Below are 47,949 nucleotides of genomic sequence, written 5' to 3'. Positions count from 1 at the left end.
CTAAAATCAAACTATTCAGAGCCAATCTGCATGGAGTAACGGATAAAAAGTTCTTTCTCTTCAGAATTGCTAAGTTGTATGGTTATCCCCACTAAATTTCTACTGTCCCAAAACAACTGTTGAAATGAAAGGCGATTGGAAGCCTATCATTTTCCTTTTTACTGACGGGATGCCAACCGACAATCCACAGCAAGCCTTCAACCGATGGAACGCACATTATAAGAGAAAAGCGAATTTGGTATGTATCTCAATCGGTGACAATACTGATACTAAAATGCTTGGGAAAATCTCAGACAATGTGTTGAGACTGAATAATACAGGGGAACAATCCTTCAAGGCCTTTTTCAAATGGGTTACGGCTTCAATCAAGTCAACAAGTGTTTCTGTTACCGATATGGGAACTGATGAAATACAACTTGCTTCCACATCGGGAATTGACCTTGAAAAGGTGGATACGACTAAAGACTGCACTGTGGATGAGAACTTTGTCGTACTGCTCGGCAAATGTTCAAATACAAAAAAGAAATACCTTATTAAATACGCCAAGCGGATAGGTAAAATTCCCGGCTTAGAGCAACTTGACGTAAAAGGTATAGACTACAAACTTGTGGGGGCTTATCCAATTGACGATAAGGCTTATGAAGAATTAAGCGATGGCAAGTCCAACCGCAACATCAACACCATGTCTTTGATAGGAGTACCCACCTGTCCTTGTTGTGGCAATCAATTCGGCGTAGTCGTATGCGAATGTGGCAACATTATGTGTTCAGACGGTCAAACTACTGCTTGTCCGTGGTGTGGAATAGAAGGCTCATTAGGAGCTATTGGTGATGGTGGTTTGGATATAACACGGGGAAGAGGTTGATTATGAACATAGAAAAAGCAATAGACCTCCTAAGCAATGGAGAATCTGATGAACGCATGAGTGGCTTCATCAAATATTATGCTAACAAGCTGTGGGCTGAATATAATGAATATCTTATGAATGAAATTGTTGTGATAGAGAACAAGGTAAAAGAACTGCCTATCGTCATACCTAATGCGTCTATCAGAAAGCCGTATAATGCGATTGTGTCAATACCGTGCGAAGAAATGACTGACATAACATTATCCGGTCTCACAGAAGAAGTGCAAGGGCTTAAAATTGAAAAGCAGGAGGATGGCAAATCCTTTAAGATAAGTGGAACTCCCAAAGAAAGTGGAACTTTTGATGTCACGCTAAGATACAAATATCGTGGTTTATCTGTTGAGCGTCCTTATCTGGAACGTATGTTACAAATTATCATCAATCCAGACCCAAGGGATTTATGGAAAGATATTCCTGTACCCGAAGATATGGAGTATCCGAAAGATAATGCTGCAAAAGAATATGTAAAAGTTGCTGCACTTTCCGATGGAACTCCCCAAAAAGATATTGTGGCTGCAAGCAAAAGAGGCCGTTCACATGCACAAGAAGGTAAGCCACGTGATGACGATTTCCGTTTGTATCATGACGAAAAAACGAATTGGTATGTCATTGCCGTGGCCGATGGAGCGGGGTCTGCACCCTATTCCCGTGAAGGTTCAAGAATAGCTTGCAATGTAGCAGTTGATCATTGTAAAGGACAATTGGCTGATTCTGAAAATTTTGATGATGACATCAATCTCTATCATCTTGACCAAAAATCGGAAGCGGCAGGTAAGGCTATTAGTGCGGATATATACAAAATCGTAGGTAATGCCGCCTTAAAAGCGCATAAGGCAATAGCGGCAGAGGCTCAACAAAAAGGTCGCAAGACCAAGGAATACTCTACAACATTGTTACTGGCTATCTGCAAAAAATATGATTTTGGTTGGTTTGTTGCCTCATTCTGGGTCGGCGATGGGGCGATATGTCTTTACAACCAAGATAATGAAACTGCGATGATGCTCGGTATGCCTGATGAGGGGGAATATGCCGGGCAAACACGTTTCCTTACAATGCCTGAGATATTTTCGGATTCCAATAAATTCTACCAAAGAATGAATTGCCGGATTGTTCCGGACTTTACAGCTTTATTCCTTATGACGGATGGCGTTAGCGATCCCAAGTTTGAAACCGACGCTAATCTGAAGTCTTATGATAAGTGGAATGAATTATGGGCTGACCTCAAAGAGAATGGAGTAGAATTAACGGATGATAATGAGGAAGCGGCAAGCCAACTGTTGAACTGGTTGGACTTTTGGTCTCCGGGAAATCATGACGATAGAACCATTGCAATATTGTACTAAAAGTAAAGCATAATGGCAAATAAAATAACTCTGACAGCAAATGACGGAAGTATCGTTGAGTTTTATGATGAAATAAAAGCTCAAGGTGGGGTTAAGGATGTATATTTCAGCCCTGACAAAACCTATGTTGTCGCTTTCTATCGCAAGCCAATCAATGCTAATGACAGGGAGCGTATCACCAATATTGTTGGTATCTATCGCCAGCGGATTTTCGATACTCCAGAGGGAAATTATTGGAAAAATCTGTTTGCATGGCCTACAAAAATGGTAGAATGGAATGGAAAGACAGGCATCGTAATGCCATTTTATGACAAAAGGTTCTTCTTCTCATCAGGACCATTCAAAGGCAAAGAAAAAGAGGGAAAATGGTTTGCTTCCGCTAAATTGCGTAACAAATTCTTGCCTGCTGACCAAAAAGGGAATTGGCTGACAAACCTTCATATGTGTATCAAGATAGCACGTGCAGTCCGACGACTCCATGCGGCAGGATTGGCGCATTCGGATTTGTCCTACAAGAATATACTGGTTGACCCGATTACAGGAAGTGCGTGTATCATTGATGATGACAGTTTAGTTGTTCCGGGCAAATTCCCTCCTGAGGTTATAGGTACGCCAGATTTCATTGCTCCTGAAGTCATTGAAACCAAGCATCTTGCATTAGATGATAAACAAAGGAAACTACCGAGTATCTATACAGACCGTCATGCATTGGCTGTCCTGATATATATGTACCTGCTTAATCGGCATCCATTAAGAGGCGGCAAGGTGAATGATGTCAACGACAGCGGACGTGATGAAGAATTGTCTATGGGGGCAAAAGCCTTGTTTATTGAGAATCCAACAGACAAGTCCAACAGGGTTAAAGCCCAGCAACTATCCCCTGCCGAGTTGCCACAAGGCGACCCGGCAAAGATGCCATATACTATTTGTGGTCCGTATCTGAAGAAATTGTTTGACCGTGCTTTCGTAGAAGGTTTGCACGACCCGTCAAAGCGTCCGAGTGCAGCGGAATGGGAAGATGCCTTGGTCAAGACAACCGATTTGGTACAGCCATGTCAGAATCCTAATTGTGAAGCCAAGTGGTTTGTATTTGATAACACTACCAAGCCTAAATGCCCGTTTTGTGGCCAGCCATATCACGGACAATTGCCGATATTGAATTTTTATTATGCTCCCTCACATGGCAAATTCATATCGGAAAATTATCGTTTGATGGTATATGACAAGCAAACTCTATATAAATGGCACGCAAATAATTTAGTATCTCCAAGTGAACGGACATCTGAAGCTGATAAAAAACCTGTTGGAGACTTTCACTTCTTCAATAATCAGTGGATTCTGATAAATCGCAATCTTCCGGATATGATGGATGTTACGGAAAAGAAGCCTATCGCTATAGGCGAATATGTGCCGCTTACAGAAGGTAGGCAGATATTGCTTGACAAAGGACAGGGAGGACGACTCATTGTCGTTCAACTTGTTAACAATTAGAACGATAATAACCATTAGATATAAAGCAAAATGAAAAAATCAATAGCTCTGCTAATTGGTATTGCATTAATTTTATTAGGTACGTTGACAAGAGGTAATTGGATTATCGGACTAAAATTATTATGCGCCATATTTCTAGTTATGCTCATACTCTATTGGAAAATAGCACCCTTTAAGCAACAGCTATTCCCTAAATATCAAAAGGCTTTTGGCATAACAGAAAGAATATTCATGAGATTACAAAACGTCTTAGGGTTTATTCCAAAAATACAATTAGGACAGCGTTTACAGCTTGACACTCCATTGATTGTCTGCATCATTTTTACACTTATGATATTGGTTGTTTTGTGAAAACATTGACTGTATCAATCAAACTGATTAAATCAGAACAAAATTATATGGCAAAGAAGAAAATCGTAAGAATACCAGGAGTAAGTTTTTCTTGGAAACGTGCGTTGGGCATAACACAGGCTAAACAGAAATTTGCCCGTCAAACCGGGATACCAACATCCAAGGCTGGATTGGAGCGTAAATTGGGAAAAGCTCTACTTAAAGTTCTATTTGGCAAATAATTATTAATCAATAAGTTTTTCAGTATATGCAACAGAAAAAACATTACATTGGCTTGACAGATGCAGAAGTCTTGGAGAGCCGTAAAAAGTATGGAGTAAACATCCTTACTCCACCAGAGAAAGAGCCATTGTGGAAACAATTCTTGGAGAAATTCACAGACCCTCTTATCATCATCCTAATGATAGCGGGTGTTTTGTCCATTGGAATTTCATTTTACGAGTATTTCGGACTCAATGAAGGTTTTACTGTGTTCTTTGAACCCATTGGTATTTTTGTGGCAATTTTACTTGCTACCGGGTTAGCTTTCTATTTTGAATTAAAGGCGGATAAAGAGTTTGCCATATTAAACCAAGTGAATGATGACGAACTGGTTGAAGTCATACGAAACGGCAATGCAACTCAAATCCCCAAGAAAGATGTGGTTGTTGGGGATATTGTCATTATTAATACTGGTGCAGAAGTTCCTGCTGATGGTGAACTGCTGGAATGTGTTAGTCTGAATGTAGATGAATCCACGCTTACGGGAGAACCGATGTGCCATAAGAGTGTTGATGAAAAGGATTTTGACCCAGAAGCGACATATCCTACCAATCACGTTCTTAAAGGAACAAAGGTATTAGAAGGTCATGCTGTTTATAGGGTTGCGTCAGTAGGTGATAAAACGGAAAATGGTAAACTTCTACAGTCATTAGTTGGAGTGGAAGTTGATGATGATATCGCAGATGACGAACTTTCTGAAGAACAAAAAAAGAAAAAACGGCTTGAAAAGAATTCTAAAATAGGCAAAGATAAGAAGACGCCACTCAATGAACAATTGGATGGGTTAAGTGACCTGATAACAAAATTAAGTTATGGATTTGCGGCATTAGTAGTCGTAGGGCGTTTGCTGATTTACTTTTTGGGAGACAACTCAATGGAATGGGCACATATTACGGCATATGTACTCCAGACATTAATGATAGCCGTCACTTTAATTGTCGTTGCTGTTCCAGAAGGATTGCCTATGGCTGTCACGCTTAGCCTTGCATATAGTATGCGTAGGATGTTGAAAACGAACAATCTTGTACGCAAGATGCACGCATGTGAAACGATGGGAGCCACGACTGTTATTTGCACAGATAAAACCGGAACACTGACCCAAAATCAGATGAGCGTTGAGGAAACCCAATTCTACGGTTTGTCTAATCAAGTATTGGGTACAGATGAAACAAGCCGTTTAATCAAAGAAGGCATTGCTCTTAATTCTACGGCATCATTGGATTTAAGCAATCCCGACAAGCCTGAGGTATTGGGAAATCCCACAGAGGGAGCATTGCTTTTATGGCTTAGAAATAATGGCATTGATTACCGCAATCTGAAAGAAGATGCCAATGTAGTGGAAGAATTGCCTTTTTCTACAGAAAGGAAATATATGGCTACAGTTGTTGAGTCCGCCCAACTGGAAGGGAAGAAAATTCTCTATGTCAAAGGTGCTCCCGAAATAATCCGTTCCCTCTGCAAGCAAATCGACAAGAACGTAAATATTGCCGATATTGACAAACAACTGACAGACTATCAAAATCGTGCAATGCGCACTTTAGGTTTTGCATATCAAGTATTGAATGACAGCGATATGGCTATCGCAGATGGTAAAGTGATTGCTGAAAACCTTACTTTCATGGGGATTGTTGCCATTGCTGACCCTGTCCGTAAAGATGTTCCAGCAGCCGTGCAAAAGTGTATGGCTGCAGGCATTAATGTGAAAATTGTAACAGGAGATACTCCCGGAACTGCCAAAGAAATAGGACGACAAATCGGACTTTGGACTAAAAAGGATAGTGACAGTGCAATAATAACAGGAGCGGAGTTTGAGAAACTTTCAGATGACGAACTTGATAAGAAAGTGCTTGGATTGAAAATTATCGCTCGTGCCCGTCCAATGGATAAGAAACGTTTGGTTGAATCCTTGCAAAGAAACAATCAAGTGGTAGCAGTGACAGGTGACGGTACGAATGATGCTCCTGCACTCAAAGCGGCTCATGTGGGCTTGTCAATGGGTGACGGCACTTCCGTAGCCAAAGAAGCCTCGGACATTACCATTATAGATAACTCATTCAGCAGTATTTGTCGTGCAGTAATGTGGGGGCGCTCGCTTTATCAAAACATTCAGCGTTTCTTATTGTTCCAACTTACGGTCAATGTAGCTGCATGTTTTATCGTGTTGGTGGGTGCGTTCATGGGAACAGAATCTCCGTTGACCGTGACGCAAATGCTATGGGTGAACTTGATAATGGATACATTCGGTGCTATGGCTCTTGCCTCATTACCACCTTCACAATCTGTAATGAAAGACAAACCTCGTGACCGTAAAGCCTTCATCCTTACAAAACCTATGATGAAAGACATTCTCGGTGTTGGCGGATTTTTCTTCTTGCTGCTTGTTGTGTTCCTTTATATATTCCAGCACACTGAAATCACGCAAATGACAGACCTGTTGCATTGCAAGCTCGGTGAAGCCAATGGATTGTCACCATACGAACAGACTCTATTGTTTTCAATATTTGTATGGACGCACCTTTGGTATATGTTCAATACTCGTTCATTTGAAACAGGAAAAAGTTTTTTCCAACTCAAGATGAGTAAAGAGTTCTTTACTATTGTTGCTATTATTTTCATAGGACAGGTTGTGATAGTTGAAGGTCTTTATGATTTCTTTAACTGTACTCCGATGAAATTGATGGACTGGGTAATAATAGTTGTTCTTTCCTCACTAGTTCTCTGGGCAAGAGAGTTGTGGCATTTGCTAACCAAGAGGGGATAAGGTGTTTTTCAGAAAAGCAAGCAAAGAGGATATGAGGAATAAACCTATATCCTCTTTTTCATTAATACAGGGTTGCCCGACTTCGGAGCGGTAACCAGCGGCAAGGTTTTCGGGAGTAACCCGCAAAGTTTTGAGTAACTCAAAACATACCTTGCTGCTGCCTTTTCGACAGTAACCGAAAAGCCTTCGGGTAACCTGAAGGACACCTTGCTGATTTCTCGTGAAATCAGTAATCCGTCAGCAAACGGATTGGAATTTACACAGTAATTCTTACCCTCAAAGCATCGTTTCCCGGTGCCCAAACTACCCAAAAGAAGAATAGGAACTGCGAACGGGTACAACCCAAATAGTTGCTTAGAGGGTTTGGAACAGACAAACCTGAACTTTGGTCTTACCAAAATTGCAGACTGGACTGTCAATCAATGCCATTTATCGCTAGAATTGCACCATTTCCAGAATACTTGGATTAAAACGCAGTTGGACGGGAGTAATCCAGTGAAACACCGATGGTTTACTGTTGTATTGTCGTACTGTTATACTTCAGCACAACATCATATAAAGGGTTCAACAACAGTTTACCAATTCAAATATGTGAATGTGAGATACCACAAATTGTTGGTACGCTATTTTTATAAAAAAAACGATATATGCAGCAATGAGCTTGTGTTGAATTGCTTATATTGTTAATTGTAGAACAATATCACCGCTGATGCTACGGAGTTTCATTGTTGAAGTAAAATAGGATACTATTTCTAATTGGCAAGGCTAGAATTGTATTTGGAAGTTCTATTTTCTCTATCTTTCAAGGTATTACCTTTGGCATTACAAGTGAAATATGTTATTTTTGCAAATAAGAATAGCGTTCTTTTGATTGATACAGGACATTACAAGATAGAAAGCTTGCTGGTTTCTATGCTGTTACCAGTCAAGTTAATAGCCTTTGTTAATTTCTTGTTCTAATGGAATAAGAAGAAACAAAACGTCTTCTCCAACATCATCAATCTTCCGCTTTGATAGATTGATGGATACAATAGTAAAGATGCTATAAAAAGATTATACAAATTATATTTCAAAATAGAATGAGCAAAAAGTATTATGAATATATGTCTGAGATATCCTCAGAGGAGCTTTTAAAAGGTCTTTTAGAGTATGGACTCTTTGCAGATAAATTACCTCCCATATTCTCATGTGAGTCTTTCTACGCATATTGTAAAAAGAGAAAGTTTGAAGGATTCTCCAAGAATCCTACTGATTATATTCGCTATAATAGCACTAGAAATACAAACATACCACGCCTGTTGTCTATTCCCACTCCATTTAGTTATATGTATCAGTGCAAATGCATATATGATAATTGGAATAAAATATGCAACTTATTTCAAGAAAAGACTAGCAATCAAAGCTATAAATACAGTCAAATACATATTCAAAAATTGAAACATAAGAACTTCCTTTTTGAAATGAGTCATTCGTACTGTGATAAAGACAGTTTATTGGATGTTGAACTTAGTAAGTTGTCAATTTTAAAGCGATTCAAGGTTGAAGCTGACATTTCTTCGTGTTTCCCTAGTATTTACACCCACTCCTTATCATGGGCACTTGTAGGAAAAGATGAAGCAAAAAAGAATAAATCAAATGTAAATATATGGTATAACGAACTAGATACTACATGTCGTAACACAAAAAATGGAGAAACAAATGGTTTGCTCATAGGACCACATGCATCCAATTTACTTTCAGAAATAATTCTGTGCAATATCGACAATGAATTAGTCAAAAAAGGATACAAATACATTCGTAACATAGATGATTTTTGCTGTTTTGTGAAATCAGAAGAGGAAGCAGAGTGTTTTCTGTTAGACTTATCTGAAGAATTGAAAAAGTTTGAACTAAACATTAATACTAAGAAAACTAAAATATTAAAACTTCCATTGCCTTCTGATATCGATTGGATACGTGCGCTAAATGAATTTATTAAAGGTGATACTTACACAGAAAACGGAAAACTTATTTTTAAATATCAGCGATTAAAATTGTATTTGGATTTAGCAATTAAATTAGCAATGGAAACAAATAATTGTGCAGTTTTTACTTATGCGATAAAAATAATAGCGAATTGTCATTTGGGAAAGAAAGCAAAATATTACTATATAAACACATTGCATCAATTAATTTGTTTTTATCCTTATTTGGTGCATTGGATGGAAAATTTTGTGTTTGATATTTTTGACATTTCTCAAGAAAGTATATCGTTAATTGCCCATGATTTATATGACATAGGAATAAAAAGGCATATATATGAGGCATGTAGTTTTTCTATATATTGGTCATTGAAATATGATTTTAAGCTGAACAAAATGATGGAAGAGGATTCGATTAGAACAGAGGATAGTCTTTTTATGCTATTATCTTTTTTGAAAGTCAAAAAGGATAGAAATAAAGATGCTAAAAAACTACTGAAAGAACATGCTAGAAGTTTATTGAATGACATTGATAGATATTGGCTATTTTTATACGAAGCATTGCCCAAAGATGATTTAACAGGTGACTATAAATGTTTAAAGAATAATAGGATTTCATTTGTTAAACCTGAGTTTAAATAACATTATAATTTGCAAAAGCATGACTATGCTCACTGAATCCCAAAACATAGAGTTCAAAGAATCATGGCGCGACGAATACCAGAAATGGATTTGTGGTTTTGCCAATGCACAAGGCGGTACGCTGTATATAGGTCTGCGTGACAATGGTGAAGTGTGCGGTGTACAGGATGCCAAGAAGTTGATGGAGGATATTCCGAACAAGGTGCGTGACATGATGGGCATCTTGGTGGATGTCAATTTGAGAGAAAAAGACGAAAAGCAATATCTGGAGATTGTGACGGATGCCTATCCTTATCCAATCAGCTTTCGTGGAAAGTATTACCAGCGAAGCGGTGCAACCAATCAGGAACTGAAAGGGGCTGCACTTGACCGTTTCATGCTTCGCAAGCAAGGAAAAACGTGGGATGGTGTGCCAGTACCTTATCTGAAAGCGGAAGACTTGGATAATGCCACATTCGATTTGTTCCGCAAGTATGCCAAACGGAGCGGACGTATGGAGGAAGCGGACTTAATGGACGACAATCACGGATTATTGGAGAAACTCCGGCTTTATGAGGGTAGTTACTTGAAACGTGCTGCCGCTTTGTTGTTCCATCCCGACCCGGAACAATATGTGACCGGGGCATTTGTAAAGGTCGGCTTCTTCCGCGAAGGCATGGATTTGGTGTATCAAGACGAAGTACATGGTAATCTGTTCCAGCAAATTGTGAAACTGATGGACTTGCTATGTACCAAATACATGAAAGCCATCATTACCTACGAGGGCATCCAACGGATAGAAACATTGCCTATGCCCCGTGAGGCTCTGCGTGAGGCATTATTAAATGCCTGTATCAACAAAGACTATGCAGAACCTTCTCCCATCCAAATCCGCGTGTATGAGAATAAGTTGGAGATAATAAACGGTGGGGTATTGCCCGAAGGGTGGACGGTGGAAACCTTATTGTCTTCGCATCGAAGTATGCCTTACAACCCTGATATTGCCAACACCTTTTTCCGTGCTGGTGAGATTGAGGCATGGGGACGTGGCATCGAGCGTATCATCACGGCATGTAAGAATGACGGATTCTCCACGCCGGAGTTCCGCTATGATGCTTCAGGTATATGGACAACCTTTAAGTTTGAGTACCCGGAAAGGGCTACGACCCAAAAGGGCGACCCAGAAACGACCCAGAAAAACGACCCAGAAACGACCAGAAATCGACCAGAAACCGACCAGCAAAAGCAAGAAAACGTTATTCTTGAACTAATCAAAGAGAATCCTTATATACAAAGAAAAGAAATGGTAAGTCGCTTAGGTATACACGAAAGCAGCGTAAAGCGTCGGTTGGCTTCACTTCAAGAAAAAGGGATTATAAAACATGTCGGTCCGAATAAAGGCGGTTATTGGGAAGTCCAAAAAGGATTTTGAACCAAGGTAGAGAAGTTTTCATGATTACATGCCTGACATTCAAAAGAAAGCTGTATATTTGTAATCGATAAAGGAAACCTCCACGCAACCTGACGCAGAACGCTGCAACAATCCGGTGGAGCAATAGCGGGAGATTACGCTACTTGCAGAAAGATAAATCAAAGATATTCAGTCACTTGAATCAATAGTTCGATTCCTGGTGGCACCACTTCGAAGAAAAACCAAAAACAGTAAAATCCTGATTTCCAAGCGAAATCGGGATTTTTTGTTTTCCCCCGACACGCAAAAAACGGCAAAATATCGGATCAACGTAAAAACCTAAGGGATTCTGAAATTAAGCATAAATTTTCGATAGTCTGAACAGAAAGTAAGCCTTAACTCCCCTGAATTGTGAACGAAAGTTCTTTATTTTAGCATAGAGGAGAACATAAATATGAGTAGTAAATAAAAGAAAGGTAGAAAGGCTGTATGGCATATGTTCTTCAAAACTGTAACACAGCCTTTCTGCTTGCATAAAGCACAATTATAAATCTTCTGGTAAAGGAATAACTAGGATAGAGTCACTGCACCGTATTCCGTAGAATACGTCACGAACCCTCCCCTGTTGAGGTATCAGAATACCTTTCTCTACCAAATCTTTTATATCGCGTGTTGCTGTATCTGTTGATACCTTTACACGTTTTGCCCAGTTCTTAGCCGTCAGTTTGCCGGGATAACCGTCCAAATATAAATTCAAGACTTCGCGTTGTCGTTCGGACAGGACTGTTTCGGCATGGGTTTGCCAGAATATGGCCTTGTTAAGAACCTTTGACAATGTTTCGTCGGATTGCTCGACGGAACGGAGCAGACAGTCAAGATACCAGATGATCCATTCAGTAATCTCGCAATCTCCCTTCTGTGTTTTCTCCAATATGTCGTAATATTGTTTTTTATCTTTGTTTATCAGGTGGGAGATACTGAAGAAACGCATCTTTGAGTTTTCGGCCTGTGAAAGTGCCATATCAGCAATGGCTCGTCCGATTCGTCCGTTTCCGTCATCGAAAGGATGGATGCAGACAAACCACAAATGGGCTATTGCCGATTTTAAATAGCCGTTATGTGCATCTGAATTGAACCAGTCCAGAAACCGATTCATTTCTTCGTCTATTCTTTCAGGAGCTGGCGCTACATAATGTACCTTTTCCCGACCGAACATTCCAGAAATAACTTTCATCTCTCCACTGCGGTATCGGGCTACATCTATTTTCGTTGGACCGCTCCATCCGGTAGGAAACAGGCAGTTGTGCCAGCCGAAGAGTCTTTCATGGGTAAGCGGACTGTTGAAATTGACTGTTGCATCAAGTGCCATTTCCACTACTCCGTCTATATATCGTGAAGATTCGGTCGGATTCGGCAGTTGTACTCCGAGTTTGCGGGCTACAGATGAACGTACCTGTTCATTGTTCAATTCCACTCCTTCAATTTCTGATGATGCAATGATGTCATGAGAGATGGATTCAACTACGGCAGACATCTTGTCGTTAAAACCGATTACACTAAGGCGTCCCATCAGATAACCGACAGCCTTATTTACCTTGTTCAGTTTCTCACCGACAAGTTCCTTGTTCCACGAAAAGGAAGACCATTCTTTATGTTCATGTATATACATAGGCATCACTGTTTTCTGCAAATATACAGTTTTGCGGATAATTAACCGCAAAATTTGCGGCTTATTATCCGCAAAAAACAGTGAAATCAATATTTATCAGCATTTTAGATATGGCTTATGACTACTATTCATCATGCAGATAAGCATTGACTTTTCAGAATTCCTCAAATTTTACGTTGATCCTATAATAACCACGATACAAGCAGAAAAACCATATGCATCGGTTCATAGAAACCAGCATACAGCCTTCCGCCTCTCTTTTTATCTATTGTTTATATTATTCAAAAATCAATCTGACAGAACGGAATTTTGGTGTAACATCAGATTTGCCACACATAATCTTTACATCCCATTCCGAATTTTTAAGCAGCTCTTTAGACAATTTCAAGACATGAATTGAGTCTCTGCCGTTTATTTCACCTATCTTCACGCCATTTACATGGATTTCGGCACTTCTTGCTTCGTCAGGGAAAGAGTTTATCATAACCGCATTCACAGGTTTGCCATTGGATTTCATTTTGTAGGAGAACCATCCCTTGGTTTCACGCCATGGTGTACCTTGTTCACTACCAATTTCAGAATTCTCCATTTCTATGAAATGGTCACTTTCAGGCTGTTGTTCTCCACATGCCACCATATCAGCTGTGATATTTTCCAACCTCACCCGTTCTGTCTCCTGTTTTGCAAGTTCTGCCTGTCTATGTTTCAATTCATCTCCAGAAACTAGTTCCCAATAAATCATGTATCTGCATTCATGAGTCTTATAGAATGGTTTTAATATCATTCCATCGTATCTTGAAGGATATACGCCAGACAATCTGAATTCAAGCTTGTCCGGACTTACTCTTTTAAGATTTGCCAGAAGGTCTTTCTTTTCACCTACTATAACAGGCATATTCTGCAACGGAAGCTGTGGACCGGATGCCACGTGCCCTCCCCTGCTGTCATCGGCAAATTGTCCGTCAAGTCTTTCCTTACCCAAATCGGCAGCCAATACCACAGGACCGTACATAAACGAATAATACGGTGATTTATCAGGAAGTTGCACAGCACGCAAAGTCATAGGCAGAGACATTTCTACAGTATCTCCATCTTTCCACTTTCTGTTTATGGTATAATATCCGTCATAAAAAACAGCCTCAATCTTTCCGCCGTTTACCTTAAATTCTACTTTTTCTTTATCAAGCCATTCAGGACAGCGGAAACTTATCTTCATTTTTCGCGGTTTTTCACTCTTCACAATAACACGTGTCTGTTCTTTTTCAGGGAAAGATGTTTCCTGAGTGAAACTCATGCCGGTTTCTTCCCAATTGAGGACAGAAGATATAAACAGATTGACAATAAGCTCATTTTCACGCGACGCGTATATCATCTCACCATATCTGGCGTGGTTCTCCATCCCTGAACCTACACAGCACCAGAAGCAGTTTTGAGGCTGCGAATAAACCCTGTAATGCCCCGAACGCATTGGTGTGAAATAAACAAAACCGCCCTGCACAGGATTCTGACTGGACAATATATGATTATACAGGGCACGTTCGTAGTAATCCATATAGTTTACATCTCCTGATGTACCGTAAAGCAGTTTAGTCAATCGGAGCATATTATATGTGTTGCAAGTTTCCGGCCCTTGCTCGCTTGTCATCATGCTTGAAAAATCATCCGACTTGTGGAAATGTTCTCTCACGCTGTTTCCGCCAATAGACACACTTCTATTCTCCACTACAGTATTCCAGAAAAACTCAGAAGCAGAACTCCATTCCTGGTTGCCGTCCAAATCGGCTATCCTCTTAAAACCTATCACTTTAGGTATCTGCGTATTTGCATGATTGCCGGTAAGCATATCCTTTTTTTCTACAAGCGGATCAAGAATAAATCTATGAGAGAAACGTTTGGCCAGTTCCAGATATTTTTCATCACCGGTAATGGCATATACATCGGCAAACACCTCGTTCAATCCGCCATGCTCACTTCTCAACATATCCTGGATCTGCTCGTCAGTAAGTCCGGACACGATATTCATCATCCAGTCAGTAAGTGCCACCAACATACCTTTAGCTTCTTCCTTACCAGCCACGAGATATGCATCTCTCAGTCCGGCATAAATTTTATGGATGTTATAGAGTGGAACCCATCTATCGTTTAACCCGAAAGGATTGGCATTGATCTTGCCTTCCTTTATTTCATTCCATATAGTTTTTCCATCAGGCACTCCGCACAGATAACCGTTTCCGGAAGCATCCTGGCAGCGTTTCAGTTCCGACAGAAAATAATCAAGCCTTTTACCTATCTCTTCATTACCAGTAGATGCATACATATACGACAAAGCGGAAAGATAATGTCCGCCTATATGACCATCAAGCCCGGTATTCTCCCAATTGGGATAATTCTCTGCCTTTGGTTTCAAACCGGCTTCCTTCATATATGGAGCAAGAAGCCTGTCAGGATTCAACCCCATCAGATAACAAATATCCAAATCTTCAGCATGTTTGAACATCCCTGATGTAAGCCTTACATCACTAACTGGAAATGTATTGATTTTTTGTGGTAACCCGGCCTCTGCACCAACAGAAGCGAGAAAGAACAATCCTAAAAGATACAGTTTTCTCATGTTTTTCGATACTTTATTAAGTTAACTTTCAATGATGACAAAGATACAAATAAGTGTATAATATACATTAATAAGACTATTAAAATATTAGATTTTATGCCTCTGAAAAAAACGGGCGCACGTTTAAGGTAAAATGGGCGCTCGCTTCAATTGAAATGGACTTTCGTTTTGATTAAAACGACAGGGTGTTTTCAGAAGCGCTATTTTGCCCCTTATTGTTAACTGAAGTTAAAGGCGTATTTTACCTATTGTTATTTCAAACAAAAAGCATACATTTGCAGTGTACTAATAAACTAATACACTAAAGCAATATAATTATGGACACAACAATGATTAAAGCCGAACATCTCTGTTTCGGATACGGGAAAAACAAACAGGTGTTCAATGATTTCAATCTTGAAATAGAAAAAGGGAAAATAATAGGCCTGTTGGGAAAGAACGGAACAGGTAAATCCACTCTGCTGTATATCATCTGCGGATTGCTCAAACCTTCTCATGGAAATGTAACGATAAAAGGTATAGACATCAGAAGACGTCTTCCTCAAACACTGTCGGACATTTATCTGGTTCCTGAGGAGTTCGACTTACCTAACCTGTCGATGAAACAGTTCGTTAAACTGAACAGTGCTTTCTATCCTAATTTCAGTAACGAAACACTGAATACTTGCCTCAACGATTTCGACTTAGGAATGGACATCAACCTCGGCGAACTTTCCATGGGACAGAAGAAAAAAGCATATATGTGTTTCGCTCTTGCCACAAATACCTCTCTCCTACTCATGGACGAACCTACAAACGGACTGGACATTCCGTCGAAAAGCCAGTTCAGAAAAGTCATCGCATCGGGAATGACAGACGAGAAGACTATCATAATCTCTACACATCAGGTAAGGGATATTGACAGACTGCTGGACCACATAACTATAATAGACGGAACTGAGGTGCTACTTAACAAATCGGTAAAGGAAATAACAGAAAGGCTTTATTTCTGCGAACAGAGCATGAACGAACCTACAGACGGGGCACTGTTCATACAACCGTCTGTACAGGGTAACAGCATCATTATGGAAAACAAATTCAACGAAGAAAGTCCTATGAATCTGGAAGTCCTTTTCAATGCCATATTGGCTGAAAGAAACAAGATACAGGAAGTATTCAACAAATAAATATGGAGGAACGGTTATGACTACAAATATTAATTTCAGTTTTACAAGACTCATGGCGGTAATGAAACGCGACATGATGGAAAATTGGAAAACCAACCTATACAGGCTTATAGCGTGCTATTCCGGTGCGGCTATGGCTTTCTTGTTCGGTATGTACGGAGTTTTGTCCAGCAATCGTGGAGAAACCGGAGAGACACAATATCTAGGTTTCTGCAATACATTCCATTCCATACTAACTTTTGTGACATTTTTCTATCTAATTGTATGTGCCTCAAGAATAATGGAAGTGATGAATACAAAAAACAAACGTATCTCGTATATGATGCTTCCGGCTACAAACGGAGAAAAGTTCATAAGCAGAGCAATATATGTATGTATTATTTCTATTGTAATATTTTTTGTGGGACTGTTTTTTGCTGAACTTACCAGACTTGCTTTACTGCCGCTATTCGATGCCCCGAAAGAATTTTCCAGTTTCTGTCTGTTTGATATAATGTCAGTTTCTTTTTATGATACAATTCATATCAATCCTGAAGCATACGGAGCATCATCAACATTCATGCCTTACCTGTTTTTAATTTCAAACGGTTTATGGGGACACTCCATTTATATTTTGGGTGGTACATACTTCAGAAAACATCCTTTCATAAAAACATGGGGAATATGTATGGCAGCATTTTTCCTTATATTATATTTGATGATCAATATATCTGACGAAGGAACTTTTATATATATATTAAAATGGATGGAAGACCTGGCAGATAAAAGTTCATGGATAAATGAGGAAGTTATATTTTCTACCATAAGCATTATCTTCCTGGCACTTACAGTTTTTAACTGGACTCTTAGTTATCATTTGTTTAGAAATTCACAAATCACCGATAGAAAACTGTTCAGAAGATGAAATTTAAAGAATCGAAATCAATATATTTGCAGATAGCAGACAGAATTATGGACGAAATCCTTCATGACACATACAAGGAAGAAGAACGAATACCGTCCGTAAGGGAGTATGCCGCAATGGTGGAAGTAAACGCAAATACCATGATGCGTACTTACGACTATCTGCAAGGAATGGAAATTATATATAATAAAAGGGGTATAGGGTATTTCGTAGGCGAAGGCGCAAAGAATAAAATTCTTTCATTCAGAAAAGAGACATTCCTGAACGAGGAACTGCCGGAAATGTTCCGCACTATGAAAATTCTTGACATATCAGCACAGGAAATATCTGCACTCTACAAACAATTTCTGAAAGATAACAAATAAAGAAAACCACAAACTAATATCATTATTTAAAACAAATAAAGCCATGAAACTAAAGAATTTTCTTTCAATACTCACAATCAGTGCCGTAACTTCTTTTACAGCCACATCTTGCATGATCAATACTGTAGCAAGCAAAAATGAAGCCACTTCTACATATGAAGTAAACACTTCATATAAATCATTAAAAGTGACAAATGCAATAAGAGTGGAGTACAGACACGATATTGACACACTTCAGATTATTGCAGACTCTTCTATTCTTTCCAAAATAAAAGTAAACTACGATGATGAAGGCATTGAAATTTATGCTTCGGATTTCAGAAGATCATACAGTGTCACTGCTATAGTGCCGGCAAGCAAAGATCTGAAATCCATTGAAATAGGAGGCGCCTCTTCATTTACTTCCGACGGAGAGATTAAGGCAAAAAAACTCGATATCGAAGTATCCGGAGCATCGCACTTTGATGCCAACATAGACTGTCAGTCTTTGGAAGTAAGTATCAGCGGAGCATCATCTGCCGAAATAGGCGGAAAAGCTGTCAATGCCAATATAGAAGTGAGTGGAGCTTCAAAATTGTCATCAAACGGCGAGTATCTGAATACCGATTATGCCGATGTGGATCTAAACGGAGCCAGCACGGCCGAAATTATATGTAATAAAAACATAACAGGAGAAGCATCGGGAGCATCAAAACTTTCGTTCAGAGGTGCAGCAAAGGCTGATGTATCAACAAGTGGAGCTTCAAAAGCAGTAAGAAAATAAAATCCAGAAAAATGTCATCTAATGTTTTAAGGGGATTTATATGTATCCTCGTATGTCTTACTACCGCTACGGTGTTTGCACAAAAGCAGAGCGGTTTATATTCAGTGAAAGGAACTTTAGTTGACTCACTTCTTAACGAAAGCGAGCCATATGCCACTGTGAGAATATCAAGTGCGGCAAATCCTGACGAAAAAGTAAAACTTTCGGTCACCGACGAAAAGGGACGTTTCAATGAGAAACTGTCCGAGCCGGGCGACTACGTCATAACTCTCTCATCGGTAGGAAAGAATACCGTAAAAAGAAACTTTACATTAAGCACAAGCAAGAAATCTGTTGACCTCGGAACTATATTTACTTCCGAGGCAACGGAAATGCTTAAAGGTGTGGAAGTGGTGGCACAGAAACCTCTCGTGAAAGCTGAAATAGACAAAATAACCTACAGCATGGAGGACGACCCGGACTCAAAGACCAACACCACACTGGAAATGCTTAAAAAAGTACCTCTGGTGACTGTGGATGGAGAAGACAATATACAGGTGAACGGATCAAGCAGCTTCAAGGTACACGTAAACGGTAAGCCAAACACCCTGATGAGCAACAACCCGAAGGAGGTATTGAGAAGTATGCCTGCCAACAGCATAAAATCAATAGAGGTGATAACAGAACCGGGAGCAAAATACGATGCTGAAGGTATCGGAGGTATTCTGAACATCATCACTACGGATGCAAAGATGCAGGGATATAATGTCACACTTGGCGGAAGGGCAAGCAATCAAGGCTTTTCCGGATATGCATACGGTACTGTTCAGGTGGGTAAATTTACCATATCCGGCAATTATTCGTACAACTATAACACACAGCCACGCAGTTACTTCAGTTCCGGACGCGAGGACTATACATCGGATACAAACAAATATCTCAACAGTGAAGGTTCCTCAAAAAGCAACGGTAATTTCCAGTTCGGCAATCTGGAAGGTAGTTATGAGATTGACACATTGAACTTGATAACATTCTCCGCAAATATGTTCGGAGGTAACTTCAAGACCAACAGCAACTCGGAAAACCGCATGCTGAACAATATGGAAGAGTTGACGTACCGATACAATACACTGAACAAATCCACAAGCGGTTTCGGTAATGTAGGCATCAACTTCGACTATCAGCATTCCTTCAAGACCAAAGGCGAATATCTTACAGTATCGTATAAATACAACGATTCTCCAAACAACAGTGAGTCAGCTACGGAATATATGGATATGATAGATGTTCCTTTCCCGCTGGAAAATCAGTATTTTGACAATGACGCCCACACTGCGGAACATACCGGACAGATAGACTACGTTAATCCTATAAACGACAAGCACTATATTGATGCCGGTATGAAATACATCTATCGACTGAATGCGAGCGACAGTAAATATTTCATTCAGCAAAGCGACGGTTCTATGCTTCAGGACAACAATATGTCGAGCATATTCGACCAGGGACAAAGCATCGTAGCTACATATGCCGACTATCAGCTAAAGCTGAAAAAATTCGGTTTCAAAGCTGGTGTACGATACGAGCATACTTTTATGGATGTGAAATACGACCTTCAGCCTGAAAGAAACTTCAATGCCGGTTTCGATGATGTTGTTCCTACTGTGAATATGTCATATATGCTTGGCACAACATCTACCCTGAAGGCGAATTACAATATGCGTATCAACCGTCCGGGTATATGGTATCTTAACCCTTTCCGCGACGAGAGTAATCCGACATCAGTAAGTTACGGTAATCCTGACCTGAAAACAGAAAAGGCACATATCGTTGGATTGACATTCAGTTCTTTCTCTGCAAAGTTCAATATTAATGCAAACCTGAACTATACATTCACAAACAACGGTATAGAAAATTATTCTTTCATGAAAGACGGTATCCTAAATAGTACTTACGAGAATGCGGGCAAGAAACAGATCACTCGCCTGTCATTGTGGATGAACTGGAACCCGGGCAACAAGACCAGAATATCAATCAACGCATCAGGCTCTTATTCGGACTATAGCAGCGATTTGCTTGATACAAAAAATTCCGGTTTCAACGGTAACCTGTTCGGAAACGTACAACAGACACTTCCATGGGACTTGCGTCTGAGTGTTTACGGAGGAGGAAGTACACCGTATATAACTTTGCAAGGTAAAGGCTCGTCATATTATTACTACGGACTGGGACTGACACGCTCTTTCCTGAAAGATAAGAGATTGAGCGTCTCACTGTCTGCAAATAACTTCTTCAACAAATATAATACATACGAAAACGAAACGGTTACAGACACATTCCGCTCATGGAGTAAAAACAAATATTATAATTTAGGTTACGCCATAGGTATCAGCTGGAGATTCGGTGAACTGAAAACCCAAGTCAAGAAAACAAGCCGAAGCATCAACAATGATGATGTTAAATCGGGAGGAAACAGTGGTTCTTCTGCCGGAGGACAGGGAGGAATGTAATAATCTATAATTTCTAAAGATGACAATATACATAATAATAGGAACAATAGTAGGATGCGTATTGGGAATCATTATAGGACACCTGGTTTCTGCAAAGAAATCTGGTATATTGCAATCGCAACTGAAAATGCAACAGGAACACTCAGCCGAGCTGTTAAAAAACGAACAGATTAAGGCAGCACAGCAGGCTGAAAACATGAGACAAAACATACAAAAACTACAGGACAAGCTGGACGAGAATGCACGTCTGCTGAACGAGGCTTACACTGTTTCGGCATCACTGAAGACAGAGAACCGCAATATGGCCGAAAAACTTGAAAATCAGAAAGAAGAGATTGCAGCGATGCACAAGCAGTTCAATCTGGAGTTTGAGAACATAGCCAACAAGATTTTCCAGCAGAAGACAGAGACTTTCAACAAGCTGAGTACCGAAAGCCTCAGCAGTCTGCTAAAGCCTTTCGGGGACAATCTGAACGAGTTCAAGCATCAGGTGGCAGAGGTATATGAGAAGGAATCGAAACAGCGTTTCTCTCTCGAAGACAGGATAAAGGAGCTTGTTCTGCTGAACAAACAGATAAGCGATGACGCCAACAATCTGACAAAAGCTCTGAAAGGTGACTCTAAGATGCAGGGTAACTGGGGTGAGATGATACTGGAAACGATACTTGAAAACTCCGGTCTGCACGAAGGCGAGGAGTATTTCCGTCAGGAATTTCTGAAAGATGAGAATGGCGAGTATCTGAAAAACGAACAGGGACAGAGGCTGCAACCGGACGTAATAGTGGTATATCCCGACAACCGTCATGTAATAATCGACTCCAAAGTATCGCTCACGGCATATGCCGCATATATCGGGACAGACGACAAGACAGAGAAAGAGCAATATCTGAAAGAACATCTGCGCTCAGTAAAGGCTCATATCGACGAACTGAGCAAGAAAGACTATTCCAAATACAACGTATCGGCACTGGACTTTGTAATGATGTTCATCCCTAACGAACCGGCTTACGTACTGGCACTCCAGGCAGACAACAATCTGTGGAATTATGCCTATCAGAAAAAGGTGGTACTGATGAGTCCTACAAACCTTATTGCCGCATTAAGACTGGCTCTTGACTTGTGGAAGCGAGAGTATCAGGAAAAGAACATACAGGAGATAGTGAAGCGTGGAACTGCACTTTATGAGAAACTTGCCGGTTTTGCTGAAACATTCGAAAAGATAGGGGACGCGATAAACACTGCAAATACGGCATACGGAAATGCACGTTCACAGCTTTCGGAAGGAAAAGGAAATCTCATCCGTCAGGCAGAAATGCTCAAGGAGCTGGGAATCACTCCGAAGAAGAACATTCCTGCCAGACTGCTGGATGAAAAGTAATATTAATATCTATAATTCATTGTTTGTTGCGTCTGATGTGTTTCAAACGCAACAAACTTATTATTGCTCAGAATTATCAGCCAGAACTTTCATCTGACATTGCTTGCAGTCAAACTCCAGGCGGAAGCGTCTGCCATCTGAACTTACAAGATAATACGGTTCGCGGAACGGAGAACGCACCTTGTGATGTACCGGACACCAGCCCATGCTGTAGCGGATGCAATGCTTGCAGAACATCAGAACGGCATCCTTAGGCTGTTCCTTCTCTAATGCAGGCATTACTTTCAGAACTCCATGGTTCTTATAAAATTCGGCTGCAGAGCTGTTCATCACATTTCCAAGATATGTAAGCGTGCTTACAGGGAACTTAGTCTTGCTTTCCTTCAAGCGGAACACTTCCCTGCGATAGTTTATCCTGCGTGCTTCAAGCAGTTTTTCTACGGCATTACGTCTTAGTTCTGAAAGTTCGGATGAAGGAATAAACCAGTTATCAGACAAATCTATCTTTATATCCTTAGCCTCAAACGGGGTGTTTCCCAATTTACTTAGCTGATTTCTCAGATTATCTGCCTGTGGTGTACGTGCCGGTTCTTTCGCACGCTCCAGTGTAAGGGATACGCTATTGTCGTCCTCGTCAGTAAAGCTCAGTGTAAAGCCAAAATTATTTTCAGCCAGACATATATCGACTGCAATCTTTCTTTCTGCCGATTTTTTCTGCATCAGTTTCTCAAATTCCTGGTCGAAGTTACGGTAGAGACGTGTATTGTGTTTCAGTCTTGGCATATCCTGCGGGAAAAGCTTGTTGTTCTCCACACGGTTCACTCTGAATCCCTGAAGACGACCGTTATCGTCAATATAGCAAAGTCCGTCGCCATTGTTGAAAGATTTCACACCTGCTACAGTAAAGTAGTTTCCTCTGATTTCCTTCACAGTGCCTACCTCCTCACCCAGTGACTTAGGAGTACTGAACGAGAATATTCCAGGATTTCGTCCACGAAGAAAATAATCAGTAAAGCCACGGCTGAAACTCTTGTCAAGCTGCGGAGTGAATGTAGTCTTCACCGTACCTGACGATGCCCTGACATACTCCTTACGGTATTTGAATATCGAATCCAGCTTCTGACGGTAGTAAGCAGTGACATTCTTCACATACGACACATCCTTCAAGCGGCCTTCTATCTTCAGCGATGTGGCTCCGGCATCAAGCAATGCCTCAAGATTATCGCTTTGGTTCATATCTTTGAGAGAGAGGAGATGCTTGTTCTGTTCTATTGTCTTTCCGTTGGAATCCACCAGATCGAAAGCCAGACGGCAGAACTGTGCACACTCGCCACGGTTTGCACTACGGCCATAACAAGCCTGGCTCACATAACACTGCCCGCTGTAGCTAACGCACAAGGCGCCGTGAATGAACACTTCGAGAAGTGTTTCTGGACATGTATCGTGTATTTTCTTTATTTCATCAAGCGAAAGTTCGCGTGCCAGAACCACCTGACGGAAACCTATATCCGAAAGGAACTTCACTTTCTCCGGTGTACGGTTATCCATCTGCGTACTGGCATGCAGTGCTATAGGCGGAAGATTAAGGCGCGTGATACCCATATCCTGTATGATCAGGGCATCTACACCGGCACGATAGAGTTCCCATATCATTTTCTCCGTTTCCGGAAGTTCCTCGTCATGCAGGATTGTATTTACTGTGACATATATACGTGCGTTATACAGATGTGCATGCTCCACCAAAGCCTTGATGTCTTCTATGGAATTGCCAGCAGCGGCACGTGCACCGAAACGTGGTGCACCGATATAAACTGCATCGGCACCATGATTGATGGCCTCGATTCCGCATTCAAGATTCTTTGCAGGAGCAAGAAGTTCTATAGGACGTTGTTTTATCATTATTTAATCTGATTAATATCGTATGGAGTTTCCTGATATACATAGTAATTGAGCCAGTTGGAGAAAAGCAGATTTGCAGTACTGCGCCATCTCACTACCGGTCCCTTGTCTGGGTCATTGTCGCGATAATAGTTCTTAGGCATGTCGATAGGCAGACCTTTTCCAAGGTCGCGACGGTATTCTCCGTCAAGTGTAAGAGGTGAATATTCCGAATGGCCTGTCACGTAGAATTCGCGTCCGCCACGTGCCATCACTATATGTACTCCCGAATCTTCGGATTCGGAAATGATTGACAGTTCCGGACATTTCTCTATATCTTCACGGCGCACTTCTGTATGACGGCTGTGAGGTACGAAGAATTCATCGTCGAATCCGCGGAATATCGGCAGCTGGCTGAATCCGTCGCAGATGTGATGCTCGAAGATACCGAACATCTTCTTGTCCAACGCATATTTAGGTACTCCATAATGATGGTACAGTCCGGCCTGAGCGGCCCAGCAGATATAGAAAGTAGAGGTTACGTGGGTACGTGTCCAGTTGAATATCTCCTGAATCTCGTCCCAATAGTTGACATCCTCGAAATCGAGATGCTCAACTGGCGCTCCGGTGATAATCATACCGTCGAACTTCTCGTCGCGCATATCGTCGAAATCGCGGTAGAAAGCTTTCATGTGTTCTATCGGAGTGTTCTTAGATGTGTGGCTCTTTATTTTCATGAAGTTCACCTCTATCTGTAAAGGAGAGTTTGACAGAAGACGTATCAGGTCTGTTTCAGTGGTAATCTTCAATGGCATAAGATTGAGGATGACAATCTTTAGCGGACGTATATCCTGCGATGTAGCTCTTGAACTGTCAATGACAAATATGTTTTCTTCCTTCAGAAGATCAATGGCAGGAAGTTTATCGGGTAAATTTAAAGGCATTTTATATAGTTGTTATTTGTTAGTTATTAGATAATAACAAAAAAGCATCCAGAACAGTAATAACCATTAAGGATGCTTTTTGTATTTACTGGTCAATAATTTCAGTTATCTGAATTACTGGTATCATAAGGATGAATAACCTCATCTATATACATTTCGAATATTAAAGTCGAATATGGTCTAATGACATCACTCCTATTCTGTTCCCCATAACCCATCTGATATGGAATATAAACAGTAGCCTTGTCAGACATGTCAGGCTTCATGTGCATCAAAGCTGTTGTCCAACCAACAACAAAATTCTTCGAGATATCAAACTTGGTAAAGTTATCAGTAACCTCCTTATCGAAAGTGCCGTAATAGTTACCGTCGAAACGGGTTCCGTTTATTATAAATCCCTGAAAAGCCATTGAAACAGTATCACCAAAGTTTATCAACGGTTCGCTTCCATCAAAAATATCCTCTTTCTTGGCATACTTTACATATACATAATCATATACCTCATAATCGTAAGAGTTATTGATACCATCAAACTTTATCTTATAGTTCTCATACTTACGCCATATCTCACCAGAAGACTTATCATTTGCTACCTTTGCTATTGAATCAATAAAATGCTCATTTCTTTCCTTCCAGTTGGCATACGGATCAGCCACCTCTGTATCTTTAGCACAAGAGGAGAAACCTATAGTCAATACAGAAAGGATTATAACGAGCCAAAATATTCTATTATTCATAAGCATAAATTATTGTAGAGTTTTCAATAAGCTTGTGATACTTACCTTATCAGCGATGATATTGTTAAGTTCAGAAATAGCCACACGTTCCTGTTCCATTGTATCACGGTTACGCAATGTCACACAGTTATCCTCCAATGTCTGGTGGTCGATTGTAATACAGTATGGAGTACCGATTGCATCCTGACGACGGTAACGCTTTCCGATACTGTCTTTTTCATCATACTGACAGTTGAAGTGGAACTTAAGGTCGTTCATGATTTCGCGTGCTTTTTCAGGCAGACCGTCTTTCTTAACCAACGGCATGATGGCAAGTTTCACTGGAGCCAAAGCTGCAGGCAATTTAAGAACTACACGTGTCTCGCCGTTTTCAAGCTTTTCTTCGCAGTATGAAGCACTCATGATACTAAGGAACATACGGTCAACACCGATTGATGTTTCGATAACGTACGGAGTGTAACTTTCGTTGATTTCAGGATCGAAGTATTTGATGCTCTTGCCTGAATATTTTTCGTGCTGGCTCAAGTCGAAGTTAGTACGGCTGTGGATACCTTCAACTTCCTTGAAACCGAAAGGCATCAGGAATTCGATATCTGTAGCGGCATTAGCATAGTGAGCCAATTTTTCATGGTCATGATAACGATAGTGATCATCACCGAATCCAAGAGCCTTATGCCATTTCAGACGAGTTTCTTTCCATTTCTTGAACCATTCAAGTTCTGTTCCCGGTTTTACGAAGAACTGCATTTCCATCTGTTCGAACTCACGCATACGGAAGATGAACTGACGTGCAACGATTTCATTACGGAAAGCCTTACCTATCTGTGCGATACCGAAAGGTATTTTCATACGGCCTGTCTTCTGTACATTCAGATAGTTTACGAAGATACCCTGAGCTGTTTCAGGACGAAGATATACCTTCATTGCTCCATCGGCAGTAGAACCCATTTCAGTAGTAAACATAAGGTTGAACTGACGAACTTCAGTCCAGTTCTTTGTACCAGAGATAGGACATACTATTTCTTCATCAAGGATAATCTGGCGCAGTTCATTCAAATCATTAGCATTCATAGCCTTTGCATAACGGTCATGCAAAGCGTCAAGCTTAGCCTGATGTTCAAGAACGCGTGCATTAGTGCTGCGGAACTGAGCTTCATCAAAAGCATCACCGAATTTCTTTGCAGCCTTAGCTACTTCTTTATTAATCTTATCTTCGTATTTTGCAATCTGCTCTTCAATCAGAACGTCTGCACGGTAGCGTTTCTTTGAATCACGGTTATCAATCAATGGGTCATTGAAAGCGTCAACGTGTCCAGAAGCTTTCCATATTGTAGGGTGCATAAAGATTGCAGAATCTATACCTACAATGTTTTCGTGCAAAAGCACCATACTCTGCCACCAATACTGCTTTATATTATTTTTCAGTTCCACACCCATCTGGCCGTAATCATATACAGCTCCAAGACCATCATATATTTCACTTGAAGGAAATACAAAACCATACTCTTTACAGTGAGAAACCAATTTCTTGAAAACGTCTTCCTGTGCCATTTTTCTAACTTATTTTATATTTTTCTAATTGTTTTATTTACTATTGGGCACAAAGATACGCAAATATGAAGAATAATGAACGAATAGTGTATTAATTTATCTTATGAATATAGACGAAATAGCTCATTAATAGGGACAAAAACAAAAAAAACATCTATTTTTGTAAGAAATTTCACCTTATAAGACATTAAATATCACCCTACGAAAAGAATATTCACGATGAAAACAGCACAAGACAAACATAAGATGATGACGACGACGCCTATCCCCAAACTGATAACATCGCTTGCAGTACCGACTATAATAAGCATGCTTGTAACATCATTTTATGTAATGGCTGATACTTATTTCGTGGGACAAATCAATACACAATCCACTGCTGCCGTTGGCATTTCATTTTCAATAATGGCAATAATACAGGCATTCGGATTCTTTTTCGGCCACGGTTCCGGCAATTTTATTTCACGCAAGCTTGGAGCAAAAGATTACGACAGCGCAGAAAAGATGGCATCAACCGGTTTTTTCTACGCTTTTACTTTTGGAATAATAATAGCCGTACTTGGAAACATTTTCCTCACCCCAATATGTATCCTGTTAGGTTCTACCGAAACCATACTGCCATACGCCGAAAACTATTTAGGAATAATCCTCATAGGGGCGCCCTTTATGGCATCATCACTTGTACTGAACAATCAGATGCGCTTTCAGGGTAATGCCGTATATGCCATGATAGGTATAATCATTGGAGCTGTGATAAATATCGGGCTTGACCCGCTTCTGATATTTGTTCTAGACATGGGAGTGTCTGGTGCTGCCTTATCAACAATAATAAGCCAGTTCTGCAGTTTTATGGTGCTTATTTACATGGACAGCAAAGGAACAAACATAAAAATCAAGTTCAAGAATTTCACTCCTTCCTTTACATATTTGAAAGAAATAACATACGGAGGCATACCGTCATTAAGCCGTCAGGGGCTTGTAAGTCTTTCCACTATTATGCTTAATGTAGCTGCCGGAGCTTATGGTGATGCTGCAATCGCAGGAATGTCCATTGTGACACGTATATGTATGTTCATAAACTCATTCGTAATAGGTTTTGGTCAAGGTTTCCAGCCTGTATGTGGATTTAACTACGGTGCAGGATTATACCGACGCGTGCGTGATGGATTTTACTTCTGCATAAAGACAGGAGTCATCTTTCTTACAGTCTGTGCCATAATAGGATATATATTCGCACCTGAAATAGTGTCCTGGTTCCGCAAAGACGACCCGCTGGTAATAGAAATAGGCGCAAGAGCACTACGTTGGCAACTCATAACCCTTCCTATCGGCACATGGGTGATATTATGTAATATGATGCTTCAAACAATAAGAATACCAGGAAGGGCACTAATTCTGTCTTCAGCAAGACAGGGACTATTCTTTATTCCACTTATAATCATACTTCCAAAACTTTTAGGATTGCAAGGAGTAGAAATGTGTCAGGCCGTATCAGATTTCTGTTCTTTCATACTGGCATTCCCGCTTACTGTCCCAGTACTAAAGAAGCTGAGACAAGACAATGTATTGACAAGATAAAGAATTGGGTGCAACTGCTATAAACTATTGATTTTCAATGTTTATCGCGGAGAGACAGAGATTATAAACCTTTCCCCCAAAAATCCTTATGGATCAACGTTCTAATTCAGTTCTATTTTTCAGGTGTAACGATTTAGTAACTGAAAACTGGCTTTTTGTCACATATCGACTTTCGCTTGTCTAAGCTATCATTACATAGCAAAGATAATTCTCAAAAAAACACGAATAAAAATGAAATTACTGAAAAATGTTGCAAAGCTATTGACTGACAGCATTTTGGGTAAATGTCTTAAAAAAAATGAATTACAGAAGAGAACAACGATAAAACATCTATTTCATCTTCCAATTCCCTGATAGCCCATGGCAAATGTATTCACCCCAAGGTACAATATATCGCATTTCCATTCTCATTCATTATCATACATAACTTGTCATCAACCAAATTATAAACATCAAATCCGATATCAAGTACATCTGAAACAGACACTTTTGCCAAGGGAGCCACATTATCTTGACCTGCAAACAATGTTAGTGTCATCGCATTTCCCATAAGAAAAACCATAATCCTTCTTAATGCTATTTTTTCATGCTATGATTTTTCCTATTTTACAACCCTATATAATCTTTCAATTATAGTTATTATAAGTTCAATATAGAAATAGAAACAATAACGAAGGACCTGTTTCCTAAATACAAGAAAAGAGATCCTTCGTTACACCCTCATACATCAGAAATACAACTCTAGACACCCCAATGCATATTAGGAGTATCTCCCATTTCCAATACCAATACTCCTCCATTCATAATATCTTGATAATCCAAGTAACATTGAGAGTATTCCTTTCCATTCAAATAAGCAGACTGTATATAAATATTAGAGGTTGAATTATTGTGTGCTTTGATGACAAATGTTTTGTTATTTCCTAACTTAATTGTTATCTCGTTAAACAACGGAGAAGTTATCTCATAACGAGTATCTCCAGGACAAATAGGATACAAACCACATGCCGATAATACATACCATGCAGACATTTGTCCGGCATCTTCGTTACCTACCAATCCCTCCACTTTATCATGGTAAGCGTGTTCGCAAATAAACCTAGACCAATATTGTGTTTTCCAAGGTTCTCCCAATCTATTATATAAAAAGGGAACATGATGAACTGGTTCGTTGGCATGATTGTAATATACATTCCACAAAAAATTGTGAGGTGTATGTGCAAACATACTATCCAGATCAGCTACAGTTTGCTGAATACCTCCCATCAACTCTACCATACCTTCTATGTCGTGCGGTACAAACCAACCTTGTTGCAGTTCATTGCACTCAGTACAACCATACCCTTCCTGCAATTTTCCTCTTTGGGGCCATTTTATAAACGAACCGTCTTCTTTTCTCGGACGGAAGGCATGTTTTTCCTTATCGTACAAATTCTTATAGGAACGGGAAAGTTTCAAATACTTAACCATATCCTCTGTTTTGCCTAAATCTATGGCCATACGTGCCATACACCATTCCGTATAAGCATACTCTAAGGTTTTTGAAATACTATAAGGGGTATAGCCTCGCTCAGTATTGCCAAAAAGGCGTGCTGTATTGTCAGCGTAGGTATAAGCCTTTTCCTTATCTCCTTTAAATATACCCTTTACCCACGCATCGGCCAATACTGAAAGCGCAGGATTACCCAACATACACCCACTATATGCATTCAGGAGCTCAAAGCGCTCATAATAGTGATTACCACTTTCTTCAGCTAAGGTCGTCAAAGACATCAGCAGGTCATTAACCACTTCGGGATTTATGATGCTTTGTAAAGGCATTTGACTGCGAAATACATCCCAACCGCTAAACACGGTCCGTTTAGTAAAGCCAATCGATGTATGTATCTTTCCATCTCCTCCAATATAATGTCCGTCTACATCTGTAAAATTTCTAGGATCAATCATTGTATGATATAGAGCTGTATAAAAGATACGCTTTTGTTCTTCCGTACCACCTTTTACTCGGATAGTTGCCAGCATATCATTCCATTGCTTTTTAGTAGCCTCCTTTACGACATCAAAATTCCAGTCCGCAATTTCTTGCTCTAGATTTTTACGTGCCCCTTCTATACTGACGAAAGAAATCCCGGATTTAAACAAAATCTGTTCATTTTCCTTTGTCTCAAAGTTAGCAAAGAATCCGATGTGCTTTCCTTGGAATTCTTTTTTATCTTGTATAATCTGTGCTTGTGATGTAAGTTTTTGAAATTGAGAGCTTTCTACAAATTCACGTTTGCGCGAAATTCCTTCAGGAATTTCAACATTCCAGAATCCATAATCCGTCAACGGCTTTGAAAACTGAGCATGGAAATAGACTGTATATTTGGCATTACCATCCCCGTTTCCCCAACCACCACCTTCTGGTGTACATTCCATACTGCCTTCGATTGTGTACTCATCAATTACCTTTACAAATTGGAAGGTAGACGTGCCACCAACACGACGAGCCAAGTCTATCTGTATTCGAGATTCCTTACTCTTCGGATAAGTAAAACGTAGCATACCACTATGCTCCATAACCGTAGCCTCTGTTTGTACACCATAATCGGGCAAATATACACTATAATAACCAGCAGAAGCCTTCTCGGATGCCTTATCATACCGAGTGCGATAACCCTTCACTCCATTCTCTTTTCCAGAATTAGTATACATTTTACCTACCGTTGGCATTACTAACAAATTACCAAGGTCTCCATACCATCCCACACCACTCATTTGGGTAAAAGCAAATCCTTCAATAGTTTGATGTTCATAGCTATATCCTGAACCATTGTCTCCTCCCGTAATTGTATTGGGGCTTATTTGTACCGCACCAAACGGGTAAGTCGCCCCAGGAAAGGTTTTCCCTAGTCCATGAAAGGCTCCCGCAGCCTCGGTATTCGTACTAGCCCCAATAAATGGATTTACATACCCGACCAATTCCTTGTCACTTTCTGTTCCGCAACAAGCATAACACAAGACTCCTGTCCAGAACAAGATTACTTTCCACTTTCTGTTGTATATCCTCATTAATATTCTAATCAAAGACAAATTGTGATACCTTTTATCATTTTTCTTGAATCAGCACACAAGCTCCACCTCCTGCTGCAAGCTCTAGTTTTAGCACAGTGTTACAATCCACACTTTCTTCAACGGATTGGTAAGATTCACGATTAACGAAATAGTGTGCATCTTCACCATCTTTGGTTATCTGTGCAATAAATTTTCCTTTAGGTAAGAAAGACAAAGGAATTTCTACTGTGCGTGCCAATTCATTGGTAACTGCACCTATTAGCCAAGATTCCTGGGTTTGACGCATCATAACAATATATTCTCCAATTTCGCCAGCCAAAGTCTTACTTTCTACCCAGGGCATCTTCTGTGCACTGATAAAGCGAAGTAACTCGGGATATTTCTTATAATATTCAGGTATATCTGGAAGAATGGTTACACCTGAGAAGGTGATCAATGTTCTAGCCGCCTCAGATGTTACAGTTGAAGGAACAGGCAAGTTACAATCTACACGAGTCGTTTTTCCCGGGCGTAAATCAAACATACCGTTGTTCATATCCAGCGGACCTGCTAGCATATTCACAAATACGGAAGTACAGAAAGTTTCCGGAACAAACACATGATAACCGTCCAATTGCGCATGACAGTATTCTCTGGTAACAGCATTAGGCCATGTCCGCATTTGTCCATAAGGGTGAACTGGATTATCGTGGTAGTCTACCAATAAATGATTCTCGGCACACAGACGCGTTACAGTTTGTGTCCATTTATTTTTTTCTTCTTGAGTACCGGTCATAAAACCATATTTTACACCGACAGCTCCCCATTTTCTATATTGTTTCAAAGTTTCTTCAATGGGATATTGTTTTCCTCCAACATCATTTAAATACAACCAAATACCTACACCCTTTTGTTTACCATATTCTATAAGTCTACGTACATCATTCGCCTTATCACCATTAATAGGATCAGAATCTGTGGCAAATTCAGGACCATACCAGTTAGCATCCAATACAAGATAGGCAAATCCTTGTTCAGCCGCAAAGTCCACAGCACGAACCCAAGAAGGATAAGACATCTCATATCTAAACCCATCTATTTCTGCACCATTCATACGCCAATCCCATAAAGCAATACCCGGTTTTACCCATGAAAAATCATATTTAGGATCTGGTTCAGGATTAAGTAACTCTACAAGATGAGAATCTACCAATGTACCAGGAGTGGTGCCATACATGATAACACGCCATGCTGAACTATAATTTGGATGTAACTTTCCTGGTGTAGATATTACAGAATAGGCTATCTCACCCTTTTTCGAGAATAAACGCAACGGTTCTCCTTCTTGCAAATAAGCCTCATGAAGAGCCATATAATTATGGTCATCAGCTTTAATTGTAACAACCGGAAGTCTCTCACCGTTACTATCTGTAAGCTTTTCAGGACCAATATTATGTTCTTCGCCATTATAGCTCCATGCAGTATAATCATCAGCAAAGTTATATGTAGTACATTCCATAGGCTCTCTTTCTAGTTTACTATTCCCGGTAGGAATCTCATAACGAAAAGCAACTCCATCATTGTAAACACGAACTACTACAAGAAGTTTCTCCAAGCCATCCACGGCCGTACTACTTATCGTGAAAGTCTTTTCATTAAAATGATCATTTACTATAGCTCTCTTTCCCCATACTGGTTTCCAAATATCCCGTACTTGACGTTCATTAGTCTCTTCAATACTACATTCAGTAATTGTTAAAACATTGTTATTCTTAAATTTAATACCCAATGATGAATTGTTAATCAACTGTTTATTATTAGCTTTAAAAGCATAAACAGGTTCACCTTTTTCACTTTTATAAATAGTAAACTCTAACTTTCCATCCGGAGATTTGACCGTATTCGATACAAGGGAAGAGGAACATCCTGTTACAACAAATGCTAAAATACAGATATATATCTGAAATAGTAGTAATAAGTAATATCTCATTATTTAATATATTTAATTGATTATTATTCAGAACAAAACTCTAGTACTCCACCTTTAAAAATATCTTGAATAGAGATAAAAGGCTTTTCCAAAAGTTTTCCATTCCAATACACTCGCAATAAGTAATCTTTTTTATTCAATTCTGGAGCTTTGATTAACAATTTCTTACCATCTCGTAGCTGCAGGATTATCTCTTTAAAATGAGGTATACCCAATGCATACTCACCTGATGCCGGAGTAAGCGGATAAAAGCCCAATGAACTGAATAGATACCAAGCTGACATTTGTCCACAATCGTCATTACCAGATAAACCATCAGGCTTATTCTTGTAATGTTGTTTTATTATCATTGGAATACGGTTCTGCACTTTATCAAGCTTGCCACAACAATCATATAAGTAAGCGAAATGATGTCCGGGTTCATTATCATGACGATAATGCCCTTCATCAAAGTTTTTGTCTAGCTCCTTACAAAATACATCCTCCCCACCCAGAAGATGAATCAGATCAGGTATATTTTGCATAACGCAGAAACGGTATGTCCAGCGTCCACCTTCAGTAAATCCCTCTTCTATATCTGCCCAGCTACCATTACTATGTCGTGCTTGAAAAAAACCTGTCTGTGGATTGTACAGATTCAAATAGTTGCGTGAGCGTTTCATTAAGATATGATAATCTTCCTCATGTCCCAGTTTTTTTGCCATTTGGGCTACACAATAATCATCCATAGCAAACTCCAATGTGCGTGATACAGACTCTGTTGTCTTGTCTGCAGCAACATAACCTAAATCCAAATACTCTTTCAGACCTCCACGAGCCTCGTATGAACCGTTCCAATAATGTCTGTCTCCCCAACGATAGTCATCACGTGGTGCTTGAAAAGCATCCTTGCGGATAGCTTCATAAGCTTTTTCTACATCATAATTACGAAATCCGTTGACATACGCATCAGCAATAACAGCATCAGCATGTGTACCAATCATGATGTTTGTGTAAGAAGGATTAGGCCATTTAGGTAGCCAGCCACCTTCATTATACATTTGTATCAGCGCTGTAATCATATCATCTACCCGTTGAGACTGTGTCAATTGAAGCCAAGGGTGCTGCGCACGAAATGTATCCCACAGTGAATACGCATTGTATGAAATACCTTTGTGAATTTTGTCATCAAACGGGCTGTAGTAGCGGCCGTACTCAGAAAATTCACGTGGATATTGCATAGTGCGAAAAAATGCTGTATAAAAAATCGTTGCATCATCATCGGTTGCTCCTTTAATTCGTATCTTATCTAAATTGGACTCCCAAGCCGCCTTCACCTTCTTTTTAGTTTGTTCAAAACTGACAGATGCGGGAATTTCTTTTTCCAAATTGACCGAAGCCTGTTCAAAATCAATAAAAGAAGAACCAATACGTACTTCTACAACCTCTGTACCAAGTTCAAATTCTATATATCCACCGACATGTGCCCCCTCTTCCTTACTCTGCATCTCGGATACTTTAACCTCATTCCAAGTGCCATACTGACTGAATGGACGTGAGAATTTCAGAACATAACATCCTTTAAAATTATATAAGCGAGGACCTAAATGACTATCATGCCTCTCCTTGTTACAAATTCGAATCTCCTGTTTGTCCGGAAGGATTTCAATAGATCCCCCTTCTTTTTCCCGACCAGCCTCCAAAAATAGAATAGCTTTCTCGGTAGAGGGATAATTGAAGCGGAAAAAAGAGCAACGGGATGTAGCAGTAAACTCAGTCTTCAAAGCATGACCTTGCACATCATTATAACCTATCTTATAATAATATGGTGTAGCTATTTCTTGTGCATGATCCATCTTTACAGCTCGTTTTTCTGGTTCTAAATTCAATATTCCTACTTGTGGCATTAAGGTGAAAAAACCATAGTCGCCCATCCAAATAGCAGGTTGATGTGTAGCTACAAATCCCAGTAAATGAGTATCATTGTAATTATATGCAGTACGTGAAATACCGTTTATACGGGTTGCTGCACACCATTGTGTCATTCCGAAAGGCTCGCTAACTGCCGGTGTTGTGCCTCCATATTCAGTGTTATGAGAACCTGTACTACCAATAAACATATTGACGTAATCGACATTACTTTGAGCCTTGAGCAAGTTGCCCCCCCCTGCCAAAACACAACATACAAATCCCCAAATAGCTAATTGAAATTTCATATATCTCATCTATTATTATAAAACATTTCTCCTAGTTGTTACATTGTTTAAAATCTTGAAAGTTGTATGTATTGGTATGAATATTTGTTACAATTTGTCCATCTATCAATGCACGTGATTGTTCTATTTTAGGACCTTTTACTGCAAATCCATACTGAGGCAGTTGATATTTTTTTCCACCTACAGTAGCTTCGTAAACAGACTCTCCAAAATTGACCACAACCTCTGTACCATCAGCAAAACAAGTTCGCTGTACCATTCCGTCCAAAGTCAGAAATTCATGAACTGTCATTTCCTGTCCAGCAATCACCTCATGCAGTTTACATACGTTACGATAAGTCTCCAAAAAAAGCTCACGATTGGCCACCCAAGAGCCAGGTTTAGCAGGTCCTGCACCACCAGTTTCTTCGTTCGCCCATAACAAAGGTATAGTACCATACAAAATATTGTAACAATTCTTCATATCTGTAAATTTCGGGTCAGCCAATGTTAAGAAATCATTAGCATCTCCCCAATACCAAGTGGATACTACGCAGTCATGGAATACAAGTTCCCATAGAGGAACACGGTACTGGGGATTCATGCCCAAAGTCTCATACTTCTCCCATTTATTGCCCTCCTTATTCATAGGCGGACGGAGATAAGGAGCATCCCAAGCGTAATTATCTGTTCCTCCACTCATCATACCTTCTACGTAATCTATAACAGGAGCAGCCCACCAACGACCATGTTCTCCGCCCACTACAAGACCTTGTGATCGTATATAATCGAAAAGACGTACACCTAGCTCTCGTTTTTCAGCACGGGTTAATGGATGCCTTTCATCGTAACACTCGTACAAATCTTCGGCTGTAGTCACATCTATGAAACGACACAAGAAAGGATATTTAGACAATACTTCAGGAATCACTAATTTAGCCGTGCGTTCCCAAAATACTGGGCAACGTTTCATAGATTGATGTCCATCCCAAGTACACCAAGCTAACATGCGAGTACTGTCATCTTTCAATACGATATTATCTGGCAAATATTCATGTCCACTATCAATTTTTCCATCAGCTTCTACCTGAAAAACATCCTGATATGCATCATAACAACTTGTCAAATAACCCAATTCATTGATACTTTTTAATTCTTCAGGTGTAGAGTTACCATTCATAATCATTTTTTCCACGCCTGCTTTCTTTGCTTCTTTGGCAAATTCTACTGATTGTTGCCCCCATACATCCACTGCCCCAAAAAGGCGTGTCAGATTTGGGTTTTTCTTTACTTTCTCAGAGAAAGGGACAATCAAGCCGCGCTTTTGCGCATAAGTTCGATAGTATTTAGCCAACGCTACATAACCGCCATCAGAAACAAAATGACAGAGAAGACGGCGTGCATATCCAAAACGCTTTTTGCTGGATATCCAACCCGCTTTGGGCAGAACAATCTCACGCTTTCCAACCTTTACGGGAATCATGTCAAAGAATGCATCATCCGATGTATCCAATATAATCTCATATCCATGTCCTTCTTTTGCATCACATACACCTATCCAAGGCATGTCCAATAAAGCGGTAGTATAACGCTTATACGGAAACGGGTGAAGATCGGCTGGATAAAGATGCCCGTTACAGAAATCAGCTACAGCTATGGAGCAATGTTCCGAGTCCAACAAAAACGGATCAAAAAAAGGAATATCCTCTATCGGAGTATCACGATTTTCCATATCAGCTTCTATCTCCAAGTCTGCAGAGGCTTTTGGAAGACTCAGTTTTATTAAGAACGGATAATTATTAACTTCCGTTTCGAATGCTATCGCCCATTTATCAGCAGTACTTACTTCACTAACATTCTCTATTTTTTTTTCTTTTGAAGCTACTTGTTGCCACTCCCGATTTCCTTTTTTATCATACACGTTCAATACCCCGGTAGGTTGAATGGTTACTTTCAAATGACTATTTTCAATAAACCAAACATCTCCTTCCTGTGAAACTCCATCGCTTGAACTACAAGCACACAATCCCAACAAGACAAAAATTGTCAGGAAAACACTTATTCGTTTAAAAATTATCATAATAGTTTGTTTTTTACTTCCAAAATTATGTTGTTAGAATATTCAAATAATTATTGAAAGTTCTGATTAAAATAGAAGTCCCTATATTTAGGGAAATACCACGAAATATAGGGACTACCTGATTAATATATAATACTAATACCCTTCGTTTTGCGTAATTTTACCTTTTGATTCATCTATTACTTCTTGCGGAATAGGAAAGAGTACCATATGCTTATAATCAGCTTCTCTTCCTTCTGGAATATATCCTTGGTCTACTGCTGATTGTATCCATTTTCCATGTCTAATTAAATCACGGCGACGATGTCCCTCACAATATAATTCACGGCCGCGTTCATCCAATATAAAATCACGGAAATTATCTTTACTAGCCGTAGCTGTAGTTGGTATAGTATTGGGTATACCAGCACGGGCACGAATCAACTCTACCAATCCAATAGCTTCCTGTGTAGGGCCCTTCTGTTCGTTTATAGCTTCGGCTAACTCCAACAAGACATCAGCGTAACGATATACCACTACATCATTTCCTGCCTTCTCAGAAATTTGTGTCGGGTCTTCAGGATACTTGACAGGCAAGGCTCCTTTTACTAAATTGGGATAACCATTGTTACGGCTTGCTAATTTCGTTTCACCATTGCTTATATATTCAAATTCTGTAATAAGTGAAGGTGCCATTGCACGTTCATCTCCAGGCTGTTGAAAATGGTGATCGTAATATTTCCATGGCATATTATATACATTCCATCTTTGTACTTTACTATTCGTCCAGAAAGAAGGAAGTTCAGGAGGAAGCACATGAGTAGTCCAGGTATTCCCATTACCATTTGTCTCAGATTGACAAGGTAATGCCCAGATAATTTCATTATTACGTTCGTTCTCAATGCTAAATACAGATGAATAAGTAGGCTGTAATTCGTATCCCAATCCTTGAATCTTTCGGCAATAAGTTTCAGCATCTGCCCAACGCTTTTCCTGCATATAAAGTTTTTCTAAAATGGTATAGGCAGCTCCTTTAGAGAGACGACCATATTCAGAAGCATCATAAGAAGCTGGCAAAACCTCTGCAGCAGCTTTCAAATCAGTCTCAATTAACTTGATAAACTCATCTTTAGGTAAGCGTTCTAAAATTATCTCATTTTCCGGATTACGCAAAATTTCAGCATCAGTAGTCACATTAGCAGTCCCGTAAAAATCATATAAGAAGAAGAGATATTGACCACGAATACACTGCAGTTCTGCTATATATTGTTTCTTAACATCATCAGCTATCGGAGATTTTTGCAAATCGTCTATGACCAAAGTAGTCCGATGAACTTCTTTTACAAACATATTATAGAATTTATATGCAGCATATGTTGTAGAATTCCATTGAAATTTCTCCATAAACTCATAATCATCACGTTGTGTACCCATGTCATCTGCACACAAGTTATTTATCATCCAAAATGTTTCTGTCCAACCACCATAAATATCACCAGGTGAACCTAATGGACTATAAATTCCTGTTACTGCAGCTTTGGCATCAGCCTCTGTTTTATAAAAATTTTCAGGAATAATCTTATCATATATTACAGGATCCAAATCCAAACAAGATTCCATGCCTATTCCTAACAAGGCTACCAATGTAACCTGTTTTATATTATTTAAAAGTCTCATATTAAAATCTAATTAAAAAGTTATATCTACCCCAAAAGACATTGTTGTTTGAGTCGGATATGCTGCAAGACCGTTCATCTCCGGATCGATGCCGCTATACTTAGTGATAACAAACGGATTTTGAACATCAGCATATAAACGCAAATTTTTCACTAACTTACTGAAGTTACCTAACTTAGGAAGAGTATATCCTAGTGTTATGTTCTTACAACGCAAGAAGTTTGCGTTCTCCAGCCAAAAGTCCGTGCTGAAGTTATCATATGGGCTGTTCAGACATGTAGGAAATTTCCCGTTAGGATTGTCATGCGCCCAACGATTTGTTACTTCCGCTAACATGTTAGAACCATTTAAAATAGCATTCGACCCCTTCAAATAGGAAAGATATGCTGGATTTTCTAACTTTCTACCCAAGTAACCATAGAAGAAAATATTCAAATCAAAACCTTTATAAGTAAAAGTATTACCAAAGCCTACATAGAATTTGGAAGTAGCTGTGCCCATATATACAATATCAGCCTCGTCCAACTTACCATCCGGAGCATCAGTCAGGTTACCGTTTTCATCACGTCCATGCAAATCTTTATACTTAATCATACCAGGCTTTGCATTTGGCATATGAGGTATTTTACAAGTTCCGTCAGGATTCATATCCTCTGGTTGTACAAGTCCGTCAGAAAGCATTAGGTAACGTGCATTCAGCATATCATGTTCATTCTCATAAATAGCCTTCTTCCATTGTGGACTTCTTTCTACCCAACGATCACGATAAAAGGAGAAAACATAGTCTGTAGTCCACTGAAACTCTCCAATCAGATTACGGGTAGTCAAACCTAATTCAAAACCTTTACTGCCTTTCACACCAATATTAGCAACAATGGTATTGATTGGGTTATAAGACATTAACTTCTTGGTATCCAATAAATCAGACACCCTACGGGTAAAATATTCCATGGAACCCACAATGCGATTATTGAAGAAACCAAAATCAACACCAAAGTTAAATTCGGTGGTAGTTTCCCACTTCAAGTTAGGATTAGCCAATTGAGTCTGTGTTACACCAGTAGCAACCTGATCTCCAAACGTATAGTTACGCCCTGTATCATATAAAGCCAAGGCATTACTACCAATATTCGCATTACCAGTCTGACCGAAGCTGACACGCAGTTTAAGATCAGACACTATATCTTGGTCTTGCATAAAAGCTTCATTGTTGACACGCCATGCCAAAGCAACTGATGGAAAAAATCCCCACTTATTGTTTTCTGCAAATTTAGAAGAAGCATCACCACGAAATGTAGCTGCAATCAGATAGCGATTATCATAGTTGTAGTTCAAACGTGCAAACACAGAACCCAGAACTTCCTCATTACCATAAGATCCGACAGTAGGTTTGGCTGATTCGCCAGCCCCCATATTATACCACTTGAAGATATCAGTCAAGAATTTACTATTAGAAGCATCTAGTCCATCTGTGAAAAACTTTTGATAAGAATAACCTCCCATTACTGTAAATGAATGTTTCTCCGCAAATGTTTTGTCATAAGTCGCAGTAATATCGAATACATTATTGTTTCGGTTGATAAAGGAACGAGTTGCTCTACCATCTTCCTTAAAACCATAAAGTGTAGTTTTAGGCATATAGGTATTACGCTCTCCTTTATCTTTTTGAAAACCAGCATTCATACGGATATTCAGCCCCTCTATCGGAGTAACCTGCAGGTAAAAATTACCAAGCAACTCTAAATTATGACTTTCATCATCCACTTCCAGTAAAGATACTGGATTAGGCAGGAACGGCTGCTGAGGATCTATCAAATAATCACCGTTTTCATCATAAATCGGTAAGGTAGGATTTGCAGTCATCGCCGCACGAATAATACCAGCATTTTCATTTTGACTTGTTGTTAATGGGGCATTATCATTAGTACTTTGACTAATACTGAAATTAACTCCAGCCTTAATATATTTATTAAATGTTTGGTCGAAATTGAAACGTCCGGAATAACGTTCTATACCCGTACTTTTGATAACTCCTTCCTGATTTAAATAACTACCTGATACATAATAAGAAGTCTTATCAGTACCACCTGTTAGTGAAACATTATGTTGAGTCATAATAGCATCTCTCTCTACTGCTCCAAGCCAGTCAGTAGTCTGAGCATTAGCTATATCTTCACTAGAATACTTATTCTCATAAGGAGCTACACTATTGGGATCTGTAGAACCGTATGGGTAAATTTTATTATTAGCTAACCAGTTTTCATAGCCAATTCGATTGTGTTCCGTCATAAAACCAGCTGCGTCCAGCATTTCTTCATGCTTAGCTCTTTTGGATAGAGAAACAGAACCTGAATATTTCACTACAGGTGTAGAACCTTCTTTTCCTCGTTTTGTAGTAATCAATACGACACCATTAGCAGCACGTGCACCATAAATAGAAGTAGCTGCAGCATCTTTTAAAACCTCTATTGACTCAATATCGGCAGGATTCAAATTATTCAATGGAGATTTACTACCGCCATCGTACTTACCACCTCCTGGTTCCATATTATCCACATTCATAGGATAGCCATCAATAACATACAAAGGTCCGGGATTACCTGCACCTCCAGCTGCATTACCACGGATTTGTACAGTAACAGCTCCACCCGGTTGAGCATTATTAAGTGTAATTTGCATACCAGGAGCCTTACCGGAAAGCATTTGTCCCAAAGAAACATTACCAGTCAAGGGCAAATCATCCGCTTTCACCTGGGTAATAGCACCTGTGATATCACTTTTCTTCTGTGTACCGTAACCGATTACAACTACTTCATCCAAACTTTTAGAATCTTCTCGTAATACAACTTTTAGATTGGAAACTTTATCAACCTTTACCTCATATGGGATATAACCAACATAAGTAATAGTAAGCACAGATTTTTCAGGAACATCAAGCTGAAAATTACCATTCATATCCGTAATGGTTCCGATACTTCCATTACCTTTTACTACTACATTAGCACCAATGATAGATTCTCCATTACGGTCTACTACAGTACCATTTATCTTCTTATGGTCTGTAGACTCAGTTTGTTTATTCGGAATCAATATAATATTTATCCCTTCCATACGATAGGTTAAACCTAATTCCTCCAAAGCATCATTCAGTATCTCCTTCACGGATCCTTTATCATTCTGCAAACTTACAGTCTTATTCAAATCGATAGAATTATTGGAAACGAACAAATAATCTGTTTGATTCTCTACCGTCTTAATTAACTGAGATAATTTTAAATTCTTTTTATTAATTTCAATCCTGAAATCTTGTAAGCTCTCTGCATATACCATATGTGAAGGCAACAAAAAACACATGGCAATCGAAAAAGAGTGCCTAAATCTGTTAAAAAAGCATTCTTTTTTAAAAAAGTATTCACTAAAATCTATGTCTTTCATATATTTGTTGTTATTATTAATTTGATGCTAAGATTAGCATTATCTAATGTTTTATATGTCGGTAGATGTTGCAGCATCTGCCGACTTTGTTTTTCATTTAAATTTTCTTTTTCATTATTTCATAGGCAATTATATTATGGGTTTAACAATCATAAGAAAAGATATCATTTCTTGGTTTCAATATAAATCACATTATCATCTATATTTCTTCGGTAAACAAATGGATAATCATTTTGCAACACCTTCAAAGCATGTTCTACTCCATCTAATATACGGAATTTACCATTATATCTTAGTTTACTAAGTAATGAATCGTTCATTACAATCTGTATATCAAAAGTCCGTTCGAATATCTTAATTATTTCAGAGAATTGCTTATCTGTTACACATATCAATCCATCTGTCCAACGATATTCATCCGAATCTGTCATATTAGTAACATGCAATGAACCATCTTGGGAATATGCAGTCTCACCAGGAGACAAATATACTGATGCCATATTATTATCAAAAACTTTAATTCGTCCCTCGTAGAGACTTGTTTGAAAAACTGAATCTGCAGCATAAGCTGTAACACTAAACGTAGTTCCTAATACCTGAACATTATATTTATTGGTCTTGACAATAAAAGGCTCCTTACTTTTTGCAACTTTTAAATAGGCTTCTCCATCCAGCATTATTTCTCTCTTGCCATTTGCAAAAAGCAAAGGATACTGAAGGCGAGTATTAGAATTCAACCATATAATAGTTCCATCTGGCAACAACAATTTGCTTCGATTGCCAGCCGGTACATAAACCATTTGTGTTTTTTTATATTGTTTATCCTGTTGATACAGTTCAAAGAAATGCAAACAGCCAATTAAAACAAGTACAGAAGCAGCTATCTTAATTGTATTAATCATCCATCGAGAGAGGTGAATACGCTTCGATGAAATCGCTATGGCTTTCTCATCCATTAGCAACGTGGCATCAAAACGAATTCGCTCTCGTATAAATAGCTTTCGGTTATCTGAGCTTTCCTCAATCCACTGATGAATGAAATTCTTTTCCTCTTCAGTGGCTATCCCTTCAAAATAGCGGTATAATATTTTTTTTTCCATCGTCATCTTTTTTGTGGTCTTCATAATTAGAGCAACTCAACTTTGCAAAATCCCAAACAGGTGCCCTATTTTTTTTATTTTTTGTTTGTTTTTTATTTGCAAAAGGTATTATAAGGGGAAGTTTCACCATCGACTGATAGCTTTTATAAAGGAGAGAGAATAGGTATATATATTATTATAACCCATTCATCAACAATCATATAGTAAGAATATCATCAATGGTAAATAATCTTTCAATTCATAAGATAGTAAATTGATAGCTTTATTGATATGATAGTCAACTTTTTGTAGAGATACGCCTAAAATGCTTGCAATTTCTTTTCGCGACTTATTCTTCAAACGGTTTAGCACGAAGATTTCCCGAGTTTTATCCGGCAACTTGACCAATGCTTGCTTCAAAATTCTTTGAACATCTTCCAAAAAGATAGCATCATAGCTATCGTCTTCTAACGTCTGAATACGCGTAGCAATTTCCCATTCCTGCAAGTTGGTACAGTGTTTGCTAAATTCTTGCTCCACCGACAAATGTTTTAAATAATTCAGACATTTATTTTTAACAGTTAACAAAATATAACCTATTACATCTGTATCTCTAGGAATACTACGCCTATTCTCCCAAAAATAAAGCAAAGCATCATGAACGATATCTTCGGATGTAGAAGAATCATTCATATAATAATAGGCATAACGTATAAAACGCGCATAATAAGTTGCATAGAAAGTTCCAAAATTCATTTCTGAACAAACATCAGATAGCGTTATCTTATTCATTCTCTCTATACTATAGAATTAAAGTTAGACAAATCAAGTAAAAAACAATCTAAAACACCAATATATATTTGGCTCAACAAAATCTTTATGCTATATTATAAACTTTAAATTGCAAAAGCATATATATATTCAAAATTAGTCAGAAATTTAATCTCAGACAAATAGCTGTTACACCTCTATTAATGAGCATGTATCATATCTAAAGTGGGTATAATTAAAAGTTTTTCATAGTACATTAAATTTTAATGTTTTATAAGTATCTCGATTAAACATAAGCATCTCGTTAATACAATATAGCCTCTAAAATATAATCAAAGATTATTACTGTATTTCTTCAGAAATATTATCTTTCCGCTTCTATGGTATAGGTAAAACTTTCTGCACGATAATAGCCAATGTTATACTCAATAGGAACTCCATCGATATCAGAAACGAATCTTTTTCTTACCAATATAGGATCGCTTGACTTGATATCAAGCTTTTCCGCAATGAACTCTCCAGCCAAACGCGCAGAGACCTCCTCTTTACTTTTTTTTACAATAATATCATATTTATTTTCAAGTATTCCATAAAGTGGTTGTGAAAAATCCTCGTCTCCGGTAAACGGTATACTCGGATTAAAATAAGAGATAAAATAGACAATTGGGTATTCCTTATTTCCACGTACTCGTTCCAATACCATACATTTTGTATTTTTCTCAGGGTCTATATTGAAAAAAGAACAGATTTCATCAAATGGTTTTTTAAAACTGACATGCAGTTCGAAATTTTTAATTTCAATGCCCAACATTTTCATTTCCTGTGAAAAACTCAACCAATTTTTCACACCTCCTACGATACCTTTCTTTACGACTTTTGTACCATATTTTTTTTTTCTAACTAACAATCCCTCGAACACAAGCTTGTTGATGGCTTGACGAAGTGTGTTCCTTGATATATTTAATTGTTCAGACAATTGAACTTCACTAGGAAGTAATTTCCCGTTCTTATATTCATCCGATTCGATAAGTTTTCTCAATATCTCCTCCGCTTGTACATGCAAGGGCTTGCTACTAGTATGATCTAATTTCATATATGTTAGTTTTATTCTTCTGCAAATATAATAAAAAAAAAATCTTAAACTATTGTTTAATATAAAATCTTATTTATATATTTGCACAATAACACATATGTACAAACAAATATACTTAATATCTGATCCATTAGTATTCCATTAAATATAACAAGTTAAACAATTAATCAAATAGACCCGTAATCAAGGGATCATATAGATCTATGACATCATTGAAATTAGTCTTGTCGAACAGGCCACGCAAGTAAGTTTTGTCTGCCAATGATATACTGAGAATTAGCACAACTTCATAGGTAGAGCGTTTCAGCTTTATGTCATATTTAACAATGACCATAAGGCAGTATATGATAATTGCCACACTGATTTGTATACGAATTTCTTTCTCCGTAGTACTCTAGAGATTCTTTATTTTTTAAGATGTTGTTTGAGACATTTGAATAACAACTCAATCAACCTCTTTTCTTGTAAAGATTGACGACATCCAATGCAGAAAGTTACTTTATATTATTCGTCAGAAAGGTGAACTCACGGTCATCTTCTTCATCGTAACATGAAACGAGTCTGAATGATTCTGGAAATTTCTTCTTTAAAAATATCCGGTCAGCTTCACTTCCGCATCTGTCGTTATATTCTTTGACATTCTTCTTTTCCATTTGACTATCCTATACTTTAAGTTCGTTTTAGTCTTGACACAAAGATAGAGTCTGCAAGATGTATCATATAGAATTCTTTTAAGGAGTCATAAGCCCTATCTAATATATAATAAACATTTGGCTCATAATGGATTGAAATCATTGCTATAGAATCGTGCTTTAACGCGGTGTTTATAGTATAGGAAACAGGAGCTTGCGCTTCGACATCATATAAGACATGAGCTTTCACTCCTCCTTTCTTACTTCGGAACTCTGCCAATGAAATGTCGCAAAAACATTACAGAATCATTGTTGAATAAAACGCATATTTCTTTCCGGAAATGTCTAGTATATTGCTTGTCCGCTTCTCTTAGACTTCTTTTATCATATAGAATGCAAAGTCTTCGAAAATTCTGTAATCGCGGTTCTGGTTGGCTATGGCAAGTGTTGTTTTGGCTATCGGTTCACGACCTAAACCAAGATGATATTGCTTGGCCCTATGCACCTCGAAAGCAACGATTAAGTCTCGCAGGCTCCCACGGTTACTCAATTGCCCAAACATCATCGCAAGCATCTGATTCCAGCAAGTAAAATGTTTCACATATCGGTTGCCGTCATACTTACTAACATAGTTATTGAACTAAGTCCTGTTCAGAAAAACGATTAGTTGAAAGAATACTATTTGTCTTGGAACATAACAGCCATTTGTATTAAACTGCAAAGTTGTAAAATCAAGTCCGTTTTATTTCAATAAACCGTATAATTGACTATATTTCAATAATTTCAAAGAACTATTTATTCACTTTTACGGAACAGTAGTAATTCTGATTATTTTATAAAATTAACAAACACCATCACAATAGTAA

At 38.9% G+C, this 47,949-nt stretch carries 34 protein-coding genes; 15 read left to right on the top strand and 19 right to left on the bottom strand.

Annotation, left to right across the window (positions count from 1 at the left end; genetic code table 11):
* The first annotated feature begins 124 nt into the window (after positions 1-124).
* The 8 genes from H6A61_RS08900 (at position 125) to H6A61_RS08865 (ending at position 11,128) form a co-directional block, all read left to right on the top strand.
* On the top strand, positions 125-865 hold the full coding sequence (locus H6A61_RS08900) for a TerY-C metal binding domain-containing protein (RefSeq protein ID WP_239469169.1): 741 nt from the start codon (positions 125-127) through the stop codon (positions 863-865).
* Positions 866-867: 2 nt separating this feature from the next.
* The gene (locus H6A61_RS08895; protein ID WP_204392968.1) at positions 868-2,250 is read left to right on the top strand and encodes a PP2C family serine/threonine-protein phosphatase; all 1,383 of its coding nucleotides are present in this window, start codon (positions 868-870) and stop codon (positions 2,248-2,250) included.
* Positions 2,251-2,262: 12 nt separating this feature from the next.
* Positions 2,263-3,741 carry a helix-hairpin-helix domain-containing protein gene (locus H6A61_RS08890; RefSeq protein ID WP_204392966.1) on the top strand — a complete coding sequence of 493 codons (1,479 nt, stop codon included), beginning with the start codon at positions 2,263-2,265 and terminating at the stop codon, positions 3,739-3,741.
* Between the two features lie 30 nt (positions 3,742-3,771).
* Positions 3,772-4,092, top strand: a complete 321-nt coding sequence (locus H6A61_RS08885; RefSeq protein WP_204392964.1) for a hypothetical protein — start codon at positions 3,772-3,774, stop codon at positions 4,090-4,092.
* Positions 4,093-4,139: 47 nt separating this feature from the next.
* Complete coding sequence (locus H6A61_RS08880) at positions 4,140-4,313, top strand: hypothetical protein (RefSeq protein ID WP_016662328.1); 174 nt, start codon at positions 4,140-4,142, stop codon at positions 4,311-4,313.
* Positions 4,314-4,339: 26 nt separating this feature from the next.
* Positions 4,340-7,114, top strand: coding sequence for a calcium-translocating P-type ATPase, PMCA-type (locus H6A61_RS08875; protein WP_204392962.1), 2,775 nt, complete (start codon positions 4,340-4,342; stop codon positions 7,112-7,114).
* A 1,079-nt stretch (positions 7,115-8,193) separates the two neighbouring features.
* Positions 8,194-9,717, top strand: coding sequence for an RNA-directed DNA polymerase (locus H6A61_RS08870; RefSeq protein WP_204392960.1), 1,524 nt, complete (start codon positions 8,194-8,196; stop codon positions 9,715-9,717).
* A gap of 19 nt (positions 9,718-9,736) precedes the next feature.
* Complete coding sequence (locus H6A61_RS08865) at positions 9,737-11,128, top strand: ATP-binding protein (protein WP_239469168.1); 1,392 nt, start codon at positions 9,737-9,739, stop codon at positions 11,126-11,128.
* A gap of 523 nt (positions 11,129-11,651) precedes the next feature.
* On the opposite strand, the gene H6A61_RS08860 is transcribed toward H6A61_RS08865, so the two are convergent.
* Together H6A61_RS08860 and H6A61_RS08855 are read right to left on the bottom strand one after the other, a co-directional pair.
* The gene (locus H6A61_RS08860) at positions 11,652-12,776 is read right to left on the bottom strand and encodes a Fic family protein (protein ID WP_204392959.1); all 1,125 of its coding nucleotides are present in this window, start codon (positions 12,774-12,776) and stop codon (positions 11,652-11,654) included.
* A 277-nt stretch (positions 12,777-13,053) separates the two neighbouring features.
* Positions 13,054-15,387 carry a glycoside hydrolase family 127 protein gene (locus H6A61_RS08855; protein WP_204392957.1) on the bottom strand — a complete coding sequence of 778 codons (2,334 nt, stop codon included), beginning with the start codon at positions 15,385-15,387 and terminating at the stop codon, positions 13,054-13,056.
* A 329-nt stretch (positions 15,388-15,716) separates the two neighbouring features.
* Between H6A61_RS08855 and H6A61_RS08850 the strand changes: the two genes are divergently transcribed.
* The 6 genes from H6A61_RS08850 to rmuC are packed head-to-tail and all read left to right on the top strand — an operon-like array spanning position 15,717 to position 22,452.
* Positions 15,717-16,553: an ABC transporter ATP-binding protein gene (locus tag H6A61_RS08850; protein WP_204392974.1), complete on the top strand. Its 837-nt coding sequence runs from the start codon at positions 15,717-15,719 to the stop codon at positions 16,551-16,553.
* 16 nt (positions 16,554-16,569) lie between these two features.
* Positions 16,570-17,457, top strand: a complete 888-nt coding sequence (locus H6A61_RS08845; protein WP_204392955.1) for a hypothetical protein — start codon at positions 16,570-16,572, stop codon at positions 17,455-17,457.
* Positions 17,454-17,822, top strand: coding sequence for a GntR family transcriptional regulator (locus H6A61_RS08840; RefSeq protein ID WP_154044518.1), 369 nt, complete (start codon positions 17,454-17,456; stop codon positions 17,820-17,822). The genes H6A61_RS08845 and H6A61_RS08840 overlap by 4 nt, the downstream gene beginning before the upstream one ends.
* A 43-nt stretch (positions 17,823-17,865) precedes the next feature.
* The gene (locus tag H6A61_RS08835) at positions 17,866-18,585 is read left to right on the top strand and encodes a GIN domain-containing protein (RefSeq protein WP_204392953.1); all 720 of its coding nucleotides are present in this window, start codon (positions 17,866-17,868) and stop codon (positions 18,583-18,585) included.
* A gap of 11 nt (positions 18,586-18,596) precedes the next feature.
* Complete coding sequence (locus H6A61_RS08830) at positions 18,597-21,074, top strand: outer membrane beta-barrel family protein (protein ID WP_204392951.1); 2,478 nt, start codon at positions 18,597-18,599, stop codon at positions 21,072-21,074.
* Positions 21,075-21,093: 19 nt separating this feature from the next.
* A complete protein-coding gene (gene rmuC, locus H6A61_RS08825) occupies positions 21,094-22,452 on the top strand; it encodes a DNA recombination protein RmuC (protein WP_204392949.1) in 1,359 nt (452 codons plus the stop codon).
* A 60-nt stretch (positions 22,453-22,512) separates the two neighbouring features.
* Here the strand turns inward: rmuC and H6A61_RS08820 are convergent, their stop codons facing one another.
* The 4 genes from H6A61_RS08820 to H6A61_RS08805 all read right to left on the bottom strand — a co-directional run bounded on the left by H6A61_RS08820 (position 22,513) and on the right by H6A61_RS08805 (position 27,562).
* Positions 22,513-24,351 carry a peptidase U32 family protein gene (locus H6A61_RS08820; protein ID WP_204392947.1) on the bottom strand — a complete coding sequence of 613 codons (1,839 nt, stop codon included), beginning with the start codon at positions 24,349-24,351 and terminating at the stop codon, positions 22,513-22,515.
* Entirely contained in the window at positions 24,351-25,274 is a 924-nt protein-coding gene (gene metA, locus H6A61_RS08815) for a homoserine O-acetyltransferase MetA (RefSeq protein WP_204392945.1), read from the bottom strand. Before metA ends, H6A61_RS08820 begins: the two co-directional genes overlap by 1 nt.
* A 101-nt stretch (positions 25,275-25,375) precedes the next feature.
* The gene (locus H6A61_RS08810; protein ID WP_204392943.1) at positions 25,376-26,011 is read right to left on the bottom strand and encodes an FKBP-type peptidyl-prolyl cis-trans isomerase; all 636 of its coding nucleotides are present in this window, start codon (positions 26,009-26,011) and stop codon (positions 25,376-25,378) included.
* A 9-nt stretch (positions 26,012-26,020) separates the two neighbouring features.
* The gene (locus tag H6A61_RS08805) at positions 26,021-27,562 is read right to left on the bottom strand and encodes a glycine--tRNA ligase (protein ID WP_154044511.1); all 1,542 of its coding nucleotides are present in this window, start codon (positions 27,560-27,562) and stop codon (positions 26,021-26,023) included.
* Between the two features lie 219 nt (positions 27,563-27,781).
* Here H6A61_RS08805 and H6A61_RS08800 point away from each other — a divergent pair, with 219 nt between their 5' ends.
* The gene (locus tag H6A61_RS08800) at positions 27,782-29,140 is read left to right on the top strand and encodes an MATE family efflux transporter (RefSeq protein WP_239469167.1); all 1,359 of its coding nucleotides are present in this window, start codon (positions 27,782-27,784) and stop codon (positions 29,138-29,140) included.
* 373 nt (positions 29,141-29,513) lie between these two features.
* On the opposite strand, the gene H6A61_RS08795 is transcribed toward H6A61_RS08800, so the two are convergent.
* The 13 genes from H6A61_RS08795 to H6A61_RS15950 form a co-directional block, all read right to left on the bottom strand.
* Complete coding sequence (locus tag H6A61_RS08795) at positions 29,514-29,702, bottom strand: hypothetical protein (RefSeq protein ID WP_204392941.1); 189 nt, start codon at positions 29,700-29,702, stop codon at positions 29,514-29,516.
* 179 nt (positions 29,703-29,881) lie between these two features.
* A complete protein-coding gene (locus H6A61_RS08790; RefSeq protein WP_204392970.1) occupies positions 29,882-32,191 on the bottom strand; it encodes a GH92 family glycosyl hydrolase in 2,310 nt (769 codons plus the stop codon).
* Positions 32,192-32,228: 37 nt separating this feature from the next.
* The gene (locus H6A61_RS08785) at positions 32,229-34,163 is read right to left on the bottom strand and encodes a glycoside hydrolase family 97 protein (protein WP_204392939.1); all 1,935 of its coding nucleotides are present in this window, start codon (positions 34,161-34,163) and stop codon (positions 32,229-32,231) included.
* 23 nt (positions 34,164-34,186) lie between these two features.
* On the bottom strand, positions 34,187-36,358 hold the full coding sequence (locus H6A61_RS08780; RefSeq protein WP_225226153.1) for a GH92 family glycosyl hydrolase: 2,172 nt from the start codon (positions 36,356-36,358) through the stop codon (positions 34,187-34,189).
* A gap of 31 nt (positions 36,359-36,389) precedes the next feature.
* The gene (locus tag H6A61_RS08775) at positions 36,390-38,417 is read right to left on the bottom strand and encodes a glycoside hydrolase (protein ID WP_204392937.1); all 2,028 of its coding nucleotides are present in this window, start codon (positions 38,415-38,417) and stop codon (positions 36,390-36,392) included.
* 135 nt (positions 38,418-38,552) lie between these two features.
* The gene (locus tag H6A61_RS08770) at positions 38,553-40,073 is read right to left on the bottom strand and encodes a RagB/SusD family nutrient uptake outer membrane protein (RefSeq protein WP_204392935.1); all 1,521 of its coding nucleotides are present in this window, start codon (positions 40,071-40,073) and stop codon (positions 38,553-38,555) included.
* 12 nt (positions 40,074-40,085) lie between these two features.
* The gene (locus tag H6A61_RS08765) at positions 40,086-43,508 is read right to left on the bottom strand and encodes a TonB-dependent receptor (RefSeq protein ID WP_204392933.1); all 3,423 of its coding nucleotides are present in this window, start codon (positions 43,506-43,508) and stop codon (positions 40,086-40,088) included.
* A 164-nt stretch (positions 43,509-43,672) separates the two neighbouring features.
* Positions 43,673-44,608, bottom strand: a complete 936-nt coding sequence (locus tag H6A61_RS08760; RefSeq protein ID WP_204392931.1) for a FecR family protein — start codon at positions 44,606-44,608, stop codon at positions 43,673-43,675.
* Positions 44,609-44,797: 189 nt separating this feature from the next.
* Positions 44,798-45,379 (bottom strand): RNA polymerase sigma-70 factor, encoded by a 582-nt coding sequence (locus H6A61_RS08755; protein WP_204392929.1) that lies wholly within the window; start codon positions 45,377-45,379, stop codon positions 44,798-44,800.
* A 343-nt stretch (positions 45,380-45,722) separates the two neighbouring features.
* The gene (locus H6A61_RS08750; protein WP_204392928.1) at positions 45,723-46,451 is read right to left on the bottom strand and encodes a GntR family transcriptional regulator; all 729 of its coding nucleotides are present in this window, start codon (positions 46,449-46,451) and stop codon (positions 45,723-45,725) included.
* Between the two features lie 494 nt (positions 46,452-46,945).
* Positions 46,946-47,104, bottom strand: coding sequence for a hypothetical protein (locus tag H6A61_RS15960; RefSeq protein ID WP_239469165.1), 159 nt, complete (start codon positions 47,102-47,104; stop codon positions 46,946-46,948).
* A gap of 16 nt (positions 47,105-47,120) precedes the next feature.
* Complete coding sequence (locus H6A61_RS15955) at positions 47,121-47,333, bottom strand: hypothetical protein (protein WP_346342338.1); 213 nt, start codon at positions 47,331-47,333, stop codon at positions 47,121-47,123.
* Between the two features lie 120 nt (positions 47,334-47,453).
* Positions 47,454-47,684 carry a DUF4372 domain-containing protein gene (locus tag H6A61_RS15950; protein WP_346342337.1) on the bottom strand — a complete coding sequence of 77 codons (231 nt, stop codon included), beginning with the start codon at positions 47,682-47,684 and terminating at the stop codon, positions 47,454-47,456.
* Positions 47,685-47,949 lie beyond the last annotated feature (265 nt).

The organism is Bacteroides caecigallinarum (genome assembly GCF_016901995.1).
In the GTDB taxonomy this organism is placed as follows: domain Bacteria; phylum Bacteroidota; class Bacteroidia; order Bacteroidales; family Bacteroidaceae; genus Phocaeicola; species Phocaeicola cellulolyticus.
This window is presented reverse-complemented; position numbering and strand designations above follow the sequence as displayed.

Excerpts from the sequence above, each read along its gene's own strand:
- H6A61_RS08900 (WP_239469169.1), top strand. The coding sequence starts at position 125 with ATGAAAGGCGATTGGAAGCCTATCATTTTCCTTTTTACTGACGGGATG.
- H6A61_RS08895 (WP_204392968.1), top strand. The coding sequence starts at position 868 with ATGAACATAGAAAAAGCAATAGACCTCCTAAGCAATGGAGAATCTGAT.
- H6A61_RS08890 (WP_204392966.1), top strand. The coding sequence starts at position 2,263 with ATGGCAAATAAAATAACTCTGACAGCAAATGACGGAAGTATCGTTGAG.
- H6A61_RS08885 (WP_204392964.1), top strand. The coding sequence starts at position 3,772 with ATGAAAAAATCAATAGCTCTGCTAATTGGTATTGCATTAATTTTATTA.
- H6A61_RS08880 (WP_016662328.1), top strand. The coding sequence starts at position 4,140 with ATGGCAAAGAAGAAAATCGTAAGAATACCAGGAGTAAGTTTTTCTTGG.
- H6A61_RS08875 (WP_204392962.1), top strand. The coding sequence starts at position 4,340 with ATGCAACAGAAAAAACATTACATTGGCTTGACAGATGCAGAAGTCTTG.
- H6A61_RS08870 (WP_204392960.1), top strand. The coding sequence starts at position 8,194 with ATGAGCAAAAAGTATTATGAATATATGTCTGAGATATCCTCAGAGGAG.
- H6A61_RS08865 (WP_239469168.1), top strand. The coding sequence starts at position 9,737 with ATGACTATGCTCACTGAATCCCAAAACATAGAGTTCAAAGAATCATGG.
- H6A61_RS08860 (WP_204392959.1), bottom strand. The coding sequence starts at position 12,776 with ATGTATATACATGAACATAAAGAATGGTCTTCCTTTTCGTGGAACAAG.
- H6A61_RS08855 (WP_204392957.1), bottom strand. The coding sequence starts at position 15,387 with ATGAGAAAACTGTATCTTTTAGGATTGTTCTTTCTCGCTTCTGTTGGT.
- H6A61_RS08850 (WP_204392974.1), top strand. The coding sequence starts at position 15,717 with ATGATTAAAGCCGAACATCTCTGTTTCGGATACGGGAAAAACAAACAG.
- H6A61_RS08845 (WP_204392955.1), top strand. The coding sequence starts at position 16,570 with ATGACTACAAATATTAATTTCAGTTTTACAAGACTCATGGCGGTAATG.
- H6A61_RS08840 (WP_154044518.1), top strand. The coding sequence starts at position 17,454 with ATGAAATTTAAAGAATCGAAATCAATATATTTGCAGATAGCAGACAGA.
- H6A61_RS08835 (WP_204392953.1), top strand. The coding sequence starts at position 17,866 with ATGAAACTAAAGAATTTTCTTTCAATACTCACAATCAGTGCCGTAACT.
- H6A61_RS08830 (WP_204392951.1), top strand. The coding sequence starts at position 18,597 with ATGTCATCTAATGTTTTAAGGGGATTTATATGTATCCTCGTATGTCTT.
- rmuC (WP_204392949.1), top strand. The coding sequence starts at position 21,094 with ATGACAATATACATAATAATAGGAACAATAGTAGGATGCGTATTGGGA.
- H6A61_RS08820 (WP_204392947.1), bottom strand. The coding sequence starts at position 24,351 with ATGATAAAACAACGTCCTATAGAACTTCTTGCTCCTGCAAAGAATCTT.
- metA (WP_204392945.1), bottom strand. The coding sequence starts at position 25,274 with ATGCCTTTAAATTTACCCGATAAACTTCCTGCCATTGATCTTCTGAAG.
- H6A61_RS08810 (WP_204392943.1), bottom strand. The coding sequence starts at position 26,011 with ATGAATAATAGAATATTTTGGCTCGTTATAATCCTTTCTGTATTGACT.
- H6A61_RS08805 (WP_154044511.1), bottom strand. The coding sequence starts at position 27,562 with ATGGCACAGGAAGACGTTTTCAAGAAATTGGTTTCTCACTGTAAAGAG.
- H6A61_RS08800 (WP_239469167.1), top strand. The coding sequence starts at position 27,782 with ATGAAAACAGCACAAGACAAACATAAGATGATGACGACGACGCCTATC.
- H6A61_RS08795 (WP_204392941.1), bottom strand. The coding sequence starts at position 29,702 with ATGGTTTTTCTTATGGGAAATGCGATGACACTAACATTGTTTGCAGGT.
- H6A61_RS08790 (WP_204392970.1), bottom strand. The coding sequence starts at position 32,191 with ATGAGGATATACAACAGAAAGTGGAAAGTAATCTTGTTCTGGACAGGA.
- H6A61_RS08785 (WP_204392939.1), bottom strand. The coding sequence starts at position 34,163 with ATGAGATATTACTTATTACTACTATTTCAGATATATATCTGTATTTTA.
- H6A61_RS08780 (WP_225226153.1), bottom strand. The coding sequence starts at position 36,358 with ATGAAATTTCAATTAGCTATTTGGGGATTTGTATGTTGTGTTTTGGCA.
- H6A61_RS08775 (WP_204392937.1), bottom strand. The coding sequence starts at position 38,417 with ATGATAATTTTTAAACGAATAAGTGTTTTCCTGACAATTTTTGTCTTG.
- H6A61_RS08770 (WP_204392935.1), bottom strand. The coding sequence starts at position 40,073 with ATGAGACTTTTAAATAATATAAAACAGGTTACATTGGTAGCCTTGTTA.
- H6A61_RS08765 (WP_204392933.1), bottom strand. The coding sequence starts at position 43,508 with ATGAAAGACATAGATTTTAGTGAATACTTTTTTAAAAAAGAATGCTTT.
- H6A61_RS08760 (WP_204392931.1), bottom strand. The coding sequence starts at position 44,608 with ATGGAAAAAAAAATATTATACCGCTATTTTGAAGGGATAGCCACTGAA.
- H6A61_RS08755 (WP_204392929.1), bottom strand. The coding sequence starts at position 45,379 with ATGAATAAGATAACGCTATCTGATGTTTGTTCAGAAATGAATTTTGGA.
- H6A61_RS08750 (WP_204392928.1), bottom strand. The coding sequence starts at position 46,451 with ATGAAATTAGATCATACTAGTAGCAAGCCCTTGCATGTACAAGCGGAG.
- H6A61_RS15960 (WP_239469165.1), bottom strand. The coding sequence starts at position 47,104 with ATGGAAAAGAAGAATGTCAAAGAATATAACGACAGATGCGGAAGTGAA.